The following is a 55,856-nucleotide window of genomic DNA, read 5'->3' as shown; positions in this document are numbered from 1 at the left end:
GTAAAAGATGGATGGGTGCTTTTTAAGCGCCAACCGCTCGCCTTTTTTTCAGTTGCGCTGTTTATCAGCTTAATTCTGGTACTCGCAATACAGACGCCACCGGTGGGTCCGATCATCTTCGTCGTGCTTATGCCGGCCACGACATTCATGATCATGTCAGGTTGTCGTCAAGCAGCTGCCAACAGAAGAATATTGCCACTGATGTGGTTTCAAGCGTTTGAGCCGCCAAAGGTGTTGAAACGACTCATCAGCCTAGGTGCTTTATATCTGGCGTTATGCATGATGAGCGGGCTCGTGTCGTTTATTCCGTTTGGGGCCGAATTGGCTGATGCGCTGCAGACGGCCAGCACGGCCGGTGATTTCGAACCATTAATTACTTCGGCTCAACTGCCACTCTCGATCTTCGCAGTTTTATATATGCTGGTGACCATGTTGTTCTGGTATGCACCCATGCTTGTTGGTTGGCATGGTGTCCCCATGATTCAAGCATTATTTTTTAGTCTAGTGGCCTGTTGGCGCAATAAGCTGAGCATGCTGGTTTACGGTTTTGTATGGATTGGCATCTTTTTCGCCATTGACACTGCCATGAGTGTCTTCAGTTTAGTCGGCATCCCTGACGAGCTTTCCATCAAGCTGCAAATTCCTGTGAAAATTTTGGTTGCCAGTGTGTTGTATTGCAGCTTTTATCCGAACTACGTCTCTGTTTTTGAGTCTAAATCGAGTTAGCCATCTGCTCACGAACTAAGCGTTCTAACTTTTTTTGATATGCGGGAACATCAGCCCAGCAGATCGCTGTCGTTTCAACGACTGAGTGCGCACCCCAGCACCAGCAAAGCCTGAGTGGCACCACCTTTGGATAAACTTTGGTGACGCAATATTTGTTGTTTAAAAAAAAGACCGCAATGGGGTAATCGATGGTGAAGGTATGGATGCCGCTGCACGGCCTAAGCCATAAGGCCTGAGAGACCAACAACGGTGGACGACCGACGAGGCCTTTTAGCCGCGCGCACCACGTGTTGCACTCGATGATTTCCTTCAAATCACATGACGTCAATAGGTGCCTGCTTTTTTGTTAATTACTCTGCAAAATTTTCAGCACAATAGGGAATCCCAACACTAAAAAATTACAAGGAAATATAAAGACCGCAAGCGGAAAGAGCATTTTGACCGGGGCCTGCATCGACAGCTTTTCTGCTTTTAAATACCGATCCTCTCGCATCTGATTCGCGTGGTCACTGATCTGATGGGCCAGGCCCGTCCCCATATTTTCGGATTGGACAATGCAAGATACAAAGTAATCCAGCCCTTCTGAATCGAGATCACTCGCGAGATCTTGTAATACTTGGCTTAACGATCGTCCTGATTCAACGCCAATCAACACCGCCATGCACCATGGCTTGAATTGATGATCTGTCAGTGCTCGTGTCGCAAATTGAAAGGCGGTCGCCAGATTCAGGCCGGCGCTCAATGAGATCGAAATCAAGTCCATAAACGACGGCAGGGCACGATTGATATGAGCACTCAGCGCTTTGTTCTTGCTATCGACCCAGATCATAATGGCTGAAAATGATAGCAAACCACTTGCCAGCAGCGAAAATGCGTAGACAACTAACCTTTTAAAAGGATTGAATGCGGCAGTGCTCACATCCATCAACTGTAATGCGGTCAAAATGAGCGCCGTCAGGCCGATGAATAGAGCAAGCTGTGCCGCAAACAGATCTTCAGGCAACCAATCGTGTAGACCTGCGCGCCTCAATTTTCGACTGAAATAGCTACGTTGGCGCCACGTCATTGCGGGTTTAAGGCGACGGGAGACTGCCCTCAACAATGAATCTCGTTTGCAAACTGTCGTCGATTGGGTAGTTGCAAATGTCTGCTCTTTTGTGAAAACCATCTGAAACGAAAGGTAAACCACGGCACACACAGATGCACCGACAATCAAAACCACGAACCACTGCGTCACTTAGGCGTTCACCCGCAAAATGCGATGAATCATCCATATCCCTGATAAATCCAGTATGACGATCAATCCAATGACCCATTGCCCAGTTTGTGTATCGTAAAAGCACTGGGCTAATTCTGGACTTACCAATTGGATTGCTAGAAACAGAACCACCGGCATGAACCCCATCACCCACGCTTGCAGTCTTGCCTGTGTCGTTAATGCGTCAGTCTTTGCAATTTGATGTTGACGATGTTGCAATGACTTTGCGTGCGAGCCCAGCAAATTAGCTAAAGACCCACCCGTCTTAACGGACACACTGAACAAACTGGTCGTGATCATGACACTTTCTAGTGGAATCCGTTGATGTAGGCTCTCAAAGCCCTGATCAAATGACACACCCAATCTCAATTGACGGTTTAAGACACCCACTTCTTCACTCAAGGGGGATGGACTGACCCCCTCTAAGCGATTTAAAGCAAGCGTTAGATTCAATCCAGCCTTAAGCATCGCGCTTAACGACAGCAAAGCTTTGGGCAGTTGCAGATTGAATTTTTCATAACGCCGTCTAATAGCCCGTCTAATCACGGCCTTAGGAATTAAGAACGTACCGCAGCATGCCATGAAGGTGATCACAGCGTTACTGGTTAAAGCGTAAGTCAGTAATGCACAGACACTGGATAATCCTAATAAAACGGGCCAAATTTGGCGAGCGTCGATAAATAGAAATAATTGAGCAAGTCCTTGCCCGGTTTGTTGATTGACAGTAGCGACGTATTGACTAACATTGCGCGTGATTTGCCGTTCGATTGCGAGTACTAAGCAGACAACCGATAGCACAAGCAGTAAAAAAGATAACAATTGAAGCACAGCGCTGAACCTCATCAGCCTTCACGACTATTAGGGGTTTAAAAAAATGGAGGGAAGATTCGAGTAATGAAATTGTTTCGCTTGATCGTCCCAATTCACATAGGGTTGCAACAAATAGGTGCCGGACTCAGTGCCGACGATCTCAGCGATGCTAACCACTCTTCTCACCCCAGCGTTATTGCGCTTTATTTGCACGATGACCTGAAACGCCGATACGATCAATTCTTTGATGGCAGCTAACGGCAAGTTGGGGGCAGCCAGCAAGATAAGAGACTCTAGTCGTTTCAGTGCATCCCTATCATTGTTCGAATGCAGCGTGGTAAAAGACCCATCGTGCCCGGTATTCAGTGCCATGACCATATCGAGCGCTTCGGCCCCCCTCACCTCACCAACGATGAGTCGATCAGGCCTCATTCTTAGCGCGTTTTTGACTAAATCACGAATGGTGATCGCACCGAAGCCTTCTGTATTTGCGGGTCTTGCCTCTAAGCTAACGACATGCGGGTGACTAAGATGAAGCTCAGCCGAATCTTCGATGGTGATCACTCGCTGCTCTCTTGGTATCGCGTTTGCAAGGATATTTAACAAGGTTGTTTTGCCTGAGCCGGTGCCCCCTGAGACCATCACGTTGAGTCTGGCTTTGACAATTCTTTCTAGGTAATCAGCGGTAGCCTGACCAATAAACCCCGTTTTGGTTAACGATGGAATGGTACGATTTTTTACCCCGAACTTCCTCACGGTGAGGGAGATCCCTCTAGTGGAAATAGGAGACAGCACTGCGTTTAACCGAGAACCATCAGCAAGCCGTGCGTCAACCATTGGAGACGACTCGTCCAAGCGACGTCCCAACGGAGAAACAATACGATCGAGAATGACTCTCAGAGCAGCTTCACTACTAAAAGCGTTCGCATCAGGCATGATCACTCCGTCGCGTTCCACATAAACATCATCGAAGCGATTGACCATAATCTCTGACACGGTCGGGTCCGCAAGTAGTTCTGAAATCAACCCTAATCCCAAGGACTCATCGACTACCTGCTGAATCCAAGCGCTCAATATTGACGGTGTGTTAAATCTTTCATCTCTTGCAAAATTGTCAAATAAATAGCGGGATGCTTGCGCTTTAAGCGTATCGCCTGCCATGGCGGTGACGTCTAATTTCCTGAGATCAAACGCTTTCATTAATGAGGTATGCATTTCATCAAAAATATCGCCAGGTATTTTTGAACTGATTATCGTTGGTGACGCCGTACATGATTGGCTCTGCGCCGTACTGTCATCTCTCGAGCTTTGTGTTGTCAAAACAGCCTGATCTTCAGTCGTTGCTTGGGTAACTGGAATGTGAGCTATTGATTCAAATTGGATGAGGCAAGGGCCAATGACTAGTCGGTCTGAAGGCAGTAATGGCCCATGAGTTGCAATACGCTTGTCATTCACAAAAGTGCCTAATAGAGTACCTAAATCATGAGCAAATAACACATCACCTGTCCGCTCAACTCGGACATGCCGCTTTGCGATTTTCCAGTGGTTAATGCGCACATTGCAATCCATCCCGCGGCCAATTAAGCATGGCACGTCGACAAGACGTTTATCAAATCGGTCATCCTGATAGCGAATAGACAGTTCAATCATTTAGTCCTCCCACTGATCGGTTGAGTGCTGATGAGTCTGCAGCGATTCAGTTGTCACGACAGGTCGATTCAGTGTCAGTCCGTCGAGACTCGGGGACTGTCTGAAGCGTTCATCAATGACATCCTGTACGTTGACGATACGTGCGTCACTTCCAACTAGCGAAGGATCGACGATGTGTGGCGTCACTAAAATGGCAAGTTCGATCTGACGTTCATGCGTTCGCTCAGTGCCGAACAGGCTGCGCAGTATCGGTATCTCCGACGCTCCAGGAATACCTTCCCATTCGTGTGATTTTTCGCGAGAAATGAACCCACCTAGAATTAACGTCTGGCCAGACTTCACATTGAACTCCGTCGACGCACGCCGAACGCGCATCGCAGGACCATTCGGCGAGCTGATTGTCGGGTCAACAGAGCTAACTTCTATTTCAATGTTTGATCTAACCGTTTCAAGACCGTTTGCCTGGGGGGTAATGCTCAAACTCACACCATATTTTTTGAAAAGCGTATTCACACGTCCATCCTTATCTGTGCTCGTGTAAGGAACCTCCCCTCCGGCCAGGAAATTCGCTGGAGAGCCACTTCTAGTCAGCAATTGTGGTTGGGCCAAAATAGCGGCCTCACCATTTTTTGACAATGCATCGATGCGCGCGGAAACCAAGGCGTTGACCGCCATCATTGGCCCTGCGCTTCGCACTGACGCTGCTTGTATCGCAGGAGCTGTCTCTATTTTTTGGCCTCTCATCTCCCAGCCTAAAGCTGAATTGAAACCACTGTCGCTACTCACATTCCATTTGAGCCCTAACTCTTGCAAACGTGCAGACGGAAGCTCAAGCACTAAGACATCCAGTAGTATCATGCGGTCCCAGCCCATAGCGCTGGTCAAGTCAAGAACATCGGGATAGAGCGCCGTCATTTGCGCAATTCGGCGCTTGTCGTGGTCGCTAACATTGCTACCAGTCAACACAATTTTGTCACCTGCCTTCGATACATCGAGTCCCGCTATGCCATTCAGAAGCTGCTTAACGGCGATATAGGTTGCTTCAAACCCTCGAGGACTTACGGTGACTTTGAAACTACAATGAGTGCCGTTTTTTGCCCAAATATCTACGTGAGTGTCACCTCGAGTTTTTCCGAAGATTAAAATGCCTTCTGAACCGGTTGCGGAAACCTGTGCAATCTGGCTATCTCCAACAGCAATACGAGTAATTGGTCCAGTTGAAATAAACTTGGATCCACCAACTTCCATTGCAATCAACGTTCTCGACAACGCCGGTGCTTGGCTGGGGTACAGAGCAACCCAGATGAGTAAAAAAAATAATGCACGATCACGAATATGTCGCAGTTTCATCGCATTGCGTCGAAGATTATTCATCCGAGACATCCTCGAATCCAGCCCCGCTGATTGCTTCACGATTTGATTGACGCTCAGATTCAAGCCGATCACCATAAATAATCTGCGGTAGATTCGTCTTGACGGGTGACGACTCTAAACCAAGCATCGAAGCTAAATCCTGAGGATGATATTTGTCATCTTCATCAAGGCTAGTGCCTTGGATTTTTGATCGGACAACAGCCGAGATAATGCCGTCCTGCTTGGCAGCAATTAATTTTTTCGCGTCTTCCTTGTTGACTGCTACTGTCAGCATCTCTTGAGAAGGACGAACGCTGGCAGCAGGCTTGCTCGTTGATGCGGTCATTGAGGGTGATATCAGCACCGAGACAGCGCTTAACAGTAAGGTCGTTGTCCGGCGGCCAACATAATCGAAGGTGACGAAAAGATCGACCTTGTCATCTGGCGAGATTAAATCCGCTGACACATCTCTTGGGCTCACGGGAATCGACACTGCACGCATCCCTGGCATCAACTTTGTGTTTATAGGCTGCGTGTCAGTTCGAGAAATATGATTTCTTAGCAGCAGTTGTCCAGCCGACACATCGAGCTTCAGAAAGCCGCCGACGATTTCATCAAGGTCCTCAACCGCCAAACTATCCTCTACCATCCACTTGGTAGGGTATTCGCGCACCACAAGATCATCAAGAGTCAGTTGGCTACCTTCTTTTAAATCACGAGCGCTTACAATTTTTGGCAAATAAGTGAGCGTAAATTTGTCTTGAATATTCTGTTCCGCATTGGATATATACAAATGCGTTGACACCGCTGCCATTAATCCCAGTGACAACGCTAAAAACAACAAGCCCTTTGGGCGCCTCACACTATCTGTTGACATGAGTCAACTCAGATTTAAAAGCAGTCGCAGACGCAGGCGTTACGTCTTCCCAGTCACTTAACCATTCACCGCTAGGACGGTGGCGTCGCCATGGGTCATCGATCGTACCCAGTTGATGAGCGAATTTGCGGAAGCTAACTTGTGACGCTTCAGATGCCCTACCCCACAGGATTGGGTCAGCTTTAATTCGATGATGCATGTGTTGCGCGCTAGAGCAATGGCTGTCTGATCGAGCGAGGTAAGCTATCTTTCTAAGAGAAACGAGGTCAGCCCACGTGCGTTGTTGAACTTTTACAGCGATTATCTCAAAGCTGCCTATGCCTAGTGAGTTAATAGGGCTTATTGGTTGTTCGATCACAGCAAAATTCATGAGCTCATGATTGCCATTTTGCTGATGCGACCCTGAAGAGACACTTGCTCGGCTCACCAAAAATGCTTGTTTATGACTCAATGCCTGCAATTTCATCGTTTCATATTGCACAGCACCTAATTGACCAATACAAACGAACAGCGTGATCAGCGACGCAATACCAAGCAGTGATTCGACCGTTGCTTGTCCCGTCTGCAGGTTGAGAATCAATTCAACTTTTTTTACTTGATCGCTTTTGTCAATGACGGACTCAATTAGGTGATAATTTTGCATGCCAGAACGCATGAAACAAATGAGGTGTGTCTTTTGCAGCATCTAGTCGAGTCAAGTCAGGTGGGTCAAAATAGGTTTCTGCGCTTGCTTGGGCGACGAGTTCGACGGGTATCCCAAAAATCGACAGCCCTCGTTGTTTCACGATTAAGCGAAACCTGAATGAGCGTTGACTCGTTGAATTGAGACGAGCAAATTTTGCGACACCAGACGTTCTCATTTGCTTCGTCGCCTGGTCAGCCCATGCGTCAGCCAGTGAGTTTTTTGAACTAAACCATGAGATTCCATCCAGTTGGACAAACGCTTTAAACCATCGCCAAAACGGTTGTTTTGAAAAATTGGAAGGTGCTACTGCTGTGGTAGAAGGTTTAGCCAGGCCTTTGAAGTTTTGAACGAACCCCCACCCCATGGGGTACTCTCTCTCATAACAACCAATCAGCTTGTTAAACTTGATTGCGTGATAAGAAAGCGTATCTCTCGCTTGCCATTGACCGTTTTCATCAAAGATTGTTGTTCCACGGCGTCGAAGTTTTGGGCGAAGCATTGGGCACTTAAGATTCGGTAAGAGCCAATTTCTCTGCGTTTTGTTTCGACTACCTAAATATCCAAACTTTGACACGGCACCGCCTAATAAACTTCGCCACGTGTCATCTACGGTCTCACTCGTCGCCACAGCGTCTCGTATCTCGTCATCCCAAACTTCATCAATGATGCGAAATTCGTCGAGAGATCCGTCTTGGGTATTGGATTCGTTCGACTGAACGCTTTTCTTTAACACCTCTTTAATGACTTCCTGGCGCGTTTGTCCAAGCCTATCAATGAGCGATTGCCGTTGATTTGAGATGATTTGATTGACCAGTCGGTCATGATGTTCATGCTGCTGTGCAATGATCGGCCAAGCTGTCTGAAGAGACATCAACTTTTGTGCACTCAAATAGGAGTTTGCATGTTCAAAGCCGAACATTGTTCCGATTAACCACGCAGGCGGGTTACGCATTATTGAACGCTGCGCCTGTGTGCTTGCAAAGTTGACGGAGGCGCCTAGGGTGACCCAGTGCGCAGTGGCGATCTGATGAGCGAGTTGAGCACGATTCAGATAAGCGTGTGCATTGAATGCACGAGCTTGAACAACGGCCCCAGAATAGGCCGCAGCATCTGCGGATTGTGTCAAATGCAATTTGGCAATGATCAACCGCCCCAATAAGTAGCTGGTAACGTACATGACAGAAATTAACGCGAGAAAAACAAGGCTAAGCACCAACGCTTGCCCCGAAGCCTTCTGCGCAAATTGCGGCCGACTGGTCAACGTGAGTCAACTAGCGAGCTGAGGTTGTGCCGTTTCCGGTGAATGTATTGAGTGTTTTTTTGTTGGTTTGTTTAGCTGCGCCATCAGCGGCCGATTTGGCAGTTCTAGATTGTGCGGTCCCATCTTCACCCGCCAGCTCTTTGGCCATCGCCGCAGTTTGAGAGCGCACGACCTGACCAAAATATTGGTACGCGGCAATCGCAGCGATTGAAATGAGGGCGACGATGATAATGTATTCGGTCATGCCTTGGCCTCGCTGTGATAAAGCCTGTGGCAAGCTGTGTTGCAGATTGGTGCAAGTTGCGTCGTTGTCAACATTTGCCATAAAGAAATCCTAAATAATTATTCAGGATCAAATTATGTCGTGACACTGATACTGGAACAATTCGCAGTTGTACGCTGAAAACAGCGACAGTCCCTTAAGGCTGATAGCGATCAGCTTAAAACTTTAAACCACGTAGCACTATTTAAGCGAAGGTGTCTACGATGCTGCCGACGGTAGGTGTCTTGGCCGCTTCGTTTGTCGTGACTTCGATTGCCTGTGCGCTATGTGGATCAGTGGTGTACACGATCGTGTTAGTGTGTACGTCGACAACGCCCGTGGTTAGAGAGTGTTGCTTGTTCTCAGCGGCAAGCGGGGGTTGTTGACCTAACGTGGTTTTCGTCGATGGCGTGGCCAAGTAGGTATCAACCGACGTCTTCGTGCCTGGAATTGGCGAATCTACAGTGTCGCCAGGTATTGGTGGAGCATATGATACGGGGCCGATATTCACGATACTCTCCTTAAAAAAATACCTCTTTACTATGTAACGGCACAACGTTGAACTTCTAAAGCTAAAGAACAAACCTTCGTTAAATCAGGCGTATACGTTAATTAAATTACCCAACGGATATAAGGCAGATTGCGCTGTCTGCGCAGCTGCTGTCGATTGAGGGTCAGTCACTTTGTTGCTGTAAATATAAATATTGTTTAGATCACCAGGCGCCGATGGGCTTGGCGCATTTAGTTGATTTTCTAAGTTATTGATGGTTTGCTGACCAGAGGAAGTCTTGGCCGAAGCACATGCAATACAGGCGCCGAGGGTCGACTTCAACTGAGCCTTTGTTGGATCGAAGGCTTGAAGAGAACTCGGCAAATAAAAGGATGACACTGATCCGATATTCATGATGCACCTCAATATGTGTACCCTATACCCCTTTAACGACCATTGTCAATATATCTTGAGTTTTCATCGACTGTTTGGTATGCGGGCGACACTGATTGAATCGTGTGCTTGAATTTGATCGATGAATCTGACCGATGAATCTGACCGATGAAGCTAATCCGGCACAGCCTACAAACTCAATGAGCAACGCCTATCTTAAGGGCATAAAAAATGGCGGGCGTAAAAAAACCTCAGACTTGCTGAGGTTTTTTTATTAAGCACTGAACTCAGTGATCAACGACGTTCTCACCTAATTCGACATCAACAAAAACTTAGGCCCCCCAAGGCGTAATGGCCGCTTTGAGTGCTTTGTAGCCATCAAGATAGCGAGGACGCTTACCCGCGTAGACCTTATCAAACGTGGCGAGTTGATCATCCAACCATTGTGCCAGCTTGGTGTTACCAGGGTTGGCAGCTTTGTAGGCCTCGTTAATTAAAACAAAATGAATACGTGGATCGTAAGGCGACTTAGTACCGCCTTCCGTTTCATCGCCTGCAAGCAAACGCAGCAACATGGTGTCTGCAGACCCAAGTGTTTGCTCATAAATCGGTGCACCGTGGACACGGTACATGATGCTGGTCATGTCTTTGCCGTTGGTCATCGTGAAACCCATGTCTGTCCAGAGTTTCTTCATATCAACGCCAGCGCCGACTTCGTCTAGAACAATCTGACCCCAATCGCGCAAGACATCAGCCGCATCAGCCATCAAATCAGTTAAACGATCGCCGTCTAAGTCGGTCGCGTAAACGATACAAGGACGTTGACGGATCATGTCGTGCAACAACAGACCAAAGTTCGTGTCAGAGATATGCTCGTATATCTCTCCACCCCAGTTTTCCATGCCGGCTTTAAAGTCTTTAGGCAACAAGGCGACGATCGCGTCGACGTTCGCGCGATGCTCTTCGTACGCGTCAACCGCATATTTACGTTTGAGCTCAAATTTCGTGCCTTGTAAGAGCCAGCGCATGATGCCCGCGTTAACAGCGTCTTCTTGAGCTTGTGTTGGTTTTGTCGCAACGCGGCCAATGTGGCCGGTCTCGTGAACCATTTGCAGGAACAAACGGGCAGCATAGGCCATCCGAATGCCGGGGGTGTTCATTTCTGAGTGGATATTACCGGTCTCAGGGTCAATTTTGAATTTCTTTTTGTCTTGCGAATAAGGCAAACCGGGCATGAAACGGATGCTGGTGACGCCACCGTAGGGACGCACATTGCAATAAACGCCGGCGGCAGTACGCAGAGGGGCATTCGCAGACTTGCCTGCGACGACAACCTTCTTGCCGTTTTCGTTCACCAAGAAATCGCCCGCAGTGGACCACTTCAGCGCAATGTAATCGAGCTTGCCAAACCAATCTAACGAAACGAGGTGGGTGTCGTGACGAAACTGAGCCATCATCGGCACGCCGAGAAATGGTAAACCCAATACATCAAGCGCCATCAAAGTGCCATTCAGAGCAAACATGTCGGTGAAAGCATGCGCAACGGGTTTAACGTCGCCAGCGGTGCTGCCACCCTCCCAGATGATCGCATCGGGGCAATCAGTCGGCTTAATTGCCGAGCGTTTGTATATCCCATCCAAAGTCTTGAATAGGTCACCATTTTGCTCTTCTTGAGCAATTTTCAATAAATCGAGAGTCTGTGCCATGGAAGGATAAAAAGCCCTGATTAGTGTAGTTGGAGGACAATCGTAAAGCCGGAATTATCGCACTACTCGGTGCCCTACGCCAAGCAATGCCGTACAGGTGAGACAGTGATCAATATTTGCAGTTGTCTGTAATTAACCTTTGCGCTTCTCGATGGCTTTATGACCGAGGTCGTACCAGTCGTAAATGATTTGCCATGCCTCATCTGCGGTATCAACGATATGAAACAAATCGACATCCGCCCGGTCAATTAATCCGTTATCAACAAAATAGTCGAAATTGATGACTGAAGTCCAAAACGCTTTGTTAACGAGTACCACAGGAAACGCATTCACTTTACGGGTTTGAATCAGCGTCAGCACCTCAAAAAGCTCATCCATCGTACCAAAGCCACCAGCAAAAGCCACAATCGCTCTGGCACGCAACAAAAAATGCATCTTTCTGAGCGCAAAGTAGTGAAATCTAAAACATAACGCTGGCGTGACGTAGGGATTGTGCCCCTGCTCTTTGGGTAAAGAAATATTTAAAGCAACGGTTAAATCACCCAGTTCATGAGCCCCTCGATTGGCGGCTTCCATAATTCCGGGGCCTCCGCCCGTGCAAATGCGCAATTTTTGACTGTCCTGCGCCTGCTGCAGGTTGTAGGTGGCGACCAAGCGACCGAAGGCACGGGCTGACTCATAATTCACGCTATGCGCCAGATCAATCTTGCATTGACGGATCGCTTGCGGCGTAACCGCGGCAGCCATCGCTCGCGTGGCAACCTCATTGCTTACGCATCGAGCTGAACCAAATACGGTAATCGTGTGCTCAACACCCAGCTTTTTCATTACAACGTCGGGCTTTAATAGCTCTAACTGAAAACGGATACCCCTTGTTTCTGGGTCAGTTAAAAAGTCTTGATCTAAAAATGCGAACTGGTAAGCACTGCTCGTCGTTTCATTGGAGAGCGGCGCTGCTTGCTGTAAAAAATCTGCAATCGACAATGCGTTATCAGTCAATAGTTTGGGTGACATGAATCAAATATCCTCTAACTGTTTACCCACATGAACTTGCTGCCTGCCCTCAGCCAGTTCACACTGGCGTTGCCGCTCGCGAGCACTTTGCTTGTGTTGGTCTGTTGTTTTGTCAAAACAGCGTGGGCAACTGACACCTAGCTCAAATTTTGACGAGGCCATTGCCGCCTCTGAGATAGGTTGGCGACAGCAACGGCAAAGTTGGTGTGGCCCTACACTGAGTCCATGTTCAACGGATACTCGTTCATCAAATACAAAACAGGCGCCTGCCCAGAGGCTTTGTTCCTCTGGGATTTCTTCAAGATATTTTAGGATACCGCCTTCGAGGTGATAGACCTCTTGAAAACCGTTCTCAAGCATCCAGGCAGTCGATTTTTCACACCGAATGCCACCGGTACAAAACATGGCAATCTTGGTGGAGGTTCGACTGGCCTCGTTAAGCAGAGGGTTATTGTCCAGCCATGCTGGTAGCGCCGAGAAGGTTTCAACGTTCGGGTTAATTGCCCCTTTGAATGTACCCAGTTCAACCTCATAGTCATTGCGTGTATCAATGACAAGCACATCGGGGTCGCTGATTAAGGCATTCCAATCTTGGGGCTTTACGTACTGGCCGGCTCTTTTCGTGGGGCTGATCCCAGCGACACCCAGGGTGACAATCTCTTTTTTGAGCTTTACTTTCATCCGTCTGAACGGTGGCTCATTCGCCCATGATTCTTTGTGCTGAAGATCTGCTAGAAGTGGATCGGATTTTAAATAATTTAAGAGCTGTCGAACGGCAAGCGGATCGCCAGCGATCGTACTATTAATACCCTCTTGTGCCAGCAAAATCAAGCCACGAACACCCAGTTCATGACAAAGGCTCAATAAGGGATCTTTACGCTCAACGTAGTCAGTGAGTTCAACAAACTTGTAGAAAGCTGCGGTTAAATATCGTCCAGTTTGCATCGGTACTAGTTAAGAAAATCGGGTTGTTCTTTGACGATTCGATCCCAAAGCGGCTGAAACTGAAACCAGCCAGCGAATGAATTACCCACCAAAGAATAAACTTGCTCAGCTGAGGCCGTGGACACCAACTTGAGCGGCTTACCACCAGCTGCGGCCTGAGCAAGTAACTGCACTTGACAGCACCGCTCCATGGCGATGTACCACCATGCGGCAGCATCCACCGAGTCAGCGACCGTCAATAAGCCGTGATTAGAGAGAATGGCAGCTTTCATTTGACCCAACGCTTTGGTCAACCGTGCACCTTCATCAGCATCAATCACTACCCCACCGTAATCGGTATACAGTGCGTGATCTTGATAGAAAGCACAGACATCCTGATTAATCATGGCCAGGGGTTGATCAAGCGCGGCGAAGGCTCGGCCATAGATCGAATGCGTGTGGGCAGCAGCAATGACGTCAGGTCTAGCTGCATGAATCGCCGAATGTATGGCGAACGCCGCAGCATTCACTGGATGATCGCCTTCGATCACATCCCCGTGGTGATCGACTCTGATGAGACTCGAGACGTTGATTTGACTGAAGTGCATGCCATAGGGGTTGACCCAAAACGTATCGGGAAACTCTGGGTCACGTGCCGTGACATGCCCGGCGACACCTTCATCGAATCCAAATCGGGAAAAAAGTCGAAATACGCCCGCCAGACGTTGCTTTCTATGCAGCCGCTCTTGCTCGACCGATTTAAAAACCGGTGGCTGGGGTAACTGCGGCGCATTACCCGTACCGACCCGCTGCTGCGACGCTTGTAAGCCATTGATCTTTTCAGGAGCATTCATAAACATTCGCCCGATTCGAGTTAGATATTATTGACATATATTAAAACAATCCGCTTATGCCGAACGAAGCGTCAAAGGAGAATGGCATGTTGAGTTCAAAACCGCTCGAGCCAGCGCACACTGCGCTCGTTTTGGGTGCTGGCGCCATCGGGGCGTTATATGGTCATGTTCTGTCGCGCGCGGGCTTGCAGGTCTCGGTTATTGCCAGATCTGAGGCTGATCTGATTCGCCGCGCAGGCTATCAGATCAAGAGCATCTCATTGGGACTCGATTATTTCAAACCTCATTGCGTCCTCGGTCATACTTCAGATTGGTCAGATGCTGCGCCAGATATCCTCTTGGTTTGTATGAAAGTATTGCCCAGTGCTAACCAGATTGAATTAATGCGCCCAGTGGTGGGCAACAACACGAGGATTGTGCTGATTCAAAATGGTATTGAAATCGAAGCACCCGTTCAGGCTGCATTTCCAGATAACGAAATCGTTAGCGCGCTGGCTTTTGTGCAAGTCAGCCGAATTGGGCCGGCCGTCGTTGAGCATTTTTCATATGGTGAACTCACGATCGGCACCTATCCGAGCGGCGTTGGTTCGGGATGCGCTCAGTTTGGGGAGTTGCTTGCTCGCGGTGGCATCCCCGGAAAGCTCACAGAAGACGTCGTTGCCGCGCGCTGGGCGAAGTGCCTCTGGAACGCCCCTTTTAATCCGGCTTCGGCCATCACTGGATCGAGCAGAACTCATACGATATTGAACACAATGGGCGGCGAATCCCTGATCAGGGCAATGATGCTCGAAGTCTTTAACATCGCACAGGCTGCGGGCCATTTATTGCCCACTGGAATTATTGACGAGTACATTGCAGCAACCAAAGCGGCTCAATCCTACCAAACCAGTATGGCATTAGATGCACTGCACCATCGTGAGATGGAGACTGAGGCAATTCTGGGGAATACGGTCAGAGCAGCAGAACGACTGGGGGTTGAAGCACCCAAACTAAGCATGCTTTATACACTGATGAAGGTGTTTGAAGCGTCAACTGTCTGAATGTACCCCGCGCAAGTGACGTTTCAGTAGGCCGAGCAATCGGTCGATTTGTTGGTCGCGGACGGATTGGGGTAAAGGATCTCTAAATGCTTGATTAGAACTGCAAATAACCACGAGTTCGGTAGATTGTCTTTCTGCTAGGATCGCTATGATAAGAACCGCCGATTTAATTTTTGTTCAGCGATTATGCCCCCAACGGATGTCCGAAAAATCTTCCAGCTTCAAAAAGTCTTCGTCTACGGCGACTTTTACGTACTGCATCCAGGGCATGTGCGTTTTCTAAAGTTCGCTGCGAGCTGCGGCGATAAGCTGTTTATCGGCATTAACAATAAGCAACCAAGTGCAAAATACCCATCGCCTCAAGAACGGCTCGAAACACTCAAATCCCTGACGCTTGAAGCGGAAATCTTCATTATCGAAACGAGTGTCAAAGAAGTCATTGAAGCCTTGCGCCCTGACATCGTGGTCAAGGGCAAAGAACACTCCGCAAGACATAACGATGAAGTTGAATGGCTCGCACCGTGGGACGGCAAGCTACTTTTTGCTTCCGGGGAGTCTAGCTATCTAAGTGATGACTTGCTTCCAGCAAAGCCGAAAGATTTACATACACACTGGGTGAGGCCGAAAGATTTCATGTCGCGGCATCACTGCGAGGTCTCAGCGCTCAATCAAATCATTGAAGGATTCAAATCCAAAAACATCATTGTCATCGGTGATTTGATCATCGATGAATACCTAAACTGCAATGCATTAGGCATGTCACGGGAAGATCCAACCCTCGTGGTCTCGCCACAGGAGTCTAAAAAATATTTGGGTGGGGCGGGCATCGTGGCTTCTCACGCGCACTCTCTGGGTGCCAGCGTCAATTTTGTCTCTGTCACCGGCAACGACGAAACCGCGCAATTTGCCGAAGAATTGCTCAAGACCTACGGGGTCAAAAGCACACTTTTCGTGGATCAGAGTCGCCCGACTACGCTCAAGCAACGCTATCGCGTTTCCGACAAAACCATGTTACGAGTGAGTCACCTCAGGCAGCACGAGATTTCTCAAGAGCTTGCCGACGGGATAGAGGCCGCTTTGCGTGAGCTTATTCCCGAAGCCGATGCGCTTATTTTTGCTGACTTTAATTATGGTTGCTTGCCGCAACAGCTCGTGGTTAACTTAATTGAGTGGGCGCAAAAGCACCATTTGATTATTGGTGCGGACTGCCAATCGAGTTCTCAAATTGGCGACATCTCGCGCTACGTGGGTGCCACTTTTGTGACCCCAACCGAGCATGAAGCGCGGCTTGCCCTGAGAGACAACCAGTCTGGGTTAGCGCACATCGGACATGAGCTTCTCGACAAAACTCAAGCGGACAACGCGTTCATTACTTTGGGTGCCGCTGGGGTTTTAGTGGTCTGTCGTCAGCCGGATGAGCCGACGGGGTTAGCGACCGATCTGCTTCCGGCGCTGAATCCCGTTCCCGTTGACACGTCGGGTGCGGGAGACTCTCTGCTGGTGACTTCAACACTGGCGCTTGCCAGCAAGGCCAGTGCCTTTCAGGCAGCCTATCTCGGCTCTTTATGCGCAGCGATCCAAGTGTCGCGTGTGGGTAATATCCCTATTACACTCACTGAGCTCAAGCAGGTATTGCAATGAGTGATCAGCCGCTCAAGGGGACACGAGCGTTGCTGTTGGCCGGGGGTTTCGGTTCAAGATTAAGGCCGCTAACGGATCACACGCCAAAATGTTTAGTGACCATCCTTGATCGGCCCCTACTTGACTACTGGCTTGAGGCACTGGTGACGGCAGGCGTCGATCGCATCTTAGTCAACACCCATTATTTATCCGAACAAGTGGCGAGTTTCTGTGAGCAAAGTCCTTATCGTGAACATATCGACCTGGTTTATGAACCAGAACTATTAGGCACTGCGGGCACTTTGAGAGCCAACCGGCGTTATTTTCCTGGCAAAATATTTTTAGCCCACGCCGACAACTTTACCCTGTTTGATTGTGCACGATTCGCCGAGGCACACCAGCACCGCACACCATCCTGCCAAGCTACAATGATGACCTTTACCACCGACACCCCATCTAGCTGTGGAATCGTTGAATTAGATTCAAGCGGGGTTATGGTCGGTTTTCATGAAAAAATAGCTAATCCACCCGGTAATAGGGCTAACGCCGCCGTGTTCATCCTCGAAAATAGCTGCCTCGCGTGGCTTGATCAACGTCCTGACGCCATGGATTTTTGTAAAGAAATCGTCCCTTTGGGCCTAGGCAAGATGCAAACATTTCATAATGATGTCTACCATAGAGACATCGGCACCCCAGAATCGTATCAGCAAGCCAATCTCGATTATCTTCAACTTACTCAGGCCCACCCAAGATCATGAATATATTTCTCACTGGTGCATGTGGTTATAAAGGTACCGTTTTAGTCCCTAAATTGTTGGCTGCCGGTCACCAAGTCACCGCATTCGACATCATGTGGTTCGATAATCACTTGGTACCTGCGCCCGGCCTGACGGTGGTTCAAGGTGACATTCGAGATGCTGACCAACTCGATCTTTCAGGCTTTGACGCCGTTATTCATTTATCGTCGGTCGCCAACGACCCCTGCTCTGACTTGAATCCCCTGCTTACGTGGGAAATTTCTTGCTTGGCGACGATGCGTCTGGCTGACAAAGCAGCACGACAAGGGATCAAACACTTCATCTACGCCTCGTCAGGTAGCGTCTATGGCCTGAAGGACGAAGATAACGTGACAGAAGATCTAGAGCTGGTGCCCTTATCCGAGTACAACAAGACAAAGATGGTGGGCGAACGTGTCTTGATGTCTTACGCAGATCAGATGACTGTTCAAATTGTTAGACCAGCGACGGTGTGTGGTTTATCGAATCGGATGCGGCTCGACGTAGCGGTTAATTTGTTGACCATGCAAGCCATCAGCAAGGGTGAAATTACCGTTCTGGGGGGAGATCAAACCCGCCCGAATATTCACATCGACGACATCACTGACCTGTACTTGTTCTTGCTAAGCCGTCCAGATGTGCAAGGCATTTACAACGCTGGTTTTGAAAATATCTCAATCCGCGACATCGCCGAGATGGCAGCCAAACACACGGGCGCTAATATCGTCATCAAGCCTTCGAACGATCCACGCTCTTATCGGGTGAGCTCTGCGAAACTGCTCGCCACTGGTTTTAAGCCGAAAAAATCTGTTGAACATGCCATCCAAGAGATTGTTGAGGCATTCAAGCAAGGTCGGCTGAAAGATGAAGACCGCTATTACAACCTGAAGTGGATGCAACATAAAGGGTTGGCCGGTTTGTAGACCGAAAACCTAATTGAAGTCTTGAACTACACCGAAAAAGCTAGCGAGTTCGTACAATTTGCTAGCTTTCTTTATATATATCATCTGTCTCAGACCTGACAGTTGATGTCTTGCTTCTAAAGCCAAACGGGAAGATATTGATGCAAACGCCGCCAATGAGTAGCCCGAGTGACGATTTGTTTGTCGATTACTCGAAACGACTTGCAGCCACGTTAATCGGCGCAGACTGGCATCCGGTTGGCTTACTGGCACAAGAGATGATGCGTTGTTGGCGCAACGGCCAACAAGTATTTATCTGTGGCAACGGTGGCAGTGCGGGTAATGCCATTCATCTCGCCAATGACTTTTTGTACGGTATTGCAAAAAAAACCGGGCGTGGCATGCGAATCACTGCCCTGTCCGCGAATGCCGCTGTCATGACGTGCTTGGCCAATGATGTTGGCTACCACGCTATTTATTCTGAACAACTGGCTGTGCTCGGCAACAAAGGTGACCTGCTTATCGTGCTGTCGGGCAGTGGCAATTCTCCCAATATCCTCGAAGTGCTTAAAACCGCACAGGAAAAGGAAATCGTTTCTTGCGCGATTCTGGGCTATTCGGGCGGCAAGGCAAAAGACTTAGCTTCGATTGTTTTGCATTTTCCGGTAGACGATATGCAAATCGCGGAGGACTTGCAGCTTGTCGTTGGCCACATGCTGATGCAATATCTCTACGCTCATAAGGACACCGTCTGATCATATGAATTTACCTCGCACAACACTCGCTGCTGTCCTTGTAGAACAAAAGAAGCCGCTACAGATTATTGAAATCGGATTGCCAAGTGAGCTTGGTATTGGGCAAGTTTTGGTTGAACTCGCGTATAGCGGTATCTGTGGATCTCAGTTGGGCGAGATTGACGGGGTAAAGGGGCCTGATCCCTGGTTGCCACACCTCTTGGGTCATGAAGGTAGCGGCACTGTGCTGGCGATTGGACCTGGTGTTAAATACGTACAACCAGGTGATACAGTAGTACTGCACTGGAAGCCTTCACATGGGATTGAGGCCGCGCCGGCCAAATACACATGGGGCGACAAGGTTGTCAATGCGGGTTGGGTAACAACCTTTAACCAGCACGCCGTGGTCGCTGAAAATAGACTAACCAAAATTGATGCTGCTGCAGACCTGCAAACTGCGGCGTTATATGGATGTGCAATCACCACGGGCCTAGGTCTCATTGACAATCGCGCCGCGTTAAAGCTGGGTGAGTCTGTCGTGGTGTTCGGTTCTGGTGGTATTGGATTGAATATTGTGCAGGCAGCTCAGCTCGCGGGTGCCAGCCAGATTGTGGCCATTGATCGTTTTGACAACCGACTTGAACTCTCAAAGACTTACGGCGCGACGACCGTCATCAACTCAACGAAACAAGATGCATGGGAGGCGCTGAATCGGATATTTGCCAAGCAAAAGCCAGATATTTTCATCGACAACACCGGCAATGCAGACATCATCTCTAAAGGCTACGAATTGATTTCGGCCAAGGGGCGCGTGCTGTTGGTGGGTGTTCCAGCCAAGGGACAACAAGCCTCAATCTACACCTTACCGCTGCATTTTGGTAAAACCATTGTTGGGACGCATGGGGGTGAGGCGACCCCACAAACAGATATACCACGCTACATGAATTTATTTGAGTCGCGCAACATTGACTTGCACCCTCTGATATCAGAAATCCAAGGACTGGACCAGATTAATCAGATGATCTCTAATATGCGCGACGGCACCTCGGCCGGGCGTTGCTTAATTCGATTGTGATCATGGATAAAATACTTGTTATTGGTAGTAACTCTTTTTCTGGCGCCAGCTTTTGCGATTACGCATTGGCTCAAGGTGCTCGGGTATTCGGGACCAGTCGGTCAGCCGAACCCGTCGATGCACTTTTGCCGTACAAGTGGCACGATCATTCACAATTCAGTTTTCATCAGCTTGATTTGAACAAAGACTTAGCGGCAATCATGTCTTTGATCAATCAAGAAAAGCCAGCTTATGTGGTTAACTTTGCAGCGCAAAGCATGGTCGCCGAGAGCTGGTTAACCCCTGCCGATTGGTTCATGACTAATGTCGTGTCGACGGTCAAATTTCACGATGAGCTTCGAAAGGTCAGTGGCCTCAAGCGCTATGTGCACATCTCGACGCCAGAGGTTTATGGCAGTTGTTCGGGCTTTGTCACCGAAGAAAACCCATTTAATCCCAGTACACCCTATGCCGTATCACGTGCTGCGGCCGATATGAGTTTGCGGTCTTTTCATCAGGCTTACGACTTCCCCGTGGTCAGTACGCGAGCCGCCAATGTCTACGGCCCAGGACAGCAGTTGTACCGAATCATTCCTCGCACGATTCTGTTCATATTGATGGGCAAAAAGCTACAGTTACACGGTGGTGGTCATTCGACACGATCGTTCATCCACATCAACGACGTGTCTGATGCAACCTGGAAAGTCATGGTCGATGGCCATAATGGCGACACGTACCACATCTCTACAGAGAGCGTTATCTCTATTCGTGATCTGGTTGAGACGCTTTGTCAACGATTGGATCGTCCCTTCGAGGAGCACGTTGAAATCGTGGGTGAGCGTTTAGGTAAGGATGCTGCGTACCATCTCGAGAGTTCGAAGATTCGCCGAGAACTGGGCTGGGCAGATAAGATCAGTTTAGATGTTGGTCTGGACGAATGCATCGCCTGGGTTAAGCAATATTTTGATGTGCTGAAAGATCAACCGCATAACTACACGCACAAAGCCTAATCATGACTGCCTCGTCCGATCTCATTGAAGACCTTGAACTAAAAGCAGCAACCCTGCGCGCTCGCATTATCGAGACATCTAGTCGAGCAGGCTTGCCACATCTCGGGTCTTGTCTGTCATCGGTTGATCTGCTGACGGCACTGTATTTCCATCAACTCAACATAGATCCTGATAGGCCTCAAGATCCTTCACGTGATCGCTTTATATTGAGTAAGGGTCATGGCGTCCCAGCGCTGTTTCAGGTGTTAGCCATGCGTGGTTATTACCCACTATCGGATCTTGATCGTTATGGCGAAGACGGCACAGTGTTCGGTGAACATCCCCCGACCCCATCTCACTTGCCAGGGATCGAAGCTGCGACAGGGTCACTCGGCCACGGTATGCCGATGGGTCTCGGTATGGCACTCGCTGCACGAGTCAACGGACTGCCCTACTCTGTGTATGCCATCTTAGGGGATGGTGAGTGCAACGAAGGGTCGATTTGGGAGTCTGCCATGCTAGCAGGCGGTCAACGTGTGGATAATTTCTGTGTACTCGTTGATTTCAATAAATGGCAGGCCACGGATCGTAGTGAAAACGTCATGGCACTAAACCCACTCGCTGATAAATGGCGTGCCTTTGGCTGGGATACGCTAGAAATTGACGGCAACAATATGTCTGACGTTATCGGTGCTTTGGATCAATTTCCTAGCAAATCCGGTAAACCGCTTGCCATTATCGCGCACACCATTAAAGGCAAAGGCGTGTCGTTCATGGAGGATGACAATAATTGGCATTATCGGATTCCCAATGAGGAAGAAGTGGCGTTGGCAAAAAAGGAATTGAGGATCACAACATGAGAAACGCCTTTGCGGATGAAGTGACGCAGCTTGCAAAAACAGATTCGCGGGTCATGCTGTTGTCAGGAGATATCGGCAACAAGCTTTTTGACAAATTCAAAGCAGTCGATGCCAACCGATTTTTAAATTGCGGGATCGCTGAAGCAAACATGATGGGCGTCGCTGCTGGCCTTGCGCTAAATGGCTTGCGCCCGATCGTATATACGATCACGCCCTTCACCACGACGCGTTGTTTTGAACAGATTCGGGTTGACGTGTGTTACCACGAAGCACCCGTCATTATCGTTGGCACGGGTTCTGGGCTATCTTATGCGGAACTCGGTCCGACACATCATTCACTAGAAGATTTGGCGATCTTGAGAACGTTGCCGGGTATGCAGGTGATTGCACCTTGCGACGCGACCGAAATGCGGTTCGCGTTGCGCGAGGCGATCAAGAGCAATCAGCCAACCTATATCCGCATCGGGAAAAAGGGCGAACCTGCGATACATGACCCTAAGGTCGACTTTGAAATCGGCAAGGCCATTACGGTGCGAGAAGGTAATGAGGTGCTATTTATCGCAACAGGCACACTCATGCCTCAGGTGTTAAAGGCTGCCGATGCACTTGAATCACAAGGGATTTCAGCTCAGGTAGCAAGCTTTCACAGCATCAAGCCACTGGATGACAATTATTTAAAAAATTGTCTATCCACCTATAAATTGTGGGTGACCGTTGAAGAACATGGTCGTCTAGGTGGGTTGGGCTCAGCCGTAGCCGAATTCATCTCTCAATTCTCTTCCCACCCACCCCTGCTACGCTTAGGCACACTCGACGAGTTTATGCATGAAATGGGCACTCAAGAGTACGCACGAACGCGCTACGGTTTAGACGCGGCAGGGATCGTGCGTCAGGTCAATGCTCGACTGACACACGCTTAGCCACTGGTTGGCATAGGCTTACGTTGATTATGCGTATTGGCATCGATTTCGATAACACCATCGTCAGTTACGACGAGCTTTTCTATCAAGTGGCAAAAGAGAAAAATCTGATTCCGAATCATTTGCCAGTCAATAAAGTGGCAGTAAGAAATCACCTTCGCTCTATCGACCAAGAGGATAAGTGGACCTTGATGCAGGGTGAGGTATACGGCCCGAGGATGATCGAAGCCAAAGCTTACCCTCACGCCGCAAATAGCATTGCTGGGCTCAAGCGCGCTGGTCACGAAGTGTTTATCGTCAGTCATAAAACCAAGCATCCCTTCATGGGCCCGTCTTACGATTTGCACCAAAGCGCCAGAGACTGGGTTGACGCTCATCTCGTCCTGGGTTGCGCTCATTTATTCGACTCAGCACACATTTTCTACGAACTCACCAAAGAAGAAAAAATTGCTAGAGTCCATGCATTGCAATGTGAAGTTTTTATCGATGACTTGCCAGAAATTTTAGAGATGACTGGCTTTCCATCCCATACGCGAAAAATTCTGTTTGACCCCGAGCAACAACATCCACAGCACGCGTCGTCGTTTGAGCGAGCAGACTCCTGGCAAACAGTGATCGACTTGGTCTTGAACTAATGGAATCCATGGATCCGCAGCTCCAATCCCTCGTCTGTGAATTGTTTGAGAGCGCAGGTATCTCAAGCCACCCATGCAGTATCACTAGCATTAAACGTGGCGGCAACAATCAGATTTCACTGGTGACTTGTGAAGATCAAAAAGTTATTCTCAAACAGTATTTTCAGAATCCACAAGACTCGAGAAATCGACTGCATACAGAATTCGAGTTTCTGAAAATCGCCTCAGAACGAGCACCTGGTTTGGTTCCGAAGGTATATTCAAAAAGTGACGAGAAGTATGCCGCTCTATACGAATTTATCCTGGGCAATACGATTGAGGCGGATGCCGAAATTACTGAAAATTTCGTACATCAGGCCGCCCGATTCATCGCCAAACTCAATAGCTGCACCGAGCTTGTCGCGCCGGCCTATTTATCCCCTGCGTCCGAGGCCTGCTTTTCGATCGAACAACATATCCAAACCATCGACGAGCGACTCAATGAACTCGAACAATCGAAGAGTGCCCAACCTTGTGATGACGATTTCACTCATACGTTAAGTCAAATTTGTCGTTGCTGGCTCGAGATCAAAGCGACGCTGCTTCGACGATGCCATCAGGACCGGCGTCTCCCCCTGGCCTCAGCGCTCAGCCCGGCACAGCAAATTCTTTCGCCTTCTGATTTTGGCTTCCAAAACGTATTGATTCAACCAAACGCGCAGCTTGCCTTCATTGACTTCGAATATGCGGGATGGGATGACCCAGCCAAACTCGTTGGTGATTTTTTTGCGCAAGTCGCCATGCCTGTGGATATCAAATATTTTGATCTTTTTTTGACCACTGCCTTCAAAAATCGTGCCGACTACGAAGAAATTCATGCTCGATCGTTGGCGCTGTTGAGCTTGTATAAAATCAAGTGGTGTTGCATCGTGTTAAACATCTATCTACCCAAGCATTTAGCCAGAAGGCAATTTGCCGATCCGCAGTTGGACGTGCCGGAAATCAAACGCAAACAGTTACTCAAAGCCAAACAACTCCTGGAAGAAACCACCCTATGAGTTATATCGATTTTCTATCCCCCGTGCACAAAAGCACGCATCGCGATTACCTTGCGAGAGTCAACGACCCAGACTATCCGAAAGCCAAAGCAGCCGATCTTGCAAAGCAATGGGCCTTTGACTATTGGGATGGTGATCGCCGAATTAACTACGGTGGCTATCGCTACATGGAAGGTCGTTGGGAAAAGGTAGCCAAAATGATGGCCGATCATTATGGTTTGAAAGCAGGTGACAAAATCCTGGATATTGGTTGTGGCAAAGGTTTTCTTTTATTTGACTTCACCAAAGTAGTGCCTGGCATTGAGGTGTACGGCGCGGATGTGTCTCAATACGCCATTGACCACGCCAAAGATGAAATCAAAGATAAACTGACGGTCGCCAACGCGGTCGAGCTGCCCTACCCCGATAATCACTTCGATTTTGTTTACTCAATCAATACTTTTCATAATTTGCACAACTACGACCTTGAGAAAGCTTTGCTTGAAATGAATCGTGTGAGCAAACAGAAAAAATACATTTGTGTTGAGTCTTATCGCAACGAAGTTGAGAAAGCGAATTTGTTGTACTGGCAAGTGACTTGCGAAGCTTTTTGTACTCCCGAAGAATGGGATTGGTGGTTTAAGCACACCCATTACGAAGGCGATCATTCGTTTATTTACTTTGAGTGAGTCATGTGATGCAGTTCTCGTTTAGAAACGACACGCAGAATGTCCGAACCTTTGAAGACGGACGCATGGTCATTGGCCCTCAGAGCTCTGTAACCAATGCCGATGTCGTCGGTCATTTTTACCTTCATGCACATTCACACATCAACAACGTTCGTATCGGTGACTACTTCAACATGGGGTTGTTTTCGTATATTGCGAATGCTGAGGTAGGCAATTATTGTGCCCTCGGCAACAGACTATCGATAAGTGCCTTTGGCCATCCCACGAATTGGTTATCTACCCACGAATTTCAGTACAGAGACACAACTGCGACGTATGGCGAGAGTTTATTTAACAACCAAGAGAATTTGCTGAAAGATACGACTCGCTCTACAAAAATTGGTCATGATGTATGGATGGGTGACAATGCTGTAATTTTGCGAGGCGTCACCATTGGTGATGGGGCTGTCGTGGGAGCGGCTAGTGTGGTGACGAAAGACGTAGAACCTTACGCGATTGTCGCTGGCAACCCTGCGCGACTCATTAAGTTTCGTTTCAATAGCGATGTCATCGCAACATTGAAGCAAATCAAATGGTGGGATCTACCCATGCAAGCGTTGAGAGGTATTGATTTCTCTGATATCGATCAGGCGTTGTCGGATTTAAAAGCGAAGTTTCCCGAACGGTTTGTCAAAGCAAACAAAAAATGACCCTCACAACGCCGACGCAAAAAAACATATTAATCATAGGCGTTGATAGTCAAATTGGCCATGCGCTGAGCGTGTACCTCCACGCAATTGGTATCCCTTGCGTAGGCACGTCTCGTAAAAAACAACACATCAGTCAAAACATTTATTTTTTTGATTTCGCAGATCCTGATTTCAATGTGTTTGATCAGAGGTTTTCTCATGCGATCATTTGCGCCGGTGTGACGAATATTGCCGAGTGTGAATCTGATCCCATCGGCTGCAAGCAAATCAATGTGATCCACACCACCGCACTTATTGATATATTAAATCGCAACGGGACGTTCGTAATCTATTTGTCCTCTAATGCTGTATTCAACGGCAACAAGCCGTTTTATCGGTACGATGACGTCACCAGCCCCGAGACCAAATATGGGGCCTATAAATGTGAGGTTGAGGACTATCTGGCAGCGAATTCACCTGAAAACAATTGTGTGTTGCGTTTAACAAAGGTCATCTCTATCACGACGCCTTTTATTGAACGATGGCATCAGCAGGCCAAGGCTGGGCAAGCTATTACGGCGTTCACCAATCGATTCGTGTCGCCTATCGATATTAATGAAGTGATAAGGACGATTCATCGTCTGATTGAAATCAAACCCAGAGGCTTGTTTCAGCTAGGCAATCAAAAAGAGTACTCGTATTATCAATATGCACAAGTTTTATTTCAAGATCGTCCAGACATGCTGGACTTGCTTGTGCCAACCGAAGATCCTTTGTCTGTTGAAAAGCAATCGTACAACTCGTTGCACACCTTTTTACCCGACTGAAAATAAACGTTCGCAAGGACTCGCAAGATGAACTGTATAGCCTGCCAAAGCACGGACGTGACGAGAATAGATCTCAATTTTGATCCTCACTGCGTGACCTCAGATTGTCAACCGGTGCGGTATCGTCCCAATATCTATTTTTGTCAGCACTGTAGTTTGGTTCAAAAAAAAATTGACCAAGATTACAAAATACTCACTCAACAAATCTATCAGGATTACAAGATATACGATCAAGCAGGTGGTGTCGAACAAGCGGTCTTTACCCAAACGGGTGATGCCCTACCTCGATCTCAAGTGATTATCGATTGGCTGACAAGCCATGTGAAGCTCGGTGAGCAAGGCAAATTGCTTGAAATCGGTTGCGGTAACGGTTCGTTTTTAAGATCGTTTGCACAGCAGCGGGAATGGGTACTGACGGGTACTGAGTTCGACGACAGAAATAGGCAACATATCGAAGCGATCAAAAACAGCAGATTTTTTAACGGCGATTTTGTTGAGATCAATGAGCAGTTTGATTTGATCGTGTGCATTCATGTGCTTGAACACATCTATGACCCGAGAGAGTTTCTATTAAATTGCAGTCAAAAACTCACACCAACTGGGAAAATCTTGATCGAAGTACCCGATCTTGATAGCTCTCCTTTTGATATTTTTATTGCTGATCATTGCGCGCATTTCTCAATAAATTCGCTAATCAAACTTGTCCATCGTTGTCAGTTAAAAGTCGTATCGATCTCAAACAGAGTCGTCGGTAAAGAAATCACGATTGTCCTTGAGAGAGATCAATCCACTCATTACGTCGCACTCGTAGCGACCTATCAAGCATTGACTACAGGATTAGCTGAGAAAATCAACGCATTGAGCCCTGATCGAACGATTTGCATTTTTGGTTCTTCCATTGCAGCAACGGTTATCGCATCAAAATTGAGCACCAAGATTCAATTCTTTGTTGACGAAGACCAAAGCAAAATTGGCAATCAACACTTGGGCTTGCCGATTCTGGCGATGAATGAGGTCCCTGCTGGTGCGGTTGTCGTTTTGCCGATGAATCCATCTACCGCGCTCAACATCGCTAATCGATTAGCAGGTAGGGATATTGAGTTTTTGTTTTAACTCTTGCCCTCGGTGACGATCGCGGTCTAGCACTCAGGATTTGGCGCTAGCCTTCTCGAATAATATGACTTGCCCAACTGGGGATGGTTTTGTAATAAGCATGAAATCCGTCGCTGAAACTAGCAAATTTCAGCCCGTACTTTAGCCCTAGTCTAAACAAACTCTCTCTCGAATATAAGCTGATATGCCCATTTCTTGGCGCTGCATACCACCAGCTCATACGCTGATTTAACTTAAGGTCATTGTCTGAAATCAACGTTGAAAACAGGATCAACCCATCGTCGCGTAGTGCTTCGGTGAGGTTTTGCATGAGTGCGTTCACATCGGGTACATGTTCAAACACTTCAAGCGAAGTAATCAAATTGAACTTGCCTAAATCCTTGAGCTTGACTTCAGTGGCAGGAAACGGATCGTAGGTTTCCGATAACCAGCCATCTGCGGCCAATATCTGACTCATTCGACCGTTACCACCGCCGTAGTCAAGGTGTCTGATGAATTGCTGCTTATCTTTGAAAATGTCTTTTAACCCTTGAGCGTTGGAGGTTGGTCTAGTTTCAAGATAATCGGGATCAATATCGACATATTGATCATTGTAAATTTTCTCGAAAAAATCTTGTTCTGACCAATTCGAAAACTCGGGTGCAAAGGTGAAACTACAATTCTGGCAACGAGAGTAATAAATCGGCACCCCTGCAAGCGGCAAGAACTTGCCTCGGTTTTCTTCGCAATTTTTATTGAAGTCAACAACATCAAACAAACTAACCTCGCCGTGGCAAATAGGGCACTCTGGCGTTAAGTTAAGCATTTTGATCACCGTAACTCATAATCTCGTCGGCAACGACCTGTGAACGTGAGATCAGTTCGGGGTTAACTTCATCAGTGGTCTTTTTATAAATAATATATTTGGATAAATTCTTAAAATTTTGAGGCAAGGTATGGGATTTAGCCCAAGTAGCAACCTCTCGTGCATTAGATTTTTTATTCGAAAATGGTGGATAAAAACTAAACAGATGACACAATTCAATCATAGGCAGTTCAGACCAATCATTTGAATAGTATGGATTTTCAAGATAAGGCATAAACGAAATATCTGTGCACCCGCCAGCGGTCTTCATCCACTCTTTCGCAACGACGATGCTCGGTGAAATTGAAAAGCCTCTTAAGCAAACCGAGGTTTCGTCTGCCCAAATCATTTGGTATGGGTACTTGGTGAAATAGGGGCTATCCCAGTTTTCCGAAATCCAAATAGGATGTGGGTTCGTAAACCCCACCTCAAACAATTCATCGACGCTCAGCGCCCACCGTCCCGTCAAATGAGGCGAGGCGCTCTCTAAAGCTGTCCTCATTGGCTGATGAACAACTGCGTCGTATCCCTTGTCTAAAATCGCGCACGCATTGGTAAAATAGTTTGGGCCGTAATAAACGTCTGCGCAAGCGATGTGCAGTAGTAAATTATTTGTTAGCGCAAATTGTGCCGTGGTTTGAACTTGCAACCCCTGAAGCGCATACCGTTGATCGTAGTTAACAGCACCGTCAATTTTAAGAAAATGTACGTTCAAGTACTTTTTTAATTGCTGAAAGTTTTCATGTGCCTCGATTTTGGCAATGTTATCCTGTTCAGTAAAAATGAGGTAATAAGAGCGACTAAATGGATTGCTACTTGCTAAATTCTCGATCAACGACTTGAGATGGAAATTCAGGAATACATTCGTATATGACTCACCATATACCAAATTCGATATACAAATTTCGCCCATTATTTCCATCCGCTGATGTGGAGAGTTCGGATTAAGTGTCTACATTAATCCTTTGTAACAGGCTCTTATTTTAAGGATAGTCATTTTTTTTGGATCTTTCGAATTGATCTGTAATTGCAGGGTAAATCGTACATTTAGCCTAAATACAATCAAAACTTAGGCAAGCTCTCGCGCAGCCCATTAGTCGGGTTTGATGTTTCGCTTAGTTACCAATTCATTCCACTTCTCAATGTCGGCTTTAATAAAATCGGCAAATTGCTGAGGGCTGCCTCCAACGGTTTCCATACCTAGCGCAACAAAGCGGGCTTTCACATCAGGTTCTGCCAATATTTGGTTAATGTTTTGATTCAACTTATCGACGATACTTGCAGGCAGTTTTGCCGGTCCAACCAAGCCGAACCACGTAGAAACCCCGGTCCCGGGATAACCAAGTTCACCAATGGAAGGAACATCTGGCAAGAGTGCTGAGCGAGCATCCCCAAACACAGCAATAGCTCGAATTCTGCCCGATTGTATGTAAGGCAACGGGGTGACTAACGGATGAATGCCAGCGTCTACCCTGCCGCCCAACAACTCGGTGACTGCCGGCGAATCGCCTTTAAACGGGATGTGATTGAGATTTGCTGTTGCAGCGTAATTAAACACTTCTAACGCAAGATGTGGGGCTGTCCCGTTGCCTGGGCTTGAGACGTTGAGGCCAAGCATAGACTTGTCCGGGGCTGCGACAAACTGAGAGAGGTTCGTCAATTTAGACGTCGACAACACAATCAAAAACAAAGGGGCTCTGACGACTTGAATAATCGGGGTGAAATCCCTCACCGTATCGTAAGGAAGCTTTCCGTACAGGGCCGGATTGGTCGTATGCGGGGCTGCAACCATCAAGAAGTTGTAACCATCCGGATCAGACTTGGCTATTAAATCGGATGCAATGCGTGTGTTCGCCCCTGGCTTATTTTCAACAACGATCGGTTGACCGAGTTGGTGAGATAATTTTTCAGCGAGCAGTCGCGTCGCAATGTCGTTTGATCCGCCGGGTGCGAACGGAGAAATAAAGCGAATCGGTCGGCTAGGCCATGTTTGTGCAGACACAACACCCATCGTGACCACGATGAGGCACAGCAACCGAATCATGAACACTTTCATCTCAATCACTCCTTTGGGAACCCATTATTTAACGGTCGGGCATCGCTTTTTTTTTACTAAGGTTCAATATTGGATTTGAGTATCCGACGTGCTAATGTGGATCGATGCAGTTCTGAAGCACCATCATAAATTCTAAAGGGCCTCATTTCACGCAAAATAAGTGATACCGGTGAGTCTTCAGACATGCCGAGTGCCCCCATCATTTGTGCCGCCCGATCTGCGACGCGATACAAAGCTTCTGAAACAAAGACTTTAGCCATCGCACTCTCGTGCTTGACCGGCAGCTTCAAATCAAGCTTTTGCGCAACGTCCCAAGTCATCAATCTGCAGGCATATAAATCGATGTGTGAATCAGCCACCATGGCTTGGACCTGTTGCAAATCAGCAAGCCGTTCACCAAATGACGATCGATTTTTCACGTAATCCTGAGCGAGCTCCATGGCTCTGGATACCCTGCCAATAAATCGCATGCAGTGCAGCAAACGAGCAGGCTCCAAGCGGCGCTGAGCGTAAGTGAACCCCTGACCAACCTCGCCAAGGACGGCATCGTCGCTGACTTCACAGTCAACGAATTCAATTTCTCCGTGACCACCGATTTGGTAACCGTCAATACTCTGAATATTGCGGATCACACGATAGCCGGGATTATTAGTCTCGACAATAAATAGCGTTGCCCCCTCTGCCGTCTTTGCAAGCACCAGAGCAAACTGAGCATTGACGGCCCCACTGATAAACCACTTTTTGCCGTTAATTACCCATTTACCGTGTCGCCGTTCAGCCAGGGTTTTCAGCATCGCGGGGTCTGAGCCAGCACCAGGTGGCGGCTCGGTCATGGCAAAGCATGATCGCACGTCACCGCGGACCAAAGGGGCTAAATATCGTTCGCACTGAGCGGGCGTGCCGCAATCCATCAGCGTCAGCATGTTCGGTTGGTCAGGGGCTGCGCAATTCATGGCAACGGGCCCAAGAAAACTTCGCCCCGCTGCTTCAATCACCACCGAAAGGTCGCGCCACGATAAACCAAGCCCCCCCATTGATTCGGGTAATTGAGGCGCATAAATGCCTTGGTCTATGGCAATCATTCTTAACTCAACCGTCACCCGATCTAATGCCTCGACGTCGTGTGCAATCGCAGGATTTTCCCTGGGTATTGCCTCAGTGTCGATAAAATGGCGAACTTGTTGGGCAATGGCTTTCACGCGCTCGTTATGCTCAACCATGCTATTTCAGTATCCGTTTGGCAATGTTTAGCAGATGGATTTGACTGGTTCCCTCATAGAGGCGAAACAAACGTACGTCTCGGTAGAGCATTTCAATAGGGCCGCCCATATCAGCACAATAACCAGCACCACCAAAAATCTGGACCACTCGATCAGCGACTCGACCGCACATCTCAGAAGCGAAATACTTGCAGATCGATGCTTGCGTGGTGATATCTTCACCCCGATCACGTGCACGAGCAGTCTCTAACACGAGCGCTTTGGCCGCTTCGATGTCAACCTTGCTTTCTGCCAACATGGCTTGAATCAGTTGAAACTCGCTAATCGGTTGTCCGAATTGATGGCGTTTTTTGACGTGCGCCAGAGCGTCATCCAGCAGACGAATCGCCGGGCCGATGCAAAGCGCAGCGAGATTGATACGCTGCTTATTCAGAGCCTTCATGGCCGTCGCAAACCCTGCACCTAGTTCCCCGCCCAGCACATCCTCGTGATTCGCGCTCACATCCTTGAGGTACACCTCGGACACAGGTGAGCCTGACTGACCCATCTTTCTGTGTTCAGGCCCAGCTTGAATGCCCTTTCTCTCTTTAGGAATGAGGAAAGCAGAAATGCCGCGATGACCTACAGTATCAGGATCGGTTCTGGCAAACACCGTAAAGAGATCTGCAATGGGCGCGTTCGTGATGTAGCGCTTTGTGCCATTAATCACAAACTGACCCTTTGTATTGGGGTCAATCCGCGCAGACGTCTTGACAGCAGTGGCATCTGACCCAGCGTCAGGTTCGGTGAGCGCCAGGCAGCCAGTGATCTCACCAGAGGCGAGTCTGGGCAGCCATTTGGCTTTCTGTGCCGCTGTACCGTCTTGAACCAAGCCCTCTGAGCCAATGCCCGTATTGGTCCCCGCCCTCGCCCGAAATGCCGTTGCTGCTTGCGAAATCTCAATGTTTGCCAAGGCAAGCTCTTCGGTGGTTAAGCCGCTGCCACCATACTCTTCTGGGATGCTCCAACCGAAGTAGCCATTGGCCCTCATGATATCGACCAAAGGTTCGGGAATTTGGTTTTGCGCGACCACTTGCGCTTCGGCTGGGATAGCTAAGTCACGCACGAACTCGCGTATGCCCGCGAGACGCTTTTTATTCATTTCATTGTCAGTGATCATGTCAGCTAATTTTAATTAGTTTGTCTTGTCTGTCTTTTTTATCTTATTTGTTTTACGCTCAAGCCATAAGGCACTTGACCCTAATCGTTTAGAAATTTTATGCCGATGGCGAGCAAAAAACTTATAAGCGATTTGTAGCGAGGGTTGCAACAACTTTATTGAGAAGAACCATGCAAGCAAAGGCATGCGAGCTCGAGCATACGCTGCGGCAAACACTGCTGGGCCTTGAATCAGTTGCCCATCCGCATATTGACCGTACATTGCGGCGAGCGCTTGCTCACACGATACCCCGACCGACACTGAGTCGAACTGAGCTGAGTTGATATCCACGAAAGCTAACAGCCTTGCCTAGTTTACGGCGTATTGTTTGAACTCGGTCACAAACCCTCAACTGAACTAAGGCTAAAAGCTTCTATGGGGATACTTTCCAAACCTTTTCGCGCACTGATCATTGGCAGCTCTGGGTCGATTGGCGCCGCTTTTATGGATCTGTTCGAGCGCAGTCCCGATTGCACCTTGGTTGTGGGGCTAAATCGTCGAACCTCACACCCAATCGATTATTTGCGACCCGAGTCGATTGAGACCTCCGCCCTAGCATTGGCCGGACAGGCTCCCTTTCAACTCATCATCAACACGATTGGTGCTTTGCATGCTGAGCACTTCATGCCAGAAAAAAGACTGGACGATGTCAACGCCGAGCAACTCACGCAAATGATGCAAATCAATGCGATTGGCCCAGCCTTGACGCTTCGCCATTTTTCAAAGTTACTGGATCCGCAACACAGTGTGGTGGTGACGTTATCTGCCAAAGTGGGCAGTATTGAAGACAACCGTCTCGGTGGTTGGTATAGCTATCGAGCCTCAAAAGCAGCGTTGAATATGCTGATTAAGACTGCCGCTATTGAGCTGCGCAGAACAAAACCGCAGGTTGTCTGCATTGCGCTGCATCCCGGCACGGTCAACTCAGATTTATCTAAGCCCTTTCGCGGTGAACAAATTGGTCGACCAGCAAACGAGGCAGTGGCTGACATGTTCAAAGTGATTGAGGGGTTAACACCCACTGATTCGGGCAGTTTTTTCACTTACTCAGGCGAGAAATTGCCTTGGTAGTAAGCGTTTAAGCGACCGATCCATTCGTTTGAGTTGAGCTGACTTTCTGCGCTCGACAACGGTCCGAGCAATACTTGATAGATGCCCAGTTTTTCTCCCACGCCTTACGCCAGGTCATTTCTTTTTGGCAAACGATGCACACTTTGCGCGGCAGAAAACTTTTATTCCCCCTGTACGAAGTCGTCATATCCAGTGCCTATAGCCCATCAAGACGATTGAGCAACACTTGGGCATGATGCTCAATGGCTTGCTGATCATCGTTGCTGATTTTGCTCAAATTAGCAGTCATCAATCGTGTGCGTGGATTTGAATCAAATTGAGCACGATGTTTGATTAAGAAGTTCCAATATAGCGTGGTCACGGGGCAAGCCGTTTCACCAAAGCGAACCTCTGGTTTGTACTTGCAAGATGAGCAATAGTTGCTCATGCGCTTGATGTAGGAACCGCTGGCGATATAGGGCTTGCTTGTAAATCGACCCCCGTTGGCAAACAAGGCCATGCCAGCGGTGTTGGGTAATTCGACCCATTCGATCGCGTCGACGTAGATTGCCAGATACCAAGCACAGACTTCAGTGGGCAACAGCTCGGCCAAAAGCGCAAAGTTACCCGTGACCATGAGCCGTTGAATATGATGGGCATAGCCGTACTTCAACGTCTGCTCGATAGCATCCTTCATGCACGCCATATTTGTTTGACCAGACCAATACCATTGAGGCAAGGCTCTGTCGTGCGCGTAGTAATTGTCCTGTGCCATCTGTGGCATATCCAGGTAATACATCCCTCGCACAAATTCGCGCCATCCCAGAATTTGTCGAACGAAGCCTTCAACCGCCGACAAGTCGAGCGCATGCTGCTTCCACGCTTTGAGCACGGCAGCAACGACTTCGCGGGGATTTAATAGTTTCAAATTTAAAGAACTGGACAGCACCGAGTGCCAGCCAAACGGTGTATCTGCCCACATGGCATCTTGGAAGGTACCAAAGTTTTGCAACCGATATGAAACAAAGTAATCCAAGGCCTTGAGCGCTTGCTCTCTCGTCACAGGCCAATTGAAGTGACCCAGAGAACCTGGATGGTTTTTGTAAGTCTCTGCAACGTATTGAAGTACCTCTTTGGTCATTTCATCTGGTTCAAAAGACAAGGGATCGTCAATCATGCCTGGACCCTTTTTTGGATAAGGCTTTCGATTGTCTTGATCAAAATTCCACTGTCCGCCTTCGGGGTCTCCGTTTCCATCGAGCAAGATGCGGTGTGTCTTGCGCATCAGACGGTAAAAATACTCGAGTCTTAATTCCTTTTTATCAGACGCCCACGTTCGAAAAACTTCATGGGTACAAAAAAAATGTTCGTCTTCCCGCATGTCAATGCTGATGCTGAGCTCTTGGGCCAAGGCAATGAGAGATTCTTTCAATCGCCACTCACCCGGCTCGGTACAGATCAAGTGTTTGACCCCTGTTTCTATCAAATAAGTTTTTAGCGCTTCAGTGATTGAAAGAGAAGACTCCTTCACGTAATGCAGGGGGTAACCATGGGAGACTAACCGTTGCGCAAAATGACGCATGGCTGACAAGAACAAGGCAATTTTTGCTTGATGAGTCCAGACATAGTTCGCTTCAACGGCTGACTCGATCATGAAGACCTCGTCGACTGTTCGATCAAATCCCTTCAGTGCAGCACCTTGAAGATCTAATTGATCGCCCAGAATCAGCACGACTCTCTTTGACGTATTCATGAATTAGACTGACCCTTCGTGTTGCTTTAACCAGCGATTGCGGTAATGACCATCGGCATCATGATCGGCAGTTTGTTTAGCGACATTAAACGCTCTACCTCCTCTGGGATCGGTGCCACGACCAGCGATGTAAAGCCAATTGCCCTGATTACTGTAAACATCGTAATCAATTAACTGTGACTCGAACCAGGCAGCCCCAGCCTGCCAATCACCCTTCATGTCGTATACCCAATAGCTTGCAGCCACTTGCCTTAAACGGTTAGAGAGATAACGGCGGAACGTACGTCACCCTCGGCATTGGCTCGGCAAACCTAAGTTTTTCTTTTTCTATCTTGTGGCGAAACGAGGTAAATATATCGGGCATGACTGCGATATCGAACGGTAAGTCAGAAGGCTCAAGCATGCTTGATTGCCATACCGACTTGACTTCAATGTTCGAGGCTTGAAGAAGGCGCACTTGTTCAACTTCTTCTGGGGCTTCAATTTGTTCGCAGTAGATGGTGCTTGCATTTACCCCTTCGATGAGTAGGGATATAACAGACTGAACATCGCCAGAATACTCAAACAGATCAGAACCAAAGCTATTGAGTTGCCGTTTCAAGTCGTCAAGGGACGATCGCAAAAATGCTTGGCGATGCCTTCCTACCCGCTCAAACCCCCAGCCAGTGGTTGCCGTAGGTGAAGGATCGTGAATATAAATAGGCAAAAGGCAATCAGCCTGCAAACACGCACTAGAAAACGCTGGATTGTCGATCAATCTGAGGTCTCGACGAAACCAGTAAATCAGTACAGTCACGCTACGTCGTCGGAATTGTCAGATGCAAGCGGTGGCGCGCACATTTTTTCACCGTCCCAGAGTTGCCCACACCAGCAGTGGCCCAGTTCATCAATGATACAAGTGCCAGACCCACAGCAACGATCGTCACGGGTTTCCATGTTCAACGTTATCCTAAGGATAGAAAGCGTTAAGGCGAGTATTCAAGGTATTCTAACGTCGATCATCTCAGTGACTAACCATGTTTCAGAATACCCCTACATGTCGAACTCAAATGGTGCTTCTCGTCCAAAAATTGCAGTCATCGGCGCTGGATTGGCTGGGCTAGCGTGTGCTGCCGAGCTTCAAGCACGTGACTTTCTTGTAGATATCTTTGAAAAAAGTCGTGGCTCAGGCGGCAGAATGAGTACTCGTCGCGGTGCTGACTGGGCAGTCGATCATGGGGCACAGTACTTTACAGCGAGAGATCCTCTATTTATCAACGCCCTTTCCTCTTGGCTTGACCAGAAACAAGTGGCCCTATGGGCACCTGAACTAAAAGTTTTTGAAAATGGCCAATGGCAAACTATTCAATCGAACGATAAGCGCTATGTCGCGACACCCGGGATGAGTTCTCTTGGCAAATATTTAGCCCAACCCTTGTCAGTTCAGCACGAGCAGACTATCAAGCAAATTGAACGGGTGGGTAGCACTTGGGTGCTCCACACCAACGAAGCCGGCCAAATTAGTCGCACTTATGAGGGGTTGGTACTCGCCATCCCCTCGCCGCAAGCACTGGCCTTAGTCAACGGGCTTGATACTGAGGCAAGTCAACTCGCAGCAGCCACTCAGATGAACGCTTGCTGGACATTGATGATTAAGTTCGCGACTCAACCTGCCCTCGAGTTGGATGCTGGATTTGTCAATCACGACATCATCAGTTGGCTTTGTCGAAATGCCTCGAAGCCTGAGCGAAGCGACCGCGATTATTGGGTGGTGCATGCCAATCCAATCTGGAGTCAAACTTTTATCGAATTATCCAAAGAAGAGGCAACCGCTCAAATAGTCGAGCGTCTCACTCGGCTTGGATTTCATTGTCAAGGTGCAGAGATCACAACACACCGTTGGCGCTATGCGAGCGGCTTTCTGGAGACGCAGCCCGAATGCTATCTCTCTGCCGAAACACACTTGGGTTTGTGCGGCGATTGGTTACATGGTGGTCGAGTCGAGGGGGCATGGCTGAGTGGATACAAACTCGCCCACCGCATGGCGGTTTCGTATTAACGCGTGCAACTCAGTTTTATTTCGGTTTGTACTGACCCGAACAATAAGCGCGAGTCACCTCTTTGCTTCTCAAGCTAGCATGTTTGGTTGCACGACCAGTCACGCGTTTTCGCCATCGTTCAAACGAACTTCGCTTTAATGATTGGCGCATCAGCGTTTTTACTTGAGGTTCAGACAAGCCAAACGCTTGTTGGATTGCCTCAAAAGGCGTGCGGTCCTCCCAGGCCATCTCGATGACACGAGACAATTCATGAATGGCTAGAGGCCGAGGAGCATTGAGCATCATTTTTTGCGAAAAACTGCCTATATTTTCTTTAATGACTTCAGAATTTTTTCGGGCGTAAAAGGCTGATCAAACACGGCCGCGTCAAAAAGTGACAAGGCATCATTAATGGCATTCATCACCGCACCAGGTGCACCTGCAGTGCCCGCTTCGCCTGCGCCTTTTGCGCCCAGTTTAGAAGACTGTGTTGGGGTTTCAATATGAGCTACCTCAATATCTGGCATCTCATTTGCCATGGGCACCAGATAATCGGCCATATTACCGTTTCGAAGCAAGCCACTGTCATCATACAGGCACTCTTCAAATAACGCGCCACCGATGCCTTGAACAATTGCCCCACGCACCTGCTCAGTCACCAGCATCGGGTTCAGCACGCGGCCGCAATCTTCAACGGCCCAGTGTTTCAACAATTTCACAAATCCCGTCTCTGTATCAACCTCGACATAAGACGCCTGCACGCCATTGGTAAAAATGAAGGGATATTGTGTTTGGGTGTAGTGGCGCGTCACCATCAGATCAGTGGAAAAACCGGCAGGCAACGTATCCGTTCGGAAGTAACCAATCCGACCAATTTCACTGAACGGCAGCAAATGCTCACCTGTCGCTTTATCAAGAACAAAACTTTGCTTGACCGTTAATTCAGTTGGGTCACGATTCAAGATAACCCCTGCGAGTTTCAGAATATTAGCTTGCAATGCCTGCGAAGCAAGCAATACCGCCTCGCCGCCCACCCCGGCACCACGAGAGGCCCAAGTGCCACCGCCATAAGGTGTGACATCCGTATCACCCGTGATGATCCTGACCTGTTTGATTGGCACACCAACCCCGTCGGCCGCGATCTGCGCATAAATCGCCTCAGTGCCTTGCCCTTGTTCACCCACACCGACCATCACAGACACGACGCCACTGGGGTCAAGTCTGGCCGTCGCGCCGTCTTGAGAAGCGATTCGTGCGCCGCCGACACCATAAAAGGCAGGACTGGGATTGGTTAATTCAATGAGGGCCGCAAAGCCGATACCACGATAGATCCCTTGCTCACGAAGCGCTGCTTGTTCTTTGAGCAACGCAGGATAATCCATCATTTTCTCAATCGTACGCAAACATTGCTCATGCGACAGCACCTCCAACTTGATACCAGAGGCACCTGTGCAAGGGTAAGCATCATCCGGAATCACGTTTTGCTTCCGAAACGCCAGCGGATTCATCCCCAATTTGCGAGCAGCCAAATCAACCAACCCCTCGGTCACAGCGCACGCGACCGGATGGCCAACACCGCGATACTGACAAGTAGGCGTCTTATTTTGAAAAACCACGTCCAGTTTTGCACGGTAATGCTGATGCTTATAGGGACCACCCACCAGATTAACGACCTGATTGCCTTCAATCGCACTCGTTCTGGGAAACATCGAATAAGGGCCAATACCCGTTAAATCTTCAATTTCAAAGGCAAGGATATCGCCGTTCTTATTCGCCGCCAACCGACCTTTGACACGATGTTCACGCGCATGGATATCGCTGGTGAACGACTCAAGACGGTCTGCCACAAACTTAACTGGCCTTTTTAGCAAAATGGATAAGGCAACGGTTGCAAAGTCATCAGGATATGCATGCACTTTGATGCCAAACGAGCCACCGACATCTTTGCAAATCACTCGCACGTCTGATTCTGATAAATCGAACTGACGACAATACAGATCTTGCATCATGTGCGGAGCTTGCTGCGAGTGGTATACCGTCAGGCGACGTTCACCCGCGTTGTAGTCAGCAACCTGACACCGTGGTTCGAGTGTGACACCGGTATGGCGACCAAAGCCAAAAGTCGCTTCAACAATCACATCAGCCTGAGCAAACTGTTCATCAACTTGGCCCACGTCAAGGCTACGTGTAAAGCATAAGTTATCGCCAAGCGCTGGGTGGATCAATGGCGTCGCTGCATCGAGCGCAGACTCCATGGACACCACCGCGGGCAATTCTTCCCACTCAACCTCAAGTTGCTGCAAAGCATCTTCGGCTTGCGCTCTGGTTTGTGCGACAACAGCCACCACCGGCTCACCTTGCCAGCAAGCTCTATCAACGGCTAACGCATGTTGCGGCGCGGACTTCATTCCGACCAAGTGCCCTAGTGTGGCTACCCAAGGCTTGCAGAGCGTTGCCATCTGTTGGCCATCGACGACGGCAAGTACCCCTGGCATTTTTCTAACGACATCGGCGTGAATCTTGCCAATCTTCATATGTGCAACGGGCGATCGCCAATAAACGACATGCGCCATGCGGGGAAGTTGAATGTCATCAACGTAGGTGCCTTCACCTTCGAGTAATCGGCGCATTCCATGTCGAGGTTCACTCGCCCCGATGTAGCGTTGGTCAGTCGTCACCGGATCCAACAGCAAGCCCCCCAGCTCATGAGGTTTATTCATTGCGCGACTCCTGTTCTCGACACGAGTACGTCCATCACGGCATCAACAATGGCATGATAGCCAGTACAACGGCAATAGTTACCTGATAGCCACTCACGTACCTGCTCACGGTTTGCGTCGGGTAGCTTTTCGATCAACTCACCCGCTGCCAACAACATGCCCGATGAGCAAAATCCGCACTGCATGGCGTTATGGCGCACAAAGGCGTCTTGCAATTCACGTAAAACCCCCGTCTGCGTGGCCCCTTCAATCGTTTCAACCACACAACCATCTGCCTGAACCGCAAGGTACAAACACCCGCGAACAATCTTGTTATCGACTTTGACCGTACAAGCGCCACAGGCACCTTGCTCGCATCCTAAATGCGGGCCTTTAAGCGATAGGTCTTCACGAAGGAAATCAACCAAGTGTCGACGTGGTTCGACTTCAGCCGTCAACACGTTGCCGTTAACGGTCATGGTGACTTGTTTCTTAATCGTCATGCGGTCTCCAATATCTTCATCGGCGTCAAACAGCCGCTCAACCCATCATTTGTTTCAAAGCGCGCTCAAGTAACACCCCTGCAAGATGGGTTTTGCTCTCTGCACTGTTTGTGATGTCGCCAATCGTCTCAAGGTTATCGCGAGCCGCTTGTGCAGCCGCATTGATGACCGATACCGTCAGCGGTTGTCCATTGATGATATCTTGGGCGGCCTCACACAACACGGGTGTCGAGGCAAGCGAGAAAAAGGCAAAACTGGATTGATCCAGAGTGTTGCCTTGCCTATCAGCGACGGCAGCTAATCCTGCGATAGCATAATCGCCGTGACGACGCGCCAACTCTTGAAAGCAAAATACATGATTCGGTGATGCGACGGGGATTTCAGTGGCGACTAAAATTTCCCCATCGTCTAGCGCCGTCGTATAGAGATCAATAAAAAAATCTCTGGCTGCCACTCGACGCTCACCACGTTTGCTCGCGAGAATCATGGTTGCATCCAGCGCCATACTGCATGCAGGCCATTCAGCGGCCGGATCCCCGTAAACCAGTGAACCGCCCCATGTCCCCAAATTACGAATAGCGCGGTGGGCGATATGAGGTGCGGCAGCTCTTAATAAAGGGGCATGCTGGGCGATAAGATCAGATTCTTCAATTTCAGTATGCGTCACGAGTGCGCCGATGCGAAGCATGTCGCCATCAAGTGAGATACCTTTGAGTTCAGTCACTGCGCTAATGTCGATCAACATCGCTGGTTCGGATAAGCGCATATTCAGCGTGGCCAGCAACGTTTGACCACCTGCGATGAGTTGGGCATCATCACCGCCTTCGGCCAGCGCGGTGAGGGCTTGTGCGAGGGATTTGGGTTTGACATAGTCGAAGGCTGCGGCTTTCATGGTTCGTCCCTTAAGCAACTTGCTCGTCTGGTCTGTCGCCCTGTGCTGATGCCTCACCACTCAGCGTGTTAGACAGTCGTTGAAAAAAGTCGTCCGCAATTTTTTTGGCCGACGCACTAATCAATCGACCGCCAATTTGACCCAACTTACCGCCTATCGAAGCCTCGGTGCTGTAGCTGACCAAGGTGCCCTGCTCGGCTGCCTTTAACTCGACCCGCGAACGTCCTTTGGCAAACCCAGCTGCCCCACCTGAGCCTTCGAAGGCCATTGCGCAGGAAACGTCTGGTATCACGTCGGATAACAATAGCTTGCCCGCAAACCGCGCCCTGACTGGTCCAATTTTAAACATCACTTTAGCGTGGATTTCCTCTGGCGAGATCCGACTGATTTCCTCACAACCCGGAATGGCTTTTGCAAGGACGTCGATATCGTTCAGCGCCTTCCAGACGTCGGGCACTGATGCGGATATCAATTGTTCGCCGTTGAGTTCCATAATGCTCCTTGGGGTTTATCCGAATAGTCGGTTATCGATCAAATGTTCAACAATGCGTCATTATTTACCTTTTGGTCAATAAGTCCAAATACGGACAAACCCTGATAAGCGATGATCGGAACAAAAAACTCACTGACGAAAAGCCACATGCCGACGACCGCACAGGTTGTGGATGTGCCCGTCGTGAATTTGCGCAAACGAATGACCACTGAAGATCGTCGCCGCCAAATTCTTGAAGGTGCCATCAAATTTTTCGCGCGACACGGGCTGGATGGCCAACTAAGACAGTTGACCAAAGAACTTGGCATCACCCATGCCCTGCTCTATCACTACTTCCCAACAAAAGACGCACTGATCAAACAAGTTTACGAAGACGTATTCGAATCTCGGTGGAAACCTGAGTGGCAGGATCTGCTCGACGATAAACAACGATCGCCCAAAGAAAAGCTTATTGCATTTTACGCTGACTATTCTGCAAGCTTTTTAACTCATGATTTTGTGCGCATCCTGATTTTTTCAGGGCTCAGTGATCGTCGTATTAGCGACCGTTTTTTGGGGATGCTGCGCGAACACCTTATCCCTAAACTGGTTCGTGAGACACGTAAACACTGTCAGCGCCAGACGCGGGCAAAACCGAGCAATCGTGAATTAGAACTCCTGATGGGTCTGCATGGTGGTATTTTCTATATTGCGATGCGACGCTGGGTGTATGGTCAATCTATTTATGAACTTACGAGCCCTCAGACAGAATTAGAGATTATTACTGACCGAGTGGTGTCGTATCTTCTTTCCGCTGAAACTTTGTTTAAAAAGGATTGAGCCCAACCATGTCAACGCTAAGCCTGAATCACTTCTCTATTCGCAGCGTTGAGCTGCAAAAGACTGCCGATTTCTACACCAAAGTACTGGGCTTAACAGAAGGCCCCAGACCGAATTTCCCGTTTCCAGGCCTCTGGCTATATAACGGTGATCACGGCAGCTATGCCAATGCCGTTCTGCATATCATCGGCATCGACAAAAATGACCCAGAAGGTCTTAAGCGGTATCTTGGCGATCGCGATTTAAGCAGTCTGCAAGGGACTGGTTGCGTTGATCACATTGCTTTTTTTGCGACTGACCTAAAAGCCAAGATAAAAACCTTGCAACAGTTAAACGTGCAATATCGCGAGCGAACCGTCCCTAACCTGAATTTGCATCAAATATTTCTCGATGACCCAACAGGTGTGGTGATTGAACTGAACTACCCGGCCCAAGAAAAGCAAACACTCGATGCTGAAGCGATCTAAGTAAAGCAATGGCTAAAATTCTTGTCGTCGGTGGATCGCTCGGTGGTCTGTTCGCAGCCAATATGTTGCATCGGCAGGGGCACGAGATCACGGTGCTTGAAAAATCCATGAATCCCATGGATGGACGAGGCGCTGGCATCGTGACTCATCCATCACTTTTTGAAGCGCTGGGTTTGGCAGGCGTCAAGGTTGACGACACCATTGGCGTCCCAGTGGCCAAACGCGTAGTCTTAGGGCTGGATGGCACCGTCATCAGTGAGGCTCAGCATCCGCAAATTCTGACCTCCTGGAGCAGACTTTACCAATTATTAAAAAATTGCCTACCTAACGAACGCTACTTACAAGGCAAGGTCGCTCAGCAAATTTTTCAGGATGACCATCAAGCACACGTCGTCTGTGAAGATGGCAGTAGATACTCGGCTGACTTACTCCTAGCATCTGACGGCTTAAGGTCGGTGGTAAGACACGCTGTGCTGCCTTCAATTCAACCAGAATACGCAGGTTACGTAGCCTGGCGCGGGGTCTGTGACGAGGCCGCGCTATCAACTCACACGCTCGATACCTTATTTGACCATTTCGGTTTTTGTTTGCCCGACGCAGAGCAAATGCTCGGGTACCCAGTCGCCGGTCCGAATAACGACACGCGCATCGGCAAGCGTTGGTACAACTTCGTGTGGTATCGACCCGTGTCAGCCCAAACATTAGTCGATTATTTGACGGACGAGGCAGGCGTTCATTATGCCCACGGCATCCCACCCGCTAAGATTAAGCCAAGTTTGATTAACCTCATGCGGGCAGCCTCCAAGCAAGTACTTGCCCCGCAATATGCAGAAATTATTCAGCAAACTGCGCACCCTTTCGTGCAGGCCATCTACGATGTCAAATCCCCCGAAATCGCGTTTGGACGAATCGCGCTGATGGGCGATGCGGGCTTTGTCGCTAGACCGCATGTTGGTATGGGGGTAACGAAGGCGGGTGATGATGCCATGAGCCTCACCAAGCATATTCAAGGCTATGGAGCCAACCCCGAGGCCTTACAGGCGTACAGAAGCGATCGACTGCTCAAAGGCCAAGAAATCGTCGCCCGCGCACAATATTTAGGTCGTTATATGCAGTCTCAAGTTACAAAAGGTAAGGATGACAGCGAGGCGATGACTCGGAACGCTGACACTGTCATGCAAGAAACAGCCATTGATTTAAACAACTTAGCAATCACCCCTTGACTTCGTTCACAGTCTAAAAAGGAAGAGACAACCATGAAAACAATCACCACAAATCAGACCAGAAGACAACTCATCATTGGTGGCGCCGCCGCCTTAAGCACCCCGTTCGGGCTTAACACGGCTCGTGCTCAATCAGACACCATCAAGATCGGTTTCCCAACCCCATTGACTGGGGCATTTTCTGCCGAGGCTCAAGATCAGGTGAAAGCTGCCGAATTAGCGATCAAACAATTCAACGATGCGGGGGGCTTTAATGGACGTCGTGCCGAATTGCTGGTACGTGACGATAAGCTGAACCCAGGTGAGGCAGCAACCCGAACGCTTGAGTTAATCGAAAAAGACAAAGTTAACTTCGTTGTTGGCTCGCTCTCAGCCGCAACCCAGCTGTCGATCAACGCAGTTTGCAAAGAACGCAAAGTCTTGTTCAATTCAATTAGCCAATCTGATGCGATTAATGAAGCAAAAGACTGGAGCATCTATACCTTTCACGAAGCACTCAATCCAACCATGACGGCAGGCGCAGTTGCCCGTTATGCAATCCCTTTGTTTGGCAAGAAAATCGCCTTTCTGACAGCAGACTATGCTTACGGCCATGAAATGGTTCGCGCCTTTGAACGCGCTGGTAAACCTTTGGGTGCGACAACTGTTGCAGACATTCGTCATCCACTGGGTGCTTCAGATTACTCTGCGTTCTTGCCACGCATCAAATCGCTCAACCCGGATATTCTCGTCCTTGCTAATTTCGGGCGAGACCTGGCCAATTCAGCCATGCAATGTACCGATTTTGGCTTAAAGTCCAGCATGAAAATCGTAGCGCCCGTGTTGCTTTACACGTCACGGGTGTCGGCTGGTCCTGAGGCCTTCGAGGGGATTGCTGGCGGGACGTCTTATTACTGGGGGCTGGAAGACCGTATCCCTAGCGCAAAAATGTTCAATGATGCGTATCGCAAAGCTTACAGCGGAGCAGTCCCATCGGATTATGGCGCACTGGGTTACGCTGGTGTGAAGAGTGTGCTGGCGGCTGTGCTTGCTGCTAAGTCTGTGGATACAGAGAAAGTGATCACTGCTTTGCAAGCCCTTAAATACGACTGGTACAAAGGCCCAGAATCTTATCGTGCCTGCGATCATCAAGCTGAGCAGTCTGTCATCATCGTAGAGTCAAAGTCCAAAGATATGAAAGACAAAAATGACGTGTTCAAGATTCTTTCTATCGAAGAGGCTGCTGAGAAAAACATGCGTACTTGCGAAGAACTCGGCTTTAAGTGATCCCCGATCCCTTCGATCTTGAACCTTGGGTGAGTTAATGGCTGGACTATCTTTTGATCTAGTGGCGATGCAACTCCTGACAGGGGTTGCATTAGGCAGCGTTTATGCGCTGTTGGCTCTGGGCCTGTGCTTAATTTTCGGCATGCTCAACGTCGTCAATTTTGCCCACGGCGCTTTCTTCATGGTGGGTGCTTTTATTGGCGTTTACTTCTTGGGTCTCACGGGTAATTTCTGGTTAAGTCTCGTCTTGACTGCGATCTTCACTGGTGGATTAGGATTATTGACCGAGCGTTTTCTGGTGCGACGACTATACGGCCGAGGCATTGACTACCCTTTACTTCTCACGTTTGGATTATCGTACGTCTTAATCGAGCTGATCAGAATTTTCTTCGGCATCGAAGGCTTACCCTCTGTCACACCCCAAGGTTTGAAGGGATCGATCAACGTAGGGATTGGCTTCTTTCCGAAATACCGTCTCTTTTTGATTGCAGCGACAGCCCTCATTCTTTTCGGCATTTGGTTTCTAATCCAGAAAACTCGCTATGGCTTGATTATTAAGGCCGGTGCGGTCGATCAAGAGATCGTTAAAGTGCTGGGGATCGACATCTCTAAAGTGTGGCTCATGATTTTTGGATTAGGGTGCGCAATCGCTGGCTTATCGGGGATTCTCGCTTCGCCGACTCGATCGGTAAACCCAGAAATGGGCATTCCCATTCTTGCAGAATCCTTTGTGGTCACCGTTGTTGGTGGGATGGGATCACCTGTGGGTGCGGTTGTGGCTGGTCTTCTCGTCGGCATCGTCTACAGCATGACTTCTTTGTTCTATCCTGATTTAGCCGAGTTATCGATTTTTATCTTAATGGCTCTCGTGCTACTGATTCGCCCACAAGGCTTATTTGGTAGAGCTGAGCGCTCGACCTAGAGACCCATCAATCATGCACTTGTTTCTCTTGCAAATCAGTCGCCATCGGGTTCTTGCCTGTTGCCTTTTTTTGATCGTGTTTCCGTTTCTCATGCCCTACGAGACCTTAGCCATCAACATTCTGATCTTTGGATTGTTTGCGATGGGATTCAATCTTTTATTCGGCTACACAGGCTTGCTCTCTTTTGGTCACGCATCTTTTTTAGGCATCGGGTCGTACCTAACAGGCATTAGCATCGTGAGTTTTACCCTGCCCTGGGCGACTGCCATGCTGATTGGGGTCATCGGCGCGGCATTGGGGGGGTTGATCATGGGCTTTCTTGCGATTCGCACCCGGGGAATATATTTCTCAATGGTGACACTCGCTCTTGGGCAGATCATCTATTACATTTTCTATAAGGCCGAGCGCTTCACGGGAGGTGAAAATGGCTTGCGTGGTGTCAAAGTAGATCAGTTCAAGATTTTTGGCGTTACCGTTGATTTTTTAAATCCGTTAGTCAAATACTACGTCATCCTGTTTTTTGTGATGATGGCAATTTGGCTGATTTCGAGAATCCTGAATTCACCTCTGGGTGCAGTCATGCGTGCCATCAGAGAGAATGAAAAACGCGTTCGCGCTTGTGGATTCGATGTCGATCGAACAAAATTGCTGGTCTTCGTTTTGTCAGCCACCATTTGTGGATTAGCGGGCTCTTTACGAGCATTGCACCTATCCATCGTACCGATCGATTCATTGCACTATTTGCAATCGGGACAAGCCGTGATGATGAGCATTCTGGGTGGCATGGGCACCTTCTTTGGGCCTTTTGTCGGTGCCATTGCCATGTTCTACCTTGAAGATGTCGTCACCACTTTCACCAAACATTGGATGGCGATCATTGGCGTCATCTTTATGTGCTTTGTCCTGTTCTTCCCTCAGGGGATTTGGGGCACCATCCTCGGCAAATTGAAGTTTGAGCGGGATGCAAACTAATCATGCAAACTAGTGCAACGACTCCTATCCTCGAAGCGAAGCAGGTCAGTAAAACCTTTGGTCGCTTTAAAGCATTGCAAGACGTGTCAACACGATTCATGCCTGGCACCTTGACGGCTATTATTGGGCCAAACGGAGCGGGTAAAAGTACGTTTTTTAATGTGCTAAGCGGTGCTTTTGCACCCACCAGCGGCCAAGTACTATTTAACGGTCAAGACATCACGGGGTTGCCTCAGCACGAGTTTGCTCGTCTTGGTATCTCGAAAAGTTTTCAAATTACCAATATTTTCAAACAATTATCCGTGCACGAAAACGTTCGGGTGGCCGCTCAAATGCATACGGCTCGTTATAACTTTTTGAGATCCGCACAAACCTATCCCAAGCCAATCGAAATCGCCGACCAAGTGCTACACAGGGTTAACCTCTCGCACCTGAGTCATCAAACCAGTGGTGATTTGGCGCATGGGCAACAACGCGCGTTAGAGCTTGCGATGGCACTGGCTTGTGATCCCAAGCTGCTCTTACTCGATGAGCCCACCGCGGGGATGTCGCCAGAAGAAACGGTGGTCATGATGAATTTAATTCGTGACTTAGCCAGCGAACGCACGGTCATCTTGGTCGAGCACAAAATGAAATTGATCATGGGTTTATGCAATCGAATTATCGTGTTGCATCATGGCGAATTTTTAGCTGAAGGTAGCCCTGAAGATATTCAAAGCAATGCTGAAGTCAGACGTGTCTATTTGGGTGATAACTGATCATGTTAAGTGTTAAAGATCTCAATGCTTGGTATGACCGCAGCCACATCCTTCAAGGGATTTCGCTTGAGGTTCAGGCAGGTGAAATTGTCACTCTCATGGGACGCAACGGTGCGGGAAAAACGACCACCCTAAGAACGCTCATGGGCCTGGTCCCCAAAAAACAAGGCGAAGCGTCGATTGATGGAAAGCCGTTTCTCGGTCTGGCTGCGCATGAAAGGTATCACTTGGGTTTGGCTTATGTGCCAGAGGATAGACGGATCGTCGCAGGGCTAACGGTCAAAGAAAATCTTCAACTCGGTGTCATCGCAAAAAAAAACACGGGCGACATGGATGTATTGGTTGACGAAATTGCAGAGATATTTCCACGCCTGAAAGAACGTTTGCATCAAGAGGCGACATCAATGTCGGGCGGTGAACAACAAATGCTTGCCATTGCGAGAGCCATGATCGGAAAGCCCAAAGTCATCCTGCTGGATGAGCCCTCAGAAGGCATCATGCCTGTGCTTGTTGATGAGATGTTCAACCTGTTCTCTGATCTCAAACAAAAAGGCCTGACAATTTTGCTGGTTGAGCAAAGCGTCAAGCACGCCTTAAGCATCTCTGACCGTGCTTATATCTTGGATCAAGGCGAGATAGTGTTTCATGACACGGCAAAAAACCTGCTCGCGAACGATGAGATTCAACAAAAGTATTGCGCAGTCTAATGCCATGCGCGTAGGATGTTTACACACGGCGTACAGCAATATCGCCATTTTCGACGCGGCGGCGCTTGAGCTTGAGACGGTGGCGGTTCACCTCAGACACACCGTCAGGTCTGACCTACTTGAAGCCGCTGAGAAAGCTGGGTACCTCACTGCCGACATTGAAACTCAAACGAAAGCTGCTTTGCTTGATCTTTGCCAAGACAACGATGTCGTCATTCTGACATGCTCGACGTTAGGCCCATCAGTCGATGACCTGTCAACGCTCACAACCACGCCTGTCATTAGGGTTGATGAGGCGCTGGCACAAAAAGCAGTCGGGCTGGGCGGGCGAGTCGTGGCGCTTTGCGCAGTCGAAACGACGATTGAACCGACGTCTGAGCTATTTTTGAAAGCATCAAGAGACACGACATCGACAGTAAAAATTCAATGGGTACCTCATGCTTGGGCGCTGTTCAAAGCCGGTAATACCCGTGCGTATCTTGAAATGATTGCTCAGGCGGCCAACGACGCCTATCGCGAAGGCGCCGAGGTGGTGGCTCTCGCTCAGGCCTCAATGGCTCAAGCCGCGAAATTGGTCACAGATCACCAACCACCACTGACAAGCCCGATTTGTGGGCTTCAAGCAGCTATCTTGGCCGTTAAGTAAAGCACTCAGCGTGCTTGGCGTTTCAGTTTTTTATCAAGCAGCGGGAACACGTTTCTGGCGTTAGCTTCGTAGATTTTATGTTTGTCTTGCGCAGACAGCGCGGATGAGTTTTCGATATAGCGCTTTGTATCGTCAAAGTAAAAACCTGTCTCGGGATCGATACCCCTTACTGCACCAATCATTTCAGAGGCAAACAAAATATTGTCGACAGGGATGACTTTGGTGAGTAGATCAATGCCTGGTTGGTGATAGACGCAAGTATCAAAATAGATATTATTGAGCAAGTGTTCGCTCAACAACGGCTTATTAAGTTCTTGAGCCAAACCACGAAATCGACCCCAGTGATATGGTACCGCACCACCGCCGTGGGGAATCAAAAATTTCAGCGTTGGAAAGTCTTTAAAAAGATCTGATGTTAAACACTGCATAAACGCCGTGGTGTCCGCATTTAAGTAATGAGCGCCTGTTGTATGAAAGCAGTCATTGCAACTCGTACTGACGTGAATCATGGCTGGGATTTGGTGTTCAACCATCTTTTCATACAGCGGGTACCAATGTCGATCAGACAAGGGTGGCTCTCGCCAATGCCCGCCCGAGGGGTCTGGGTTTAAATTGATCCCCACAAAACCATAATCGTGAACACATTTTTCTAACTCAGGAATGCATGTCATTAGACCCACGCCTGGCGATTGTGGCAGCATAGCAGCACCCACAAAATGATCCGGAAACAGCTGAGAGACTCGATAACAGAGCTCGTTACAAATGGCTGCCCATGTCGCGGAAGTATTAAAGTTACCAATGTGATGCGCCATAAAGCTGGCGCGAGGAGAAAAAATGGTGAGATCACTCCCCCGCTTTTGCATCAGCGCCAACTGATTATTTTCGATCGAGTCGCGTAATTCATCATCGCTGATCTTAAGCGCTGACACCTTGGGCCCCAGCTCCGGTGTCGATAAGTTGGCGATTTGTTTGCTGCGCCAATCATCCAAAGCGCGAGGCGCTGTGGTGTAGTGCCCATGGCAATCGATAATCATTAAAAGCGTCTCCCGGATCAGTCAGGTTGAATATTGGCATCGCGCACCAATTTTTCATATCGCTGATGTTCAGCTTTGATCAGGTCGGCAAATTGCTGTCTTGTGCCTGAGGTAACCTCACCCCCAACCGACGTGAGACGCTCTTGTATGACCTGTGTCGCGAGAGATTTTTCGACCTCATCATGCAGTCGATCAAGCACTACAGTGGGTGTCTTTGCGGGTGCGACCAAACCATACCAAACAGACGCTTCGAAGCCTGCAAATCCATTCTCTGCAATCGTTGGGACATCAGGATAAAGCGGCGTGCGTTGCGAACTCATGATGGCAAGGATGTGCAAATTGCCACTTTTGACTTGCGGTGTCACCTCAAGCAAGTTCATGGCAACCAGATCAATCTGTCCACCGATCAAGTCGGTGATGGCGGGTGATCCCCCTTTATAGGGAATATGCTTGAATGAAACCCCAGAGGCCTGTTCAAACAGCTTCATCGCCATATGAGGGGTCGCTCCGTTACCGGGTGATCCGTAAGTGATTTGATCGGGATTTATCTTTGCCGCCTCAATGAGCGCTTTGATGCTTTTGTACTTACTATCTGGCCGTGTCGCAATGACAACAGGCACTCGCCCAACTAAAGCGATGGCCGCTAGCTCGGTTTCAGCTTGATAGGGTTGCGGTTTGTACAAGGCCATATTGGCAGCTAAAGCATTGGCTGCGAGCATCAACGTGTAGCCATCAGGCGGGCTATCGATGGTTTGCTTGGTTGCAATGTTCGTCCCAGCGCCCGGCCTATTTTCAACAATGACCGGTTGTCCCAAGTCGATCGACATGCTCTGACCAATAGATCTCGCTACCAGATCGACGGCACCACCCGGTGAGTAACCGACATAAACTTTGATAGGTTTTGATGGATACGTCTGGGCAAACACCAGAGAGCTCAGCAAGACACTTACCCCGAATACTACCCATTTTTGTAAATTTTTCACGTGGATTCCTTAAGCGCTTATCTGGCGTGATCTGCGCTGTTTCGACATCCATAGCCCGAGATCGCTAAGACTGGGATGATCATCGGGCCTTCTGCCCAAAGCCCTTTCGCAAACTCAACCCGATTTCTCCACAAAGTATCTTCGGTATAAACCAGTGAAACCCTTTCTGGATCTCTGGCGTTCCACGCATCTTCCGGCATACGAAGTTTCTGAGTGGCAGTTTCTCTGGTGAGCGGCGCAAGTGCTGTCTTAGTATCCATTGATTTCCCTTGATGAATTCAGCTCTCGGTTCTAGCCTAAAATAGATTTGCCGCAGGGGCAAGTTGGTTTTAAGGACAACATAAATGAAATTAGAAAAACGTACGATTTTGATCACTGGCGGTAGTAGCGGCATCGGTTTAGCGCTGGCACTTCGTCTGTTGGCTCGCGGTAATACCGTGATCGTGACAGGTCGACAGCAGGCTAAGTTGGATGCCTTGAAAATGAGTCACCCCACGCTGAACATCATACAAGGAGACGTAGGGCATCCAGCCGACGTCGCTTCGCTATGCGAACGAGTTATTGCCGCGTTTCCGGCATTGGATACGCTCATCAACAACGCGGGCATCATGAAAAATGTGGATATGAATCTGCCGGCGCAAAGTGAAATGGCCTGTGAAGAGCTGGATATTAATCTGAGCGGCCCCATCCGCATGGTGCATCATTTGCTTGCTCACTTGAAACAACAACCGTCTGCACTGATTGTGAATGTGACCTCGGGTCTGGCGTTTATTCCCATGTTCTCGGCCCCCGTCTACTGTGCGACCAAGGCTGGATTGCACTCTTTTAGTATTTCTTTGCGTGCACAACTTGAGGGCAGCTCAGTCAAAGTGGTCGAGCTTGCCCCTCCCGCCGTCGACACGCCATTGTTTCATGGCGTGATGGGTGCAGAAGCGAGCAAACAACAGGCGATGCCCGTCGATAAACTCGTCGAGCAAGCCCTGCGAGGCATCGAGAGTGACCGTGATGAAATTCGGCCTGGCCTGGCCAATGTGCTGTACGCAATGAGCCGCTTGGCACCGCGCTTCATGTTTGGTCAGCTGACCAAGATGACTCGCAAAGCGATCGGTCAATGAGCCTGCCATGAGCACAAAGATGTCGTTAAACGTTTTAGGGCAGCCGTTAGTCGCCTGCTCTTTTGATCCCTTAACGGGATTTTTTCGCGATGGTTGTTGCAAAACAGATGACAGTGATCATGGTCGACATCTCGTTTGCGCCATCGTCACTGCCGAATTCTTGCAATTCAGCCAACAACGGGGCAATGACCTTGTCACCCCAAGGCCCGAATATCGATTTTCTGGCTTGGTGCCTGGTGATCAGTGGTGCCTCTGTATAGACCGTTGGGCCGAGGCGTTGGCGGCAGGCTGTGCACCAAAAATCAAGCTTGAAAGCACACACATCAACGCGTTAGGGACGATCTCTCTCGAAGTGCTGCAGCAACATGCGCTTCAACACTTCAACATTAACAAGACTGTCAAGTAAAGACGAATAACATCGCTGAAAGTGGCGTAAATACCGTTGATTCGATAGTGCAACCGCAGGCGTCAGAGCTCAGGGCTAACTTAAACGAAAAATGAGGATACCAGTATGCGCAAGCTTTATCTGTTGTTGTTTCTGCTGCCCGCCGTGTCATTGGCCCAATCGCCAACAGTTGGCGGCATTGCCGCCGCGCCTGACGATTGGTTGTTAGGGCAAGGCCAAAAATGGCATTATCGTACGGCTCCTGCTCAAGAGCCTGTTGCGCTGTCTGTGCGTGCGCCAAATAGTGGTGAGTCTGCGATTATTGAACGGGCAAAAGAAATCATCAAAAAATCGTCAGCAAAATCGCTCATGTTGATGAACGGTCATGAAATCGTCTGGGTTGGCTACCGAGAGCCAGCCAATGCAAACTCATTCTTTTTGAGCTTTAGCGTTGGCAAGACGGTCACATCGATGGCCATCGGTCAGGCGATTTGTGCGGGTAGGCTGTCGTTACAAGATAAAGCAGAGAAATGGGTGCCTGAACTAACTGGCACTGATCTGGGCGGGGCAACGGTCGCGCAATTACTCACAATGAGCGGCGGTACTTCTGCGATCAATAAAGACAGCTCAATCATGTCGAGTGATCAGCAGCGCGATATGCTGGCGGGCAAAATTAGTTTCGTCGATATTTTAAAGACGCCCGGGGTCAACCAGGCGAGTCAATCTGTGTTCAGTGGCAAGTCAAAACCAGGAGAAGTGTTTGACTATCACAGCACAGATCCTTTGCTTTTGGGCGTTATTCTCAATAGAGCGACCCGAACAACTTATGCAAACTGGACTGATGAGATGGTGTTCAAGCCCGCTGGGCTTAAGTACCCTGCCATTATCGGACAAGACCACTTTGGGTACGGGCAAGCGGATGGCAATATTCGCATGAAACTTGAGGACTGGGGTCGTTTTACGCTTTGGCTTAAAACCGCAGAAACCGGGACGGGTTGTTTTTCCGACTATGTCAGGCAAGCTGCCAAAACTCAAATCAAAAACTCACTTAAGCGCGAGGGTAAAGCCTTTGATGGGTATGGATATCTCATCTGGACAGAAAATGACCAACAAAAAGACAGTTATTGGGCGGTAGGATATGGTGGTCAAAGGCTGGCCTGGAACCACAAAAACAGGCGGATGCTGGTCGCCTTCTCTAACGTAGAAGACTATATGGCAGATCTCTATGCACTCTATCGAGATTGGGCGGCACTGCCCGATTGAGTTAATGGAGGCGGGCATTTATCACGACTTCCCAAGTCCTCTGTGCCGTTACATCCAATGCTATACAAATGCTTGCGAGCGCAAAATCAATTGCATCTTTTTCGATATCTTCTATTGCTCTATCGAGCCGATCAGCAATTGTTAGCATTGCCAATGAGCTACTTTAGTTAAAGCTCGCCTGAGCGCTTTTCGTCATTCAGGATACATTTTCTAAGCCAACATTCCAATCAAATTAAATCAGAAAAGTTATCTTTTGCAGAGCAAACCAAAAATTGCGGAGCACATAAAAACGGCCCACATCGCTGTGAGCCGCTTCAATACTGGTGCCCCCCCCGTGAGTCGAACACGGCACCAACGGATTATGAGTCCGCTGCTCTAACCAAGCATGAGCTAGAGGGGCATTCGATGGGCTTCAGTAATCGTGATTACTGTTGACCTTCGAGAAAGCTCTTCAGTTTATCAG

The 55,856-nt window shown here is 48.8% G+C and carries 61 protein-coding genes, 1 tRNA gene and 2 pseudogenes (1 of these 64 running past the window's edge); 30 read left to right on the top strand and 34 right to left on the bottom strand.

From position 1 onward, the window contains the following. Window positions 1-726: the 3' portion of a BPSS1780 family membrane protein gene (locus tag AC1W8Y_RS02910; protein ID WP_482012967.1), read on the top strand. It extends 42 nt beyond the left edge of the window; only the last 726 of its 768 coding nucleotides appear in the window; its start codon lies off the left edge, out of view; the stop codon is at window positions 724-726. Window positions 727-1,072: 346 nt separating this feature from the next. On the opposite strand, the gene AC1W8Y_RS02905 is transcribed toward AC1W8Y_RS02910, so the two are convergent. From AC1W8Y_RS02905 to AC1W8Y_RS02835, 15 genes and pseudogenes are all read right to left on the bottom strand, one after another. Continuing rightward, window positions 1,073-1,792 carry a type II secretion system F family protein gene (locus AC1W8Y_RS02905; RefSeq protein WP_482012966.1) on the bottom strand — a complete coding sequence of 240 codons (720 nt, stop codon included), beginning with the start codon at window positions 1,790-1,792 and terminating at the stop codon, window positions 1,073-1,075. Between the two features lie 171 nt (window positions 1,793-1,963). Continuing rightward, the gene (locus AC1W8Y_RS02900) at window positions 1,964-2,812 is read right to left on the bottom strand and encodes a type II secretion system F family protein (protein WP_482012965.1); all 849 of its coding nucleotides are present in this window, start codon (window positions 2,810-2,812) and stop codon (window positions 1,964-1,966) included. Between the two features lie 30 nt (window positions 2,813-2,842). Next, the gene (locus AC1W8Y_RS02895; protein ID WP_482013120.1) at window positions 2,843-4,009 is read right to left on the bottom strand and encodes a TadA family conjugal transfer-associated ATPase; all 1,167 of its coding nucleotides are present in this window, start codon (window positions 4,007-4,009) and stop codon (window positions 2,843-2,845) included. Between the two features lie 189 nt (window positions 4,010-4,198). Next, window positions 4,199-4,444 (bottom strand): annotated as a pseudogene (locus tag AC1W8Y_RS02890) (FHA domain-containing protein); the annotation flags it as partial. Beyond that, window positions 4,445-5,818 carry a type II and III secretion system protein family protein gene (locus AC1W8Y_RS02885; RefSeq protein WP_482012964.1) on the bottom strand — a complete coding sequence of 458 codons (1,374 nt, stop codon included), beginning with the start codon at window positions 5,816-5,818 and terminating at the stop codon, window positions 4,445-4,447. After that, window positions 5,811-6,641, bottom strand: a complete 831-nt coding sequence (gene cpaB, locus AC1W8Y_RS02880; protein WP_482012963.1) for a Flp pilus assembly protein CpaB — start codon at window positions 6,639-6,641, stop codon at window positions 5,811-5,813. The genes AC1W8Y_RS02885 and cpaB overlap by 8 nt, the downstream gene beginning before the upstream one ends. Window positions 6,642-6,660: 19 nt before the next feature. Beyond that, window positions 6,661-7,317 (bottom strand): hypothetical protein, encoded by a 657-nt coding sequence (locus tag AC1W8Y_RS02875; RefSeq protein WP_482012962.1) that lies wholly within the window; start codon window positions 7,315-7,317, stop codon window positions 6,661-6,663. Beyond that, window positions 7,295-8,620, bottom strand: a complete 1,326-nt coding sequence (locus AC1W8Y_RS02870; RefSeq protein WP_482012961.1) for a hypothetical protein — start codon at window positions 8,618-8,620, stop codon at window positions 7,295-7,297. The genes AC1W8Y_RS02875 and AC1W8Y_RS02870 overlap by 23 nt, the downstream gene beginning before the upstream one ends. Before the next feature lie 10 nt (window positions 8,621-8,630). Then, window positions 8,631-8,864, bottom strand: coding sequence for a hypothetical protein (locus tag AC1W8Y_RS02865; protein WP_482013119.1), 234 nt, complete (start codon window positions 8,862-8,864; stop codon window positions 8,631-8,633). Between the two features lie 223 nt (window positions 8,865-9,087). Continuing rightward, window positions 9,088-9,393: a hypothetical protein gene (locus AC1W8Y_RS02860; protein WP_482012960.1), complete on the bottom strand. Its 306-nt coding sequence runs from the start codon at window positions 9,391-9,393 to the stop codon at window positions 9,088-9,090. Window positions 9,394-9,477: 84 nt separating this feature from the next. Then, window positions 9,478-9,786, bottom strand: coding sequence for a hypothetical protein (locus AC1W8Y_RS02855; protein ID WP_482012959.1), 309 nt, complete (start codon window positions 9,784-9,786; stop codon window positions 9,478-9,480). A 311-nt stretch (window positions 9,787-10,097) separates the two neighbouring features. Next, on the bottom strand, window positions 10,098-11,471 hold the full coding sequence (locus AC1W8Y_RS02850; protein WP_482012958.1) for a hypothetical protein: 1,374 nt from the start codon (window positions 11,469-11,471) through the stop codon (window positions 10,098-10,100). Window positions 11,472-11,603: 132 nt separating this feature from the next. Further along, entirely contained in the window at window positions 11,604-12,485 is an 882-nt protein-coding gene (locus AC1W8Y_RS02845; protein ID WP_482012957.1) for an LOG family protein, read from the bottom strand. A 3-nt stretch (window positions 12,486-12,488) separates the two neighbouring features. After that, on the bottom strand, window positions 12,489-13,430 hold the full coding sequence (gene trhO, locus AC1W8Y_RS02840; RefSeq protein WP_482012956.1) for an oxygen-dependent tRNA uridine(34) hydroxylase TrhO: 942 nt from the start codon (window positions 13,428-13,430) through the stop codon (window positions 12,489-12,491). A 5-nt stretch (window positions 13,431-13,435) separates the two neighbouring features. After that, window positions 13,436-14,263, bottom strand: coding sequence for a class II aldolase/adducin family protein (locus AC1W8Y_RS02835; protein WP_482012955.1), 828 nt, complete (start codon window positions 14,261-14,263; stop codon window positions 13,436-13,438). Window positions 14,264-14,349: 86 nt separating this feature from the next. On the opposite strand from AC1W8Y_RS02835, the gene AC1W8Y_RS02830 reads away from it, so the two are divergent. From AC1W8Y_RS02830 to AC1W8Y_RS02760, 15 genes are all read left to right on the top strand, one after another. Then, window positions 14,350-15,303, top strand: coding sequence for a ketopantoate reductase family protein (locus tag AC1W8Y_RS02830; RefSeq protein WP_482012954.1), 954 nt, complete (start codon window positions 14,350-14,352; stop codon window positions 15,301-15,303). A gap of 186 nt (window positions 15,304-15,489) precedes the next feature. Next, on the top strand, window positions 15,490-16,944 hold the full coding sequence (locus AC1W8Y_RS02825) for a PfkB family carbohydrate kinase (protein ID WP_482012953.1): 1,455 nt from the start codon (window positions 15,490-15,492) through the stop codon (window positions 16,942-16,944). Next, window positions 16,941-17,681, top strand: coding sequence for a nucleotidyltransferase family protein (locus tag AC1W8Y_RS02820; protein WP_482012952.1), 741 nt, complete (start codon window positions 16,941-16,943; stop codon window positions 17,679-17,681). The genes AC1W8Y_RS02825 and AC1W8Y_RS02820 overlap by 4 nt, the downstream gene beginning before the upstream one ends. Further along, complete coding sequence (locus tag AC1W8Y_RS02815) at window positions 17,678-18,622, top strand: NAD-dependent epimerase/dehydratase family protein (RefSeq protein WP_482012951.1); 945 nt, start codon at window positions 17,678-17,680, stop codon at window positions 18,620-18,622. Before AC1W8Y_RS02820 ends, AC1W8Y_RS02815 begins: the two co-directional genes overlap by 4 nt. 140 nt (window positions 18,623-18,762) lie before the next feature. Beyond that, window positions 18,763-19,356 carry an SIS domain-containing protein gene (locus AC1W8Y_RS02810; RefSeq protein ID WP_482012950.1) on the top strand — a complete coding sequence of 198 codons (594 nt, stop codon included), beginning with the start codon at window positions 18,763-18,765 and terminating at the stop codon, window positions 19,354-19,356. A gap of 4 nt (window positions 19,357-19,360) precedes the next feature. Next, window positions 19,361-20,410, top strand: coding sequence for a zinc-binding dehydrogenase (locus tag AC1W8Y_RS02805; RefSeq protein WP_482012949.1), 1,050 nt, complete (start codon window positions 19,361-19,363; stop codon window positions 20,408-20,410). Between the two features lie 2 nt (window positions 20,411-20,412). Next, complete coding sequence (locus tag AC1W8Y_RS02800) at window positions 20,413-21,399, top strand: GDP-mannose 4,6-dehydratase (protein ID WP_482012948.1); 987 nt, start codon at window positions 20,413-20,415, stop codon at window positions 21,397-21,399. Window positions 21,400-21,401: 2 nt separating this feature from the next. Continuing rightward, window positions 21,402-22,238: a transketolase gene (locus AC1W8Y_RS02795; RefSeq protein WP_482012947.1), complete on the top strand. Its 837-nt coding sequence runs from the start codon at window positions 21,402-21,404 to the stop codon at window positions 22,236-22,238. Beyond that, the gene (locus tag AC1W8Y_RS02790; protein ID WP_482012946.1) at window positions 22,235-23,158 is read left to right on the top strand and encodes a transketolase family protein; all 924 of its coding nucleotides are present in this window, start codon (window positions 22,235-22,237) and stop codon (window positions 23,156-23,158) included. Before AC1W8Y_RS02795 ends, AC1W8Y_RS02790 begins: the two co-directional genes overlap by 4 nt. 29 nt (window positions 23,159-23,187) lie before the next feature. Next, complete coding sequence (locus AC1W8Y_RS02785; RefSeq protein WP_482012945.1) at window positions 23,188-23,793, top strand: 5' nucleotidase, NT5C type; 606 nt, start codon at window positions 23,188-23,190, stop codon at window positions 23,791-23,793. A gap of 8 nt (window positions 23,794-23,801) precedes the next feature. Beyond that, entirely contained in the window at window positions 23,802-24,830 is a 1,029-nt protein-coding gene (locus tag AC1W8Y_RS02780; RefSeq protein ID WP_482012944.1) for a phosphotransferase, read from the top strand. Then, entirely contained in the window at window positions 24,827-25,498 is a 672-nt protein-coding gene (locus AC1W8Y_RS02775) for a class I SAM-dependent methyltransferase (RefSeq protein ID WP_482012943.1), read from the top strand. Before AC1W8Y_RS02780 ends, AC1W8Y_RS02775 begins: the two co-directional genes overlap by 4 nt. A gap of 8 nt (window positions 25,499-25,506) precedes the next feature. Beyond that, window positions 25,507-26,187, top strand: a complete 681-nt coding sequence (locus tag AC1W8Y_RS02770) for a CatB-related O-acetyltransferase (protein WP_482012942.1) — start codon at window positions 25,507-25,509, stop codon at window positions 26,185-26,187. Next, window positions 26,184-26,993 (top strand): SDR family oxidoreductase, encoded by an 810-nt coding sequence (locus AC1W8Y_RS02765; protein ID WP_482012941.1) that lies wholly within the window; start codon window positions 26,184-26,186, stop codon window positions 26,991-26,993. The genes AC1W8Y_RS02770 and AC1W8Y_RS02765 overlap by 4 nt, the downstream gene beginning before the upstream one ends. 93 nt (window positions 26,994-27,086) lie before the next feature. After that, the gene (locus tag AC1W8Y_RS02760; RefSeq protein WP_482012940.1) at window positions 27,087-28,106 is read left to right on the top strand and encodes a class I SAM-dependent methyltransferase; all 1,020 of its coding nucleotides are present in this window, start codon (window positions 27,087-27,089) and stop codon (window positions 28,104-28,106) included. Between the two features lie 46 nt (window positions 28,107-28,152). On the opposite strand, the gene AC1W8Y_RS02755 is transcribed toward AC1W8Y_RS02760, so the two are convergent. The 6 genes from AC1W8Y_RS02755 to AC1W8Y_RS02730 all read right to left on the bottom strand — a co-directional run bounded on the left by AC1W8Y_RS02755 (window position 28,153) and on the right by AC1W8Y_RS02730 (window position 33,715). Next, entirely contained in the window at window positions 28,153-28,911 is a 759-nt protein-coding gene (locus AC1W8Y_RS02755; RefSeq protein WP_482012939.1) for a class I SAM-dependent methyltransferase, read from the bottom strand. After that, on the bottom strand, window positions 28,904-29,863 hold the full coding sequence (locus tag AC1W8Y_RS02750; protein WP_482012938.1) for a hypothetical protein: 960 nt from the start codon (window positions 29,861-29,863) through the stop codon (window positions 28,904-28,906). The genes AC1W8Y_RS02755 and AC1W8Y_RS02750 overlap by 8 nt, the downstream gene beginning before the upstream one ends. Window positions 29,864-30,043: 180 nt before the next feature. Next, window positions 30,044-31,006: a tripartite tricarboxylate transporter substrate binding protein gene (locus AC1W8Y_RS02745; RefSeq protein ID WP_482012937.1), complete on the bottom strand. Its 963-nt coding sequence runs from the start codon at window positions 31,004-31,006 to the stop codon at window positions 30,044-30,046. Between the two features lie 56 nt (window positions 31,007-31,062). Beyond that, window positions 31,063-32,226 carry an acyl-CoA dehydrogenase family protein gene (locus tag AC1W8Y_RS02740; RefSeq protein WP_482012936.1) on the bottom strand — a complete coding sequence of 388 codons (1,164 nt, stop codon included), beginning with the start codon at window positions 32,224-32,226 and terminating at the stop codon, window positions 31,063-31,065. A 1-nt stretch (window position 32,227) separates the two neighbouring features. Continuing rightward, window positions 32,228-33,385 carry an acyl-CoA dehydrogenase family protein gene (locus AC1W8Y_RS02735; RefSeq protein WP_482012935.1) on the bottom strand — a complete coding sequence of 386 codons (1,158 nt, stop codon included), beginning with the start codon at window positions 33,383-33,385 and terminating at the stop codon, window positions 32,228-32,230. 15 nt (window positions 33,386-33,400) lie between these two features. Further along, window positions 33,401-33,715, bottom strand: coding sequence for a DCC1-like thiol-disulfide oxidoreductase family protein (locus AC1W8Y_RS02730; RefSeq protein WP_482012934.1), 315 nt, complete (start codon window positions 33,713-33,715; stop codon window positions 33,401-33,403). 84 nt (window positions 33,716-33,799) lie between these two features. Between AC1W8Y_RS02730 and AC1W8Y_RS02725 the strand changes: the two genes are divergently transcribed. Beyond that, window positions 33,800-34,495, top strand: a complete 696-nt coding sequence (locus tag AC1W8Y_RS02725; RefSeq protein WP_482012933.1) for an SDR family NAD(P)-dependent oxidoreductase — start codon at window positions 33,800-33,802, stop codon at window positions 34,493-34,495. 7 nt (window positions 34,496-34,502) lie between these two features. On the opposite strand, the gene AC1W8Y_RS02720 is transcribed toward AC1W8Y_RS02725, so the two are convergent. From AC1W8Y_RS02720 to AC1W8Y_RS02705, 4 genes are read right to left on the bottom strand one after another with little or no spacing between them, the layout of a single operon-like run. Further along, on the bottom strand, window positions 34,503-34,682 hold the full coding sequence (locus AC1W8Y_RS02720; protein ID WP_482012932.1) for a DUF2256 domain-containing protein: 180 nt from the start codon (window positions 34,680-34,682) through the stop codon (window positions 34,503-34,505). Window positions 34,683-34,691: 9 nt separating this feature from the next. Further along, entirely contained in the window at window positions 34,692-36,227 is a 1,536-nt protein-coding gene (locus AC1W8Y_RS02715; protein ID WP_482012931.1) for a cryptochrome/photolyase family protein, read from the bottom strand. A 3-nt stretch (window positions 36,228-36,230) separates the two neighbouring features. After that, window positions 36,231-36,446, bottom strand: a complete 216-nt coding sequence (locus tag AC1W8Y_RS02710; protein WP_482012930.1) for an FAD-binding domain-containing protein — start codon at window positions 36,444-36,446, stop codon at window positions 36,231-36,233. Window positions 36,447-36,486: 40 nt separating this feature from the next. Next, the gene (locus AC1W8Y_RS02705) at window positions 36,487-37,023 is read right to left on the bottom strand and encodes a deoxyribodipyrimidine photo-lyase (protein ID WP_482012929.1); all 537 of its coding nucleotides are present in this window, start codon (window positions 37,021-37,023) and stop codon (window positions 36,487-36,489) included. Between the two features lie 138 nt (window positions 37,024-37,161). On the opposite strand from AC1W8Y_RS02705, the gene AC1W8Y_RS02700 reads away from it, so the two are divergent. Beyond that, window positions 37,162-38,265, top strand: a complete 1,104-nt coding sequence (locus AC1W8Y_RS02700; RefSeq protein WP_482012928.1) for an NAD(P)/FAD-dependent oxidoreductase — start codon at window positions 37,162-37,164, stop codon at window positions 38,263-38,265. A 16-nt stretch (window positions 38,266-38,281) separates the two neighbouring features. Here AC1W8Y_RS02700 and AC1W8Y_RS02695 read toward each other — a convergent pair whose 3' ends face one another. From AC1W8Y_RS02695 to AC1W8Y_RS02675, 5 genes are read right to left on the bottom strand one after another with little or no spacing between them, the layout of a single operon-like run. Beyond that, entirely contained in the window at window positions 38,282-38,551 is a 270-nt protein-coding gene (locus AC1W8Y_RS02695; RefSeq protein WP_482012927.1) for a TIGR03643 family protein, read from the bottom strand. 17 nt (window positions 38,552-38,568) lie between these two features. Next, on the bottom strand, window positions 38,569-40,965 hold the full coding sequence (locus AC1W8Y_RS02690) for a xanthine dehydrogenase family protein molybdopterin-binding subunit (protein ID WP_482012926.1): 2,397 nt from the start codon (window positions 40,963-40,965) through the stop codon (window positions 38,569-38,571). Beyond that, window positions 40,962-41,447 (bottom strand): (2Fe-2S)-binding protein, encoded by a 486-nt coding sequence (locus AC1W8Y_RS02685; RefSeq protein WP_482012925.1) that lies wholly within the window; start codon window positions 41,445-41,447, stop codon window positions 40,962-40,964. The genes AC1W8Y_RS02690 and AC1W8Y_RS02685 overlap by 4 nt, the downstream gene beginning before the upstream one ends. A 37-nt stretch (window positions 41,448-41,484) precedes the next feature. Then, window positions 41,485-42,339, bottom strand: coding sequence for an FAD binding domain-containing protein (locus AC1W8Y_RS02680; RefSeq protein WP_482012924.1), 855 nt, complete (start codon window positions 42,337-42,339; stop codon window positions 41,485-41,487). A 10-nt stretch (window positions 42,340-42,349) separates the two neighbouring features. After that, window positions 42,350-42,832 (bottom strand): SRPBCC family protein, encoded by a 483-nt coding sequence (locus AC1W8Y_RS02675; protein WP_482012923.1) that lies wholly within the window; start codon window positions 42,830-42,832, stop codon window positions 42,350-42,352. A 147-nt stretch (window positions 42,833-42,979) separates the two neighbouring features. On the opposite strand from AC1W8Y_RS02675, the gene AC1W8Y_RS02670 reads away from it, so the two are divergent. The 9 genes from AC1W8Y_RS02670 to AC1W8Y_RS02630 are packed head-to-tail and all read left to right on the top strand — an operon-like array spanning window position 42,980 to window position 50,613. Continuing rightward, a complete protein-coding gene (locus AC1W8Y_RS02670; protein ID WP_482012922.1) occupies window positions 42,980-43,651 on the top strand; it encodes a TetR/AcrR family transcriptional regulator in 672 nt (223 codons plus the stop codon). 8 nt (window positions 43,652-43,659) lie between these two features. Next, on the top strand, window positions 43,660-44,118 hold the full coding sequence (locus AC1W8Y_RS02665; RefSeq protein WP_482012921.1) for a VOC family protein: 459 nt from the start codon (window positions 43,660-43,662) through the stop codon (window positions 44,116-44,118). Between the two features lie 8 nt (window positions 44,119-44,126). Continuing rightward, window positions 44,127-45,341 (top strand): FAD binding domain-containing protein, encoded by a 1,215-nt coding sequence (locus tag AC1W8Y_RS02660; RefSeq protein ID WP_482012920.1) that lies wholly within the window; start codon window positions 44,127-44,129, stop codon window positions 45,339-45,341. Window positions 45,342-45,374: 33 nt separating this feature from the next. Then, window positions 45,375-46,607, top strand: a complete 1,233-nt coding sequence (locus AC1W8Y_RS02655) for an ABC transporter substrate-binding protein (protein ID WP_482012919.1) — start codon at window positions 45,375-45,377, stop codon at window positions 46,605-46,607. Window positions 46,608-46,644: 37 nt separating this feature from the next. After that, on the top strand, window positions 46,645-47,529 hold the full coding sequence (locus AC1W8Y_RS02650) for a branched-chain amino acid ABC transporter permease (RefSeq protein ID WP_482012918.1): 885 nt from the start codon (window positions 46,645-46,647) through the stop codon (window positions 47,527-47,529). A gap of 13 nt (window positions 47,530-47,542) precedes the next feature. Further along, complete coding sequence (locus tag AC1W8Y_RS02645; protein ID WP_482012917.1) at window positions 47,543-48,502, top strand: branched-chain amino acid ABC transporter permease; 960 nt, start codon at window positions 47,543-47,545, stop codon at window positions 48,500-48,502. Between the two features lie 2 nt (window positions 48,503-48,504). Next, window positions 48,505-49,260, top strand: coding sequence for an ABC transporter ATP-binding protein (locus AC1W8Y_RS02640; protein ID WP_482012916.1), 756 nt, complete (start codon window positions 48,505-48,507; stop codon window positions 49,258-49,260). A gap of 2 nt (window positions 49,261-49,262) precedes the next feature. Next, window positions 49,263-49,967, top strand: a complete 705-nt coding sequence (locus tag AC1W8Y_RS02635) for an ABC transporter ATP-binding protein (protein ID WP_482012915.1) — start codon at window positions 49,263-49,265, stop codon at window positions 49,965-49,967. Next, on the top strand, window positions 49,936-50,613 hold the full coding sequence (locus AC1W8Y_RS02630; protein WP_482012914.1) for an aspartate/glutamate racemase family protein: 678 nt from the start codon (window positions 49,936-49,938) through the stop codon (window positions 50,611-50,613). The genes AC1W8Y_RS02635 and AC1W8Y_RS02630 overlap by 32 nt, the downstream gene beginning before the upstream one ends. A 5-nt stretch (window positions 50,614-50,618) precedes the next feature. Here the strand turns inward: AC1W8Y_RS02630 and AC1W8Y_RS02625 are convergent, their stop codons facing one another. The 3 genes and pseudogenes from AC1W8Y_RS02625 to AC1W8Y_RS02615 form a co-directional block, all read right to left on the bottom strand. Next, window positions 50,619-51,647: an amidohydrolase family protein gene (locus AC1W8Y_RS02625; RefSeq protein WP_482012913.1), complete on the bottom strand. Its 1,029-nt coding sequence runs from the start codon at window positions 51,645-51,647 to the stop codon at window positions 50,619-50,621. A 17-nt stretch (window positions 51,648-51,664) separates the two neighbouring features. Next, window positions 51,665-52,630 (bottom strand): Bug family tripartite tricarboxylate transporter substrate binding protein, encoded by a 966-nt coding sequence (locus AC1W8Y_RS02620; protein WP_482012912.1) that lies wholly within the window; start codon window positions 52,628-52,630, stop codon window positions 51,665-51,667. A 9-nt stretch (window positions 52,631-52,639) separates the two neighbouring features. Then, a pseudogene (locus AC1W8Y_RS02615) lies at window positions 52,640-52,890 on the bottom strand (DUF1348 family protein). Between the two features lie 84 nt (window positions 52,891-52,974). Here AC1W8Y_RS02615 and AC1W8Y_RS02610 point away from each other — a divergent pair. From AC1W8Y_RS02610 to AC1W8Y_RS02600, 3 genes are all read left to right on the top strand, one after another. Further along, complete coding sequence (locus AC1W8Y_RS02610) at window positions 52,975-53,745, top strand: SDR family oxidoreductase (protein WP_482012911.1); 771 nt, start codon at window positions 52,975-52,977, stop codon at window positions 53,743-53,745. Window positions 53,746-53,752: 7 nt separating this feature from the next. Beyond that, window positions 53,753-54,151, top strand: coding sequence for a DUF2237 family protein (locus AC1W8Y_RS02605; protein ID WP_482012910.1), 399 nt, complete (start codon window positions 53,753-53,755; stop codon window positions 54,149-54,151). Window positions 54,152-54,256: 105 nt separating this feature from the next. Then, on the top strand, window positions 54,257-55,393 hold the full coding sequence (locus tag AC1W8Y_RS02600; protein ID WP_482012909.1) for a serine hydrolase domain-containing protein: 1,137 nt from the start codon (window positions 54,257-54,259) through the stop codon (window positions 55,391-55,393). Between the two features lie 321 nt (window positions 55,394-55,714). Here AC1W8Y_RS02600 and AC1W8Y_RS02595 read toward each other — a convergent pair. Further along, window positions 55,715-55,793 (bottom strand) — tRNA-Ile (locus AC1W8Y_RS02595). Window positions 55,794-55,856 lie beyond the last annotated feature (63 nt).

This window comes from Jezberella sp., from assembly GCF_964834465.1.
This window is presented reverse-complemented; position numbering and strand designations above follow the sequence as displayed.

Excerpts from the sequence above, each read along its gene's own strand:
- trhO (WP_482012956.1), bottom strand. The coding sequence starts at position 13,430 with ATGCAAACTGGACGATATTTAACCGCAGCTTTCTACAAGTTTGTTGAA.
- AC1W8Y_RS02770 (WP_482012942.1), top strand. The coding sequence starts at position 25,507 with ATGCAGTTCTCGTTTAGAAACGACACGCAGAATGTCCGAACCTTTGAA.
- AC1W8Y_RS02780 (WP_482012944.1), top strand. The coding sequence starts at position 23,802 with ATGGATCCGCAGCTCCAATCCCTCGTCTGTGAATTGTTTGAGAGCGCA.
- AC1W8Y_RS02720 (WP_482012932.1), bottom strand. The coding sequence starts at position 34,682 with ATGACGACTTCGTACAGGGGGAATAAAAGTTTTCTGCCGCGCAAAGTG.
- AC1W8Y_RS02640 (WP_482012916.1), top strand. The coding sequence starts at position 48,505 with ATGCAAACTAGTGCAACGACTCCTATCCTCGAAGCGAAGCAGGTCAGT.
- AC1W8Y_RS02675 (WP_482012923.1), bottom strand. The coding sequence starts at position 42,832 with ATGGAACTCAACGGCGAACAATTGATATCCGCATCAGTGCCCGACGTC.
- AC1W8Y_RS02795 (WP_482012947.1), top strand. The coding sequence starts at position 21,402 with ATGACTGCCTCGTCCGATCTCATTGAAGACCTTGAACTAAAAGCAGCA.
- AC1W8Y_RS02850 (WP_482012958.1), bottom strand. The coding sequence starts at position 11,471 with ATGGCACAGACTCTCGATTTATTGAAAATTGCTCAAGAAGAGCAAAAT.
- AC1W8Y_RS02665 (WP_482012921.1), top strand. The coding sequence starts at position 43,660 with ATGTCAACGCTAAGCCTGAATCACTTCTCTATTCGCAGCGTTGAGCTG.
- AC1W8Y_RS02610 (WP_482012911.1), top strand. The coding sequence starts at position 52,975 with ATGAAATTAGAAAAACGTACGATTTTGATCACTGGCGGTAGTAGCGGC.
- AC1W8Y_RS02765 (WP_482012941.1), top strand. The coding sequence starts at position 26,184 with ATGACCCTCACAACGCCGACGCAAAAAAACATATTAATCATAGGCGTT.
- AC1W8Y_RS02820 (WP_482012952.1), top strand. The coding sequence starts at position 16,941 with ATGAGTGATCAGCCGCTCAAGGGGACACGAGCGTTGCTGTTGGCCGGG.
- AC1W8Y_RS02835 (WP_482012955.1), bottom strand. The coding sequence starts at position 14,263 with ATGAATGCTCCTGAAAAGATCAATGGCTTACAAGCGTCGCAGCAGCGG.
- AC1W8Y_RS02695 (WP_482012927.1), bottom strand. The coding sequence starts at position 38,551 with ATGATGCTCAATGCTCCTCGGCCTCTAGCCATTCATGAATTGTCTCGT.
- AC1W8Y_RS02865 (WP_482013119.1), bottom strand. The coding sequence starts at position 8,864 with ATGACCGAATACATTATCATCGTCGCCCTCATTTCAATCGCTGCGATT.
- AC1W8Y_RS02710 (WP_482012930.1), bottom strand. The coding sequence starts at position 36,446 with ATGAAGGGTGATTGGCAGGCTGGGGCTGCCTGGTTCGAGTCACAGTTA.
- AC1W8Y_RS02650 (WP_482012918.1), top strand. The coding sequence starts at position 46,645 with ATGGCTGGACTATCTTTTGATCTAGTGGCGATGCAACTCCTGACAGGG.
- AC1W8Y_RS02740 (WP_482012936.1), bottom strand. The coding sequence starts at position 32,226 with ATGGTTGAGCATAACGAGCGCGTGAAAGCCATTGCCCAACAAGTTCGC.
- AC1W8Y_RS02670 (WP_482012922.1), top strand. The coding sequence starts at position 42,980 with ATGCCGACGACCGCACAGGTTGTGGATGTGCCCGTCGTGAATTTGCGC.
- AC1W8Y_RS02690 (WP_482012926.1), bottom strand. The coding sequence starts at position 40,965 with ATGAATAAACCTCATGAGCTGGGGGGCTTGCTGTTGGATCCGGTGACG.
- AC1W8Y_RS02845 (WP_482012957.1), bottom strand. The coding sequence starts at position 12,485 with ATGTCACCCAAACTATTGACTGATAACGCATTGTCGATTGCAGATTTT.
- AC1W8Y_RS02735 (WP_482012935.1), bottom strand. The coding sequence starts at position 33,385 with ATGATCACTGACAATGAAATGAATAAAAAGCGTCTCGCGGGCATACGC.
- AC1W8Y_RS02725 (WP_482012933.1), top strand. The coding sequence starts at position 33,800 with ATGGGGATACTTTCCAAACCTTTTCGCGCACTGATCATTGGCAGCTCT.
- AC1W8Y_RS02745 (WP_482012937.1), bottom strand. The coding sequence starts at position 31,006 with ATGAAAGTGTTCATGATTCGGTTGCTGTGCCTCATCGTGGTCACGATG.
- AC1W8Y_RS02645 (WP_482012917.1), top strand. The coding sequence starts at position 47,543 with ATGCACTTGTTTCTCTTGCAAATCAGTCGCCATCGGGTTCTTGCCTGT.
- AC1W8Y_RS02625 (WP_482012913.1), bottom strand. The coding sequence starts at position 51,647 with ATGATTATCGATTGCCATGGGCACTACACCACAGCGCCTCGCGCTTTG.
- AC1W8Y_RS02635 (WP_482012915.1), top strand. The coding sequence starts at position 49,263 with ATGTTAAGTGTTAAAGATCTCAATGCTTGGTATGACCGCAGCCACATC.
- AC1W8Y_RS02800 (WP_482012948.1), top strand. The coding sequence starts at position 20,413 with ATGGATAAAATACTTGTTATTGGTAGTAACTCTTTTTCTGGCGCCAGC.
- AC1W8Y_RS02680 (WP_482012924.1), bottom strand. The coding sequence starts at position 42,339 with ATGAAAGCCGCAGCCTTCGACTATGTCAAACCCAAATCCCTCGCACAA.
- AC1W8Y_RS02750 (WP_482012938.1), bottom strand. The coding sequence starts at position 29,863 with ATGGGCGAAATTTGTATATCGAATTTGGTATATGGTGAGTCATATACG.
- AC1W8Y_RS02785 (WP_482012945.1), top strand. The coding sequence starts at position 23,188 with ATGCGTATTGGCATCGATTTCGATAACACCATCGTCAGTTACGACGAG.
- AC1W8Y_RS02660 (WP_482012920.1), top strand. The coding sequence starts at position 44,127 with ATGGCTAAAATTCTTGTCGTCGGTGGATCGCTCGGTGGTCTGTTCGCA.
- AC1W8Y_RS02685 (WP_482012925.1), bottom strand. The coding sequence starts at position 41,447 with ATGACGATTAAGAAACAAGTCACCATGACCGTTAACGGCAACGTGTTG.
- AC1W8Y_RS02855 (WP_482012959.1), bottom strand. The coding sequence starts at position 9,786 with ATGAATATCGGATCAGTGTCATCCTTTTATTTGCCGAGTTCTCTTCAA.
- AC1W8Y_RS02805 (WP_482012949.1), top strand. The coding sequence starts at position 19,361 with ATGAATTTACCTCGCACAACACTCGCTGCTGTCCTTGTAGAACAAAAG.
- AC1W8Y_RS02895 (WP_482013120.1), bottom strand. The coding sequence starts at position 4,009 with ATGCATACCTCATTAATGAAAGCGTTTGATCTCAGGAAATTAGACGTC.
- AC1W8Y_RS02875 (WP_482012962.1), bottom strand. The coding sequence starts at position 7,317 with ATGCAAAATTATCACCTAATTGAGTCCGTCATTGACAAAAGCGATCAA.
- AC1W8Y_RS02755 (WP_482012939.1), bottom strand. The coding sequence starts at position 28,911 with ATGCTTAACTTAACGCCAGAGTGCCCTATTTGCCACGGCGAGGTTAGT.
- AC1W8Y_RS02830 (WP_482012954.1), top strand. The coding sequence starts at position 14,350 with ATGTTGAGTTCAAAACCGCTCGAGCCAGCGCACACTGCGCTCGTTTTG.
- AC1W8Y_RS02810 (WP_482012950.1), top strand. The coding sequence starts at position 18,763 with ATGCAAACGCCGCCAATGAGTAGCCCGAGTGACGATTTGTTTGTCGAT.
- AC1W8Y_RS02700 (WP_482012928.1), top strand. The coding sequence starts at position 37,162 with ATGTTCAACGTTATCCTAAGGATAGAAAGCGTTAAGGCGAGTATTCAA.
- AC1W8Y_RS02885 (WP_482012964.1), bottom strand. The coding sequence starts at position 5,818 with ATGAATAATCTTCGACGCAATGCGATGAAACTGCGACATATTCGTGAT.
- AC1W8Y_RS02815 (WP_482012951.1), top strand. The coding sequence starts at position 17,678 with ATGAATATATTTCTCACTGGTGCATGTGGTTATAAAGGTACCGTTTTA.
- AC1W8Y_RS02715 (WP_482012931.1), bottom strand. The coding sequence starts at position 36,227 with ATGAATACGTCAAAGAGAGTCGTGCTGATTCTGGGCGATCAATTAGAT.
- AC1W8Y_RS02655 (WP_482012919.1), top strand. The coding sequence starts at position 45,375 with ATGAAAACAATCACCACAAATCAGACCAGAAGACAACTCATCATTGGT.
- AC1W8Y_RS02600 (WP_482012909.1), top strand. The coding sequence starts at position 54,257 with ATGCGCAAGCTTTATCTGTTGTTGTTTCTGCTGCCCGCCGTGTCATTG.
- AC1W8Y_RS02905 (WP_482012966.1), bottom strand. The coding sequence starts at position 1,792 with ATGACGTGGCGCCAACGTAGCTATTTCAGTCGAAAATTGAGGCGCGCA.
- AC1W8Y_RS02775 (WP_482012943.1), top strand. The coding sequence starts at position 24,827 with ATGAGTTATATCGATTTTCTATCCCCCGTGCACAAAAGCACGCATCGC.
- AC1W8Y_RS02630 (WP_482012914.1), top strand. The coding sequence starts at position 49,936 with ATGAGATTCAACAAAAGTATTGCGCAGTCTAATGCCATGCGCGTAGGA.
- AC1W8Y_RS02825 (WP_482012953.1), top strand. The coding sequence starts at position 15,490 with ATGCCCCCAACGGATGTCCGAAAAATCTTCCAGCTTCAAAAAGTCTTC.
- AC1W8Y_RS02790 (WP_482012946.1), top strand. The coding sequence starts at position 22,235 with ATGAGAAACGCCTTTGCGGATGAAGTGACGCAGCTTGCAAAAACAGAT.
- AC1W8Y_RS02605 (WP_482012910.1), top strand. The coding sequence starts at position 53,753 with ATGAGCACAAAGATGTCGTTAAACGTTTTAGGGCAGCCGTTAGTCGCC.